Below are 55,005 nucleotides of genomic sequence, written 5' to 3'. Positions count from 1 at the left end.
CCCAGCACCAGCTGGCGCCGTTGCAGGGCCCATGGCGGCCGGGCGTGCGTGTGTTGTATGGGGTTTGGGGGCATGGGTTTACCAGTCTTCTTTCACGGCCTGCACCGCGTCGCGGCTGGCGGCCGCGCGCCCGGCCAGCCAGGCGGTGGCGGTGCCGGCCACCACCACGGCGGCGCACAAGGCGAGCAGGCGCGCCCAGGGCAGGGCGAGGTCCATGGTCCAGTGGAAGCTTTGCGGGTTCACCACATGCACCAGCACCAGGCTCACGCCCAAGCCCAGCGCCAGGCCCGCCAGCGCGCCCAGCACGGTCCAGGCCAGGCCTTCCAGTGCCACCACGCCCAATATCTGGCGGCGTGTGAGCCCCAGGTGCGCCAACAAGCCAAACTCGCGCCGCCGCGCCAGCACCTGCGCGCTGAAGCTGGCGGCCACGCCAAACAGGCCAATGCCAATGGCGACCGCCTGCAGCCAGTAGGTCACGGCGAAACTGCGGTCAAAAATGCCCAACGAGATGGCGCGTATCTGGCCGGCCGAGGCGAACTCGACCAGATCTTGCGCCCCCAGCGATTCGGCCAGTTGGCGCACGCGCTCACGCACCGCGTCTTCGTCTGCGCTTTCAGTCAGGTACAGCGCCAGGTCGTTCACCCGGTCGTCGCCCGAGAGGCGCACAAAGTCGGCGCGGTCCAGCACCACGCTGCCGTGCTGGCGGGCGTAGTCGCGCCACACACCGGCCACAAAGTAGCGCGTGCCCGCTGGTGCCTCGGAAAACGCCAGCCCCAGGGCCGGCAGCCAGCCACCGGGCTTGGCGCCGTGCAGGTCTAGCATGGCCTCGCTCACGTACACCGTCACCACATTGCCTGTCGCTTCGCCAGGTGTGGCGGGCGGGGCCAGCGGGTTGCCCACCAGCGGCAGGCTCTGGCCGTCCAGCCCGCGGCTGCCCATGGCCAGCGGCCGCGCCAGCAGCGTCACCGGGGGCAGGCTGGCGCTGAGTTGCAGTTGCGTGGCGCGCAGTGGCTCCACACGGGCCACACCGGGCACGCGGGCCACGGCTTGCACAAAGTCGTGGGGCAGGGTGTTGCCTTCGCCCATGCTGCTGCCCGCGCGCACGTAGAGCGGCGCGGGCAGCACGCCATCGAGCCATTGCGTGACCGAATCGCGAAAGCTCGCCACCATCACCGTGAGCGCCACCGACAGCGCCAGGCTGGCCACCACGCCGCTGGTGGCCACCGCCGCCGTTTCGCGCAGGCGGCGTGAACGCTCCACCGCCAGCAGCGGCAGGGCATGGCGGGCCACCCACGGTGCCAGTTGGTTCAGCAAAGCGCCCACCGCCAGGGGCAAAGCGGCAATGCCCCCCACCAGCAGCAAGCCCACCGAAAAATAGGCCGCCAACGGGATGCCCCCTACCGGCGGTGCCCACGCCAGCGCGGCCGCCAGCACCATCAGGCTGAGCGCCCAGCCGGGGTGCATGGGCCGCGCCGTGCCGGCACCGCCCAGCCCCTTGAGCGCCAAGGCGGGCGCCATGCGTGCGGTGGCGCGCGCCGGCCACCAGCCGCCCGCCAGCGCGGCGGCCACACCCAGCCCACCGTAAAGCAAGGCGGCGCCGGTGCTCCATTGCAGGCTGGGCGCCACGCCGGCAAAGTAGCCACCGCCCAGGTCGCCACCCAGCACCCGCAGCGCCAGCGCCGCCAGCGCCGTGCCCACCGCCACCCCCAGCGCGCTGCCCAGCAGGCCCAGCAAGGCCGACTCGGCCAGCACCAGCCGCAAGCGCTCGGGGGCTGACAGGCCGAGCACGCCGAGCAGGGCAAATTGCTGCTGGCGCCGCGCCACGGACAGCGACAGCACCGAGAACACCAGAAAAGCGCCGGTGAACAAGGCCACCAGCGCCAGCACCGTGAGGTTGACCCGGTAAGCGCGCGACAGGTTGCTCACCCGCTCACCCGCCTGGTCGGGGCGCTGTGCGATCGCGCTCGCGGGCAGCTGCAACGCCGCCAGCAGGGTGTCGACCTGCGTGCCGGGCTCCAGACGCAGGTCGATGCGGCTGAGCTGGCCGGGGCGCGCCATGAGTGCCTGGGCGGCGGCCACGTCCATCACCAGCAGCGGCATGCCTGGGGCGTTCACGGTGCCCGCCACACGCACCGTGCGCAGCGCCAGGCCGCTCTGCACCCGCAAGCTGGCGGGCGCATCGCCGCTGGCCAACAAGGCTTGCCGCGCAGCGGGGTTTAAAAACACCGCATCGGGCGCAAACAGGTCAAAGCGCTGGCGGCTGCTGTTGTCACCCGCGGTGGAGCGTGGCATGAGCGCTGGCGACACGCTGGCCACGGTCAGGGCGTCCACACCCACCAGTTTGACGGCCACCCTGGCGCCATTGGCCGCCAGCACGGTGGTGGCCACTTCCAGCACCGGGCTGGCCACGGCCACGCTGGGGTGTGTGGCCACGCGCTCCAGCAGCTCGTCGGGTAGGGCACCTTGGCGCGCCCGCAGCTCCAGGTCGGGCTGTCCGTTGACAGAGCTCACCGCGCTGGAAAACTCGGCCAGCGCCGACGCGTTGATCAGATGCACGGCAAAGGCCAGGGCCACACCGAGCATGACGGCCACCACCGCCGACGCATTGCGCCACGGGTGGTGCAGCAGTTCTTGCCAGGAAAAGGTGGAGAGCAATGCACGCATGGACCGCGCAGCTTAAAGCACGGGCAAATCCCCGCGTGCCGGGGCCACCATGGCAGCACGTCACATCGGCCCGCAGGGCGTTGCCGCAAGTTGGCCCAATGCTTGCATGCGCGTAGGATGGTCTTTTCAAACGTTTGAAATTCACCGTTCCGCGGCCCGCCGTTTTTGGCCAACCTTTCTACTTCACGGTGAAAACCATGGTTCGAATCCACCTTGCCATTGACCTCCAGTACGAGATCAACCCGCCTTCAGCCGACTTCATTTTCAACGTCCAGTGTGCCCACACGCCGCAGCAAAAAGTGGTGTGGGAAGAGCTTCAGGTGAGCCAGCCGGTGCCACTGGTCATGCATACCGACCCGGCCACCCGCAGCCGCACGCTGCGCCTGACGGCCGGCCCCGGCTCGCTGCAACTGCGCTACCGCGCCACGCTCGACATCACCCACCACGTGGCCCAGCCCGACAGCGTGTTTGAAACCCCGGTGGCCCAGCTGCCGCCCGAAGCGCTTACCTACCTGTACCCCAGCCGCTATTGCCAGTCAGACTGCGTGACCGCGCTGGCCAACAGCCTGTTTGGGCAGATGCCGCAGGGCTACCGGCGCGTGGAGGCGATCCAGAAGTGGGTGCAGAGCCAGGTCACGTTCCAGTCCAACACCAGCAACTCCATGACCTCGGCGCTGGACACGCTGAACGACCACAAAGGCGTGTGCCGCGACTTTGCCCACCTCATGATCACCATGTGCCGTGCGCTGAACATTCCGGCCCGCTTCACCACCGCCATCGACTACGGCGCCGATCCCGCCTTGGGCCCCACCGACTTTCACGCCTACGTCGAGGCCTACCTGGGCCACCGCTGGTACATTTTTGACCCATCCGGCACGGCCATTCCCATGGGTTTTGTGCGCATTGGCACCGGGCGCGACGCGGCCGATGCGTCGTTTGCCACCATCTTTGGCGGTGTGGTGGCCCACGCCCCGCGCATTGACATTTCGGCCCAGGTCAACCCGCAAAACGGCTGGCAGATGCCGGTGCGCCGCGAAGAGGGCCTGTCAACCGACTCGGCTTTCACCTGGAACATGGTGGATGTGGCGCGTTGAAAGGCCACTTCCCGTGGCTGCACACCAACCTCTGAGGCGCTCCGGCCAAAGCGGCCGTGGCCTGTGGCCTAATAGAGGGGTTTTCAACCAATTTCTGTCTGGAACCGACATGGGCAACAAAATCGTCACCGAAGCTGACCGCAAAGCTACTCCCCGTCCCACGCCTGTCGCTGGCGTTTCGCTCACCACCCCTGGCCGTGGCCAGCGCGTGAGCCTGGAGCGTGGCGTGGCAACGCGCAGCAAGAAAAACCCGGGCAAGCGCTCCAAAAAGGGCGGCTGACCGGTTGCTGGCTCCTGCGAGCCAGCCCCATGCAAAAGGCCCGCAACCGCGGGCCTTTTGCATGGGGCTTTCTCAGGCGCTGTTCAGGCCGCGCGTTGAAACGTCAAAAATCGGCCTTTGTAAGCCACCCGATCTTCCAGCAGGCGGTCTGCCGCGCGCATGTCCAGGGAGAAGCCCAGGGCACCCATCGCCCGCCCAAACGCGGCGCGGTTGCCGCGGTCCGGGTCGACGATGATGACCTGCGCACCCGGTGCCGCGTGGCGGTGAATGAAACCGGCCAGCTGGGCCGGTTGCTGGCGCTCGTACAGCAAGTCGCTCCCCACGATCAGGTCAAAACGGCCCAGCAACGGGTTCTCGGTTTCCCAATTGCCCGCCTGGTATTTCAGCGGCCCCAGGCCGTTGAGCAGCAGGTTTTCTTTTAGAAAAAGCTCGGTCAAAGGGTGCCAGTCGCTCACGGTCACGTTGGCGCCGCGGCGGTGCATCACCAGGCTGGACAGCGCCAGCCCGGCGCCTATTTCCAGCACCCGCTGGCCTGCCAGCGCATGTGTTTGCATGGACAGTGCCAGCACCCGGGCCGAAGGCCACACCTGGCCAAACAGCGACCAGCCCGCGGGCGGAATACCCAGCGCACCCGATGTGTTGACGGGGTCGGCGTATTGCTGGGTGTCGAGGAGGCAGCGCATGTGCCAGTCGACACCGCCGAGCGTGACGGTCTCGGTCTTGACTTGGTAGCCGGGCATGGGGGATGTTTCTCATGGGGTGGGACGTGGTGAAGCAGTTCAGATCGAACGGGCACAACGTTTCCTGGAGAAAGGCATGCGGGCCGAAGAGGCACTCTGGTGGTGGGCTTTGCCCTTGCGGGTTGGGCCAATGCACAGTAACACGCCGACCCGCCAACACGTCGCAGGGCTACAATCCGCCACTTCACCGGGGGTGCCGGCTCACAGCCATGTGGGCAGCGGCTGAGAAATACCCCTCTCACCTGATCTGGGTTGTGCCAGCGTAGGGAGCGTGACGAGCCGGACCACCCAGGGTTGTGTTCCGTTCTTTTCAGGCGCCTGGCGTGGCGGTTATTGAAAAGGCGGTATCGCATGCAACGGCGGATTTTTTCTGGGCTTCTGGTTTCCCTCTTGCTGGCAGCCCACACGGCAGCCCACACGGCGGCCAGCGCGCAAGCGCCCACGGCGCTGCGCCTGCTCACCCACAGCTCGTTTGACCTGCCCAAAGAACTGCTCGCCCAGTTTGAAAAAGACGCGGGCGTGAAGCTGCAGATCGTCAAGGCCGGCGACGCGGGTGAAATGGTCAACAAACTCATCTTGACCCGCGCCAAGCCGCTGGCCGACGTGGTGTTTGGCATTGACAACACCCTGCTGCACCGCGCGCAAACCGCGAACGTGCTCGATGCCTACACCGGCCCCGCCGCCCAGCGCGCTGTGGCAGCGGGCATGGCCGAGGGTGCTGGCCCCAGTGGCGTGGTGGCTGGCGTGGTGCCGGTGGACTTTGGCTACGTCACGCTCAACATCGACAAAGCCTGGTTTGCCCAGAAGGGCCTGGCACTGCCCACGTCGCTGAACGACCTGACGCTGCCCGCCTACCGCAAACTGCTGGTGGTGCAAAACCCGGCCACCTCCAGCCCCGGCCAGGCGTTTTTGTGGGCCACCGTGGCCGGCCTGGGCGAGGCGGCCGCGTTTGACTGGTGGGCCCGCATGCGCGCCAACGGCGTGAAGGTGGCCAAGGGCTGGACCGAGGCCTATTACACCGATTTCACCCGCAACGGTGGCACGCGCCCGATCGTGGTCAGCTACGCCAGCAGCCCGGCGGCCGAGGTGTTTTACGCCAAAGAAAAACTCACCGAGTCGCCCACCGCCAACCTGTTCCTCAAGGGCGGCGTTTTTAGGCAGGTGGAGGGCGTGGCGCTGGTCAAGGGTGGCAACCCGGCGGCGCGCGAAGCGGCTGGCCGGTTCATTGAGTTTTTGCGCTCGGCCCCGGTGCAGCAGGCCTTGCAGACCAGCATGTGGATGTTTCCGGCCGAAGCCGGTGCGGCGCGGGTGGACGTGATGCAACGCCACGCCAGTGAGCCCACGGCTTACAACAACCCTCCGGCTGACCCAATGGGTCAGCAAGGCAAAGCCTGGCTGCAGCGCTGGACGAAAGTGGTACTGAAATAAGCAGCATGCCCCGCCTGCCCCTGCGCTGGATGCTGCCAGCCCTGCCGCTGGCGTTTCTGGCGGTGGTGCTGGTGGCGCCTGTGTTGCGGCTGCTGAACGAGGGCCTGGGGAGCGCCGGCGATGTGTCCTGGTGGGCGCTGTGGCAAGACGATCACCTGCGCTGGCGCTTGCTCTGGTCATTTGCGCAGGCCGCCATCACCTGCGCGCTGGCACTGCTGCTGGGCCTGCCGCTGGCCTGGGTGCTGGCCCGGCTGGAATTTGCCGGGCGCGGCGCCGTGTTGCGCTTGTTGATGCTGCCTTTTGTGGTGCCCACGCTGGTGGCGGCGCTGGGTGTGCTGGCGCTCTGGGGGCCTCGGGGCTGGCTGGGCGAGCCGCTGGCCAGCGCCGGTGTTGACCTGGAAAACAGCCCCTGGCTGCTGCTTTACGGCAACCTGTTTTTCAACCTGTGCCTGGTGGTGCGCGCGGGTGTGGATGCGCTGGAGCAGGTGAGCGCTGCCCGCGTGGGCGCCGCGCGCTCGCTGGGCGCCACGCCATGGCGCGCGTTCTGGCGGGTCGAATGGCCGGCCATTGCGCCCTGGCTGGCCTCGGCGCTGTGTCTCGTGTTTCTGTATTGTTTTTCGGGTTTTGGTCTGGCGCTGATTTTGGGCGGCCAGCGCTACGCCACGGTCGAGGTCGAGATTTACACCCTGGTGGCCTATGAGCTGGAACTGGGCCAGGCCGGCGTGTTGGCCGTGTGGATGCTGGGACTGACCGGTGCCGTGGCCGTGGCTTACGCCTGGATGGAGAAACGGCTGGCGGCACCGGGGCGCATCACGCCGGTGGCGCGCCGGCGCCCGCAGGGGCTGGGCCAGTGGGCCGCCGTGGCGGGCGCTTTGGCGGTGCTGGGGCTGGTGTGTGCCGCGCCGTTGCTGGCCATCGTGGGGCAGGCCGCCCGGGCGCTGCTGTGGGGGCAGGGCGGGGCGGTGTTGCTGGAGCCCGAGACCGGCCAGGCCCTGTGGAACACGCTGCGGTTTTCAGCCATGGCGCTGGTGTTGGCCACCACGCTGGGCCTTACCCATGCGCTGGCGGTGCGCGCGCTGGATGTGGCTGGTGCCGCGCGTGGTGCCAGCCAGGCCCGGGGTGGGCTGGCCCTGGCCTGGCGGGCGGCCGCCTTTTTGCCGTTTGTGGTGTCACCGGTCACCGTGGCGTTTGGCCTGCTGCTGCTGTACCCGGACTGGACCGCCAGCCTGGGGCTGCTGGTGGCCGCCTACGCCCTGCTGGCCTACCCCTTTGTGGCCAAGTCGCTCACCGCCGCGCTGGACAGCCTGCCCGCCAGCTATGCCCAGGCCGCTGCCACGCTGGGCGCGAGCCCTTGGCGGGTGTTCTGGCGAGTCACTCTGCCACTGGTGTCGGGTGCGCTGCGCCGCGGCATGGCGTTTGCCGCGGCCACCGCGCTGGGCGAGTTTGCGGTGTCGCTGTTTCTCTCGCGGCCCGAATGGACCACCCTCACCACCCTTATTTACCAGCGCCTGGGCCGTCCCGGCGCGGGCAACCTGGACGCTGCGCTGGTGCTGGCCTGCGTGCTCATGGCGCTGGCACTGCTCGCTTTTGCGGGCATTGAAGGCAAAAAGGACAATCGCCCCCATGCTTGAACTGCGCGACATCGCCAAACAATGGGACCAACGCCCCCTGCTCGACGGCGTCAACCTGCGGGTGAGCAGCGGCGAAACCGTGGCGCTGCTGGGTGCGTCTGGCAGCGGCAAAAGCACCTTGCTGAAGATCGTGGCCGGGCTGGAAGTGCCGGAGCGCGGCAGCGTGTGGTTTGACGGCGAAGACATCACCCGACTGCCGCCTGAGCGGCGCGGCTTTGCGCTCATGTTTCAAGACTTCGCCCTGTTTCCGCACCTGAACGTGCAAGACAACGTGGCTTTTGGCCTGCGCGAGCAGGGCGTGGGCAAGGCGGCTGCCCGCGAGCAGGCGCGCGAGCTGCTGGCGCGCTTTGGCCTGGGCGCCCACGCCACGGCCCGGGTGTGGACGCTCTCGGGTGGCGAGCAGCAGCGGGTGGCACTGGCCCGTGCCCTCATCACGCGCCCGCGTGCCCTGTTGCTCGACGAGCCTTTTTCGGCGCTGGATGCAGCCCTGCGCGACCAGTTGCGCGCCGAATTCCGCGAGCGCATTCAGGCCGCGGGCATGACCGCCCTGCTGGTGACCCACGACGAACAGGAGGCCCGCGCCATGGCCCAGCACGCCAGGGGCGTGCAGGGCGGCCAGCTGGTGGCCTTGTGGTGAACCGGTTTCAAACGCGGCGCGCGTGGCTGGCACAATGAACCCGCACCCGCTGGGCGGTGCGTTACAGGGACGTTCACCATGGGCTGGTTTTCCAAAAGCACCGACAACTTTTTCCTCAGCACCACCTCGCCCGATGGCATTGCGCTGAGCCAGTACCTCGGCGTGGTCAACGGCGAAGCCATCATTGGCGCCAATATCTTTCGTGACATGTTTTCGTCGGTGCGCGACGTGGTGGGCGGGCGCGCTGGTGGCTACGAGCGTGCGCTGGCCGGTGCCCGCGACGCCGCCATGGAAGGCCTGGTGGAAGCCGCCAAAGAAATGGGCGCCAACGGCGTGATTGGCATCGACTTTGACTACGAAGTGCTGGGCGAGAACAACGGCATGATGATGGTGGCCGTGAGCGGCACGGCGGTGAAGCTCTGACATGAAGGCTTGAAACACCCCATGGACGCTTACATCATCATCGGCAACACCAACACCCGCAAAGCCTCGCTGGTGCGCAGCCTCACAGGTTGCTTCAACCGCAGCGTGCGCGAGATCCAGCTCCAGAGCGCCAAAAAACCTCTGCGTTTTTACGCCCGTGTGGGGACCTTGCAAGACACACGGGTCACGGTGGAGCAATTTGTCGCCGAAGTGGCCCGAACCCGCGCCGAAGCGGTGTTGTTTTGCCTTTCGCCGGAACCGCACAAAACCGACACCCTGGAATACCCCGATGCACAAGCCTATGTGGCCGCGCTGCGCGAGCTGGGCTGGCGCATCAAGGGCGTGGCCGTGCTGGGCCAAAACAGCGGTGGCGTGCGGGCGCCGAATCTGCGGCAATACACGGCGGCCCCCACGGCGCCGGTGAACGTCACGGCGCGTGACGTGCGGGCGCAATTTGGGTGGCTCTGAGGCGGGTTGCCTCAGACTCTCAGCCGCCGCGCAGCGCTTGCAACAGCTTCAGTCCGCCACGCCCGTTCACGTCGTGCCCCAGCCGCGCCTGCTCCAGGCGAATAGCGGCCCGGCTCTTCTCGCCCAACATGCCGTCCACGTCACCAATGTCGTGACCGCGCAAAATCAGCAGACCTTGCAGTTCGCGGCGCTCGGCACGCGAAATGCCAGGATCGTCAGTGGGCCAGGCGGTGGTGAACGGGCCCGCGCCGCGCAGGCGGTCGCTCAGGTGGGCAATGGCCAGGCCGTAGCTCTCTGCCGCGTTGTAGCTGTACAGCGCGTCAAAGTTGCGAAACACCAAAAATGCCGGGCCTTGGGGGCCGGCGGGCGCCAGGAAGCCCGCACTGCCTGCCTGGGTGGGCAGGGCTGAGCCGTCGGCCTGGCGCAGGCCGCGCGCTGTCCATTCGGCCATGGGGCGTTTGGTGCGCCGGCCTTCGCCGGTGGTGCTGAAGCCGGCGGGCAGCTTCACTTCAAAGCCCCACGGCTGGCCGGTTTGCCAGCCGGCTTTGGCCAGAAAGTTGGCGGTGGAGGCCAGGGCGTCGGCGGTGCTGTCCATCAGGTCGCGTTTGCCGTCGCCGTCAAAGTCTACCGCCAGCCGCTCAAAGGTGGTGGGCATGAACTGGGTGTGGCCGAAGGCGCCGGCCCACGAACCCACCAGCCGCTCGGGCGCGATGTGCCCGGCCTGCAAGATGCGCAGCGTGGCGTAAAACTCGCCGCGAAAAAAGGCCTGGCGCCGGCCAAAACAAGAGAGCGTGCCCAGCGCCTGCACCAGCGGGTATTTGCCAAAGGTCTGGCCAAAATTGCTTTCCACGCCCCACACCGCCACCACGGTGGCCGGATCCACGCCGTAGCGCTGTTGCACGCGCGCCAGTGTGTCGGCGTGTTGCGCCAGCAGTGCCTGGCCCTCGGCCACGCGTTCTTCGTCCACCAGGCCGGCCAGGTAGTCCCAGATTGCCATGCGGAATTCGGGCTGGAAGTTCAGCTTGTCGATCACGCTCATGTCCGCCACCAGCCCCTGGGTGTGCTGGGCAAAGGTGGCGTCTTGCACGCCAGCGGCGCGGGCGGGTGCGCGCAGGTTGTTCAGGCAGGCGTCGAACTCGGCATTCGGCGCCTGGGCCCAGGCGGGGGCCGCCAGCAACAGGCAGGCGCTCAACAGGGCGGGGAAGAGGGTGGTAACGGTAGCGGTGGTCTTCATGTATCGGATTGTCGGGCATGCCCCGTGCGGGGGGGCGGTCAAACGCCCCAGGTGCTGCCGTGCTCGGGCACCAGCGCCTGCCAGCGCAACTCGGTTTCGATGCGGTGGCGCAGCCGGTCAGACGCTTCCATGTCGCCATGCGTCACGAACACCCGGCGCGGCGCAGCGGGCATGGCACGCAACCAGTCCATAAGCTGGCTGGCGTCGGCGTGGGCCGAAGCCGAAGCGAGCTGCACCACCTCGGCCCGCACGGGGATGTCTTGCCCGTGGATGCGCAGGTGGCTGTGGGGGGCTGGCGATCCCCGTGTGCCGCCTTCCTGGTTGGCCACCCCCGCCAGCGTGGCGCCGCGTGTGCCGGGCGCCTGGTAGCCGGCCAGCACCACCATGTTGCGGTGGTGGCCGAGGTATTGGGCCAGGTGGTGCAACACGCGCCCGCCCGTGGCCATGCCGCTGGCAGACAACACCACTTTGGGGCCGTGTTGCAGGGCAATCGCCTTGGACTCTTCCACCGTGCGTGTCATCTTGGCCACGCGTTCCATGGCTTCGCATTGGGCAGCGCTCAGCCGGTGTTCGCCCACATGCTTCGAAAACAGGTCGGTGCTGTGGATGGCCATGGGGCTGTCCAGGTAAATGGGCAGGCTGTGCGGCAGCACACCGTTGGCTTTCAGCAGGGCTATGGCGTGCAACAGTTCTTGCGCGCGGCCCACCGCAAACACCGGCACCACGGCGGTGCCGCCCCGCGCGGCCACGCGCTGCAGGGCCGGGCCCAGCTCGGCCAGCACGTCTTCTTCGGGGTGCTCGCGGTCGCCATAGGTGGACTCGATCACCACCACGTCGGCCGCCGGGGGCTTTTCGGGGGGCTTCATCAGCATGTCGTCGGGGCGGCCCAGGTCGCCCGAAAACACAATGCGCCGTCCTCCCACTTCAAGCAACAGGCTGGAAGCCCCCAGGATGTGGCCGGCGCCGAAAAACTGCGCCGTCCAGCCGTGCACCGGCTCAAAGCGCTGCCCCATGGGCACGGTCTTGAACAACTTCAGACTTTCGTGCGCGTCGTCTTCGGTGTAAAGCGGCAAGGCGGGTGCATGCTTGGAGAAACCATGGCGGTTGGCAAACGCGGCGTCCTCTTCCTGAATGTGGCCGCTGTCGGGCAGCAAAATTTTGGCCAGGTCCCGCGTGGCGGGCGTGGCCCACACCTTGCCGTGAAAGCCTTCCTTGGCCAGCAGGGGCAGGTAACCGCTGTGGTCCAGGTGCGCATGGGTCAAGATCACCGCGTTGATGTGGTTGGGCATCACCGGGAGCGGGTCGCGGTTGCGCAGGCGCAGTTGCTTGTAGCCCTGAAACAGGCCGCAGTCCACAAACACACTGTGGCCCGCGTGTTCCACCAAATATTTGGAGCCGGTGACGGTACCGGCTGCGCCCAGAAAGCGAATGTGTACGTTCATGCAAGACATCGTACCCCCGGCCGGGCGCAACCCCCAAGCGTTCCGTCAAGGCAGGGCCATTCAGCCGCCCAAGGCTGAGTCGAGCAACAGCATGAAGATGAAGCCCCCCAGCAGGGTGGACGTGGCCACGGTCTCAAACCCATTGCGGTGGGTTTCGGGAATGATCTCGTGGCTGACCACAAACAGCATGGCACCCGCCGCCAGCGCCAGGCCCACCGGGTAAAACGCCGGCACGCTACCCAGCACCCACAGACCCAGGATGGCGCCCAGTGGCTCGGCCAGCCCGGTGAGGGCGGCCACGCCCCAGGCCTGGCCCGCGCTGCGGCCCAGGGTGCGCAGGGCCATCGCCACAATCAGGCCCTCGGGCATGTTCTGCAAGCCAATGGCCAGCGCCACCGAGGCGCCCGCCTGTGCTGTGCCGCCCGTGTCAACGCCCAATGCCGCGCCGGAATAAGCCGCGCCCACCGCCAAGCCTTCGGGCACGTTGTGAATGAGGATGGCCAGCACCATGAGCCAGGCGCGTTGCGCTGCAGCCTGGTCCACCGGCCCGCCGGCGGCCCATTGGCCGGCGTGGCCCGGCGCTGCCGGTGGCAACACCGCGTGTTCGTGCGGTGTGAAGCGGTCAATGGCGAGCATGATGCCCATGCCCAACGCCAGGCCCACACCGCTGAGCGCAGCGGCACCCGTGGCGCCGCCCGCCACGCCCGCCAGCAAAGCCTGGCCAGCGGCCAGCGAAGGCAGCAGCAAGGCAAAGATGGCGGCAGCCAGCATCACCCCGGCCGAGAAAGACATGAGTGCCGCCTCTTGCAGCTTGCTCACCCGCTGCACCAGAAACACGGGCAAGGCACCCACAGCGGTCGCCATCGCCGCGATCAACGACGCCTGCACACCCGCTGCCATGGCACTGCCGTTGTGCGCCGCATCCCACCAGGCGCGGGTGGGCGCCCAGAACGTGCTGAGCGACACCACGCCCGCCATCAGCAGCAGGCCAGCGCCCAGTGCGAGCAGGCTGTGCACCACGGCGTGGGGCGGCACGGGCAATTCAAAGCGCTGCACTTGGGCCCAGACCGGGCGGACTTGTCGGATGAGGGCTGTCATGTTGGTTTGCTCCTGGCTTGGGCGGGCGACGTGTTTTCAATCGCCCTTGATCAGTAGTTTGTCAAAAACTATTGAAAAACGCCAGTCGATCGTTTTTATCGATTCCATAGGTGGTGGATCAGCCGACCGCTCAAAGGCATCGGTGTGCCCCGTGCATGTCAGCGCCCAAGGGAAGGGTTTTCACACGTTTTACAATCCGGGGTTGCCCCAGTGTTGCCGAACAGGGTTGGCTTGCGGCATCCACAGTCCTGGGCGTATGCGCGGCAGCCGCCGTGTGCATGGCCTGCATTCTGTTTTCTCACCAACTTCCCGGACCCCATGAGTGCATTTGACGAAGAGCGCGTGTTGAGCGTTCACCACTGGACCGACCGCCTGTTCAGCTTCACCACCACCCGGGGTTCGTCCCTGCGTTTCTCCAACGGCCACTTCACCATGATTGGCTTGCGCATCAACGGCAAGCCGCTTGTGCGCGCCTACAGCATTGCCAGCCCCAACTACGCGGAGCACCTGGAGTTCCTGAGCATCAAGGTGCCCGACGGCCCGCTCACCTCGCAGTTGCAGCATATTCAGGTGGGCGACACGGTGCTGGTGGGGCGCAAGCCTACCGGCACGCTGCTGATCGACTACCTGCTGCCGGCCAAGCGCCTGTATATGTTTGCCACCGGCACCGGCCTGGCACCGTTTCTGAGCGTGATCCGCGACCCCGAAACCTACGAGCGCTACGAGCAAGTGGTGCTGGTGCACGGCGTGCGCGAAGTGAAAGAACTCGCCTACCGCGAACTGCTGTCGGAAACGCTGAAGCAGGACGAGTTTCTGGGCGAGATGGTGGCGCAAAAATTCCTGTACTACCCCACCGTCACGCGCGAAGCGTTTGAGCACCAGGGCCGCATTCCCACGCTGATTGAAAACGGCACACTGGCCAAAGACCTGGGCCTGCCCCAGCTCAACCGGGCGGAAGACCGCATCATGATCTGCGGCAGCCCCGAAATGCTGCGCGACCTGAAAGGCCTGGCCGAGCAATACGGCTTCGAAGAAGGCAGCACCAGCCGCCCAGGCGAGTTCGTGATCGAGCGGGCTTTTGCGGGCAGCTGACAGCACCAAGCGGCTGGGTTTCAGCCGCTGAAGCCTGGGCTGTAGGTAACGCCGAGCCGAGGAGTCTGTTGGATGGTCCGGGGCTTTACCCGGCCAGGCCTTGCAGCCGCAGCGGCGACAACGCATCGGCGCTGACGCCATGGCGCACCAATTCTTCTGGCAAGTGCCGGCGCAGCGCCAACGCCGCACAGGCTTCCCCCATGGCAGCGCTGGTCTGTATGCCATAGCCGCCCTGCGCGGCGCACCAGAAAAAGCCCAGCGCGTGTGCGTCAAAGCCGCCCACCAGTTCGCCATCGGCCACAAATGAGCGCAAGCCTGCCCAGGTGTGCGTCGGGCGGGGCTGCAGCGTCGTCCAGCTCTCCACCGCGTGCAGGCCCAGCGCCACATCCAGTTCCTCGGGTTGCACATCCTGCGGGTGTGTCGCGTCTTCGTTGACGGGTGACGCCAGCAGTGCACCGGCATCGGGCTTCATGTAAAAGCTCTCGTCTGCCGCCAGCAGCAGCGGCCAGTCGGCGGAGCCGGCTGGCGAGGCAAAGGTGAACGCGGTGCGGCGCTTGGGCACCAGGCCGATGGGTGCCACACCCGCCATGCCTGCGACCGCGTCGCACCACGCGCCAGCCGCGTTGATCAGCACCTGGGCCGCGTACGCCGCACCCGCGACCGTGCGCACCTGCCAATGGTCGCCCGCTCGCTCGATGGACACCACCTGCGCATCCGCAACCAACTCGCCACCCGCGCGTTTGAAACCGCGCAGGTATCCCTGGTGGATAGCATGCACGTTCATGTCGAAACTGTCCGGCTCATAAATGGCGGCGCTCACTTTGTCCGGCCGAAGCGCCGGCACCATGGCCAGCGCTTCGGCAGCAGTCAGTCGGCGGCCGCGCGGGCTGACGTCTTTCAGCACCGCCCAGGCTTCGTCAAGGTGGTGCATCTCGTCCGGCCCCGCTACCGTGAGCAGGCCACGCGGCATGAGCAGCGGCGCCTCGGCAAACCCCGCCGGCGGTTGCTTGAAAAAAGCCTCGCTCGCCCGTGACAGCGCACGCACGTGCGGCGGCCCGTAGCTGGCAATGAACTGCGCCGCCGAGCGCCCGGTGCTGTGGTAGCCCGGCTGGCTCTCGCGCTCCAGCATCACGCAGCGCGCATGCGGCGCCAGGAAATAGCCGGTGGAGGCGCCAGCAATGCCGGCGCCGAGGATGAGGAAGTCGGTGTCCGTGGCGGTCATGGGCATTCCGGTGGGCAGTAGATTCTGGTTATGTGGATGGTCTTGCTTCATAAGAAAGATGTGTTTAAACTTCGTATAAACAAGGAATCCATCATGGCCGAAGCCATTCTTTCAATCAAGCACTGGGGCAACAACCTCGGGGTTCGACTGCCGCAAGCGGTGGCACGCGAGGCAAATCTGCACGCCGGCCAGCAAGTCCGCATGGTAGTGGAGAGCGGTCGCGTGGTCATCGAGCCGCTGGCGCCCGGCGAGCTGTCGCTGGAAGAGCGTCTCAAGCGCTTTGACCCGGCCCGCCATGGAGGCGAAGCCATGGCCACTGCGCCGGTCGGAGCCGAGCGTTGGTGACAAGACGCGTACCAGTACTATGGGTGCCTGAGCGCCAGGATGTGATCTGGATCGACTGCAACCCCCAGGCCGGGCAGGAAATGCGCGACATCCACCCGTTTCTGGTGCTCTCGCCCCGCGCTTTCAATCACCGCACCTCGTTGGTCATCGGCTTGCCCATGACCACCGCTGCCTACAACGCCGACAACCCCTTTGCGGTGGCGGCCGGCGTGGCCAAAGGCGCCAAGGCGGGCAAGACGAGCTACGTGCTGTGCCACCAGCCCAAGTCGTTCGACTGGCGTGCTCGACACGCTTCGCCTCATCCGTTGAAGCAACTCAACGACGCCGCTTTTGCTGAGGTGCGCAGTCTGCTCAACCAGATCATTGGGTTGGCATGATTGATTCGAACTACTTTTGTCTTCGCCGAAAGCGACCTGATCAAGCCCAACCCAAGATCGACTCGACCGCGATGTGCTCCAAGTTCCTGGACATGCCGCTGGCCGGGGTGCTGTGGGGGAAGGGCGGGGCGGCTCATGCGGTGAAGGGGGATGCGGAAGCGTTGAAGAAGACCGAATCGTTTCTCAATGGATGTCGATCTGTTTTTTTGAGGAAATTGAATGGCTCAACTTTCAGCTCATTTTGTTGTTCAGCTTGATGCTCCCTGTTTGGTTGCGTTTCCTGATGGCTGCGACTCTGCACAGGGTCATTTCATCTCTGGGGATTTTACTAATGATATTCAGTTGATTTTTTCAAAAGGATGGTATTCGACAGATGACTCTCATGAGAGGCTTACTAGTGTTGCTGCACTAAAGGTTGTTGTTACAAGGCAGGAAGATGAATCAATACCCGAGATTTCGAGTCTGCCTGGAGGAGGGAGGGATCTTTCTGTACAGCAGAACTATTTGTTGAATAGGCATCGGTGCTATCAGGATGCCGCTCGGGAAACAGTTTTTCGGGTTCTACGTTATTTTCGCTACAAGCTACAAGCTGCAATCGCCTATTGGTCACCTTTTGACTCATGGTGGGATTGATGTTGGAGTACCAGAATGGTTTGACGAAGATGGTGTCAAGTTGGCTCGCACAAATGTCTGTGTTGTCCCGGGTCACGAAGTCGCTTATGAACGACTCGGGACTAAGCCACTAACTCTTGATTTGTTACCAGACTTCTTTGGATTTCTCTCAGAACCTGCAGAGGAGTCTCTGGTTGATGCTTTTCTCGCAGATGCACAAACAGCATGGTTTGAAGGGGGGCTTCGGCGTGCTGTGTTGGAAATGGCGATTGGTGTAGAAATTGCTATTAAAAGAAAGTTTTTTGCCCAAAAGACACCTGCGGGCGCTGCCTTTGATTATTTAGAAGATCGAGCGAGAGTGTCCATAAAAGTCCTTGATCTTTTAGATCCTATTGCGCGCGAAGCCTTTGGAGCTAGTTTTCGTGAGGATCGCCCGAAAGATTTCGAGAGCATTGATCACTTATTTCGTTGTCGAAATAAAGTTGCTCATCGTGGAGTATTGCTATACAAAGATGATGGCGGAAAACTGATCGAAGTCGATGCTGCGAAGATTGGGGTTTGGTGGATATCGATTGTGGAGCTTCGGACTTGGTTAAATAATTCTTTGGAAGCTATTCAAAAATAGCTGTCCAGAAAGCAGAGGGGCGACGGTCACCCGTCGCCCCTTCTTGTTTCTGAACCCTCCAGCGTCAATCAGCTGAAAAAGCTCTTCGCCTTCTCAAACCAACCCTTGTCATTCGGGCTGTGCTTGTGGCCGCCTTTCTTGAACGATTCGTCGAGTTCCTTGAGCAGTTTGCGCTGGTGTTCGGTGAGCTTCACCGGCGTTTCCACCGCCACGTGGCAGTACAGGTCACCGGGGTAGCTGCTGCGAACGCCTTTGACGCCCTTGCCGCGCAGGCGGAAGGTTTTGCCGCTTTGCGTGCCTTCAGGCAGGTCGATGGTGGCCTTGCCTTGCAGCGTGGGCACGTCGATTTCACCGCCCAACGCAGCGGTGGTCATGCTCACCGGCACCTGGCAGTGCAGGTCGTCGCCTTCGCGCTCAAAGATGTCGTGCTTGCGCAGGCGCACTTCAATGTAAAGGTCGCCTGAAGGCCCACCGTTTTGGCCAGGCTCGCCGTTGCCGGTGCTGCGGATGCGCTGGCCGTCGTCGATACCGGCTGGGATCTTGATTTCCAGCGTTTTCTGCTTTTTGATCTTGCCCTGGCCGTGGCAAGCGGTGCAGGGCTCGGGGATGATCTTGCCGCTGCCGTGGCAGGTGGGGCAGGTTTGCTGCACGCTGAAGAAGCCCTGGCGCATTTGTACCTGGCCCTGGCCGTGGCAGGTGGAGCAGGTCTTGACGCTGGTGCCGGGTTTGGCGCCGGTGCCTTTACAGCTGTCGCAGTCGTCCCAGGAGGGAATACGGATCTGGCTTTCTTTGCCGGCCGCCGCTTCTTCCAGAGAGATTTCCATGGCGTACGACAGGTCAGCGCCGCGGTACACCTGGCGCCCGTTACGCTGGCCGCGTGCGCCGCCAAATATGTCACCGAAGATGTCGCCGAACGACTCGCCGAAACCGCCAAAGCCCTCAGCGCCACCAGGGCCGCCGCGCATGTTGGGGTCCACACCGGCGTGGCCGTATTGGTCGTAGGCCGCTTTTTTCTGCGGGTCCGACAGCATTTCGTAGGCTTCTTTGGCTTCCTTGAAGCGCTCCTCGGCGGCCTTCGCCGCGTCACCCTGGTTGCGGTCGGGGTGGTGCTTCATCGCCAGCTTGCGATACGCCTTCTTGATTTCTTCGTCTGAAGCGTTTTTCGGAACGCCCAGCACTTCGTAAAAATCTCGTTTAGCCATGGTGTCGTGCAGTTCTGTTTGAACACAAACGCCGCGGACGGGCATTTTTCAATGCCCGGGCGCGGCGGCTGATCGGTTGCGTGGCCGGTGAGGGCCAGTGCAACCGTTCGTGGGGTGGCGATCAGCCCTTTTTGACTTCCTTGACTTCGGCGTCAACGATGTCGTCGTCAGCGGCCTTGCTGGCGTTGCCCTGGCCAGCGCCTTCGGTGGCGCCACCAGCGGCCGCAGCTTGCTCGGCCTGCGAGGCGGCGTACACCTTTTCGCCCAGCTTCTGGCTGGCCGACATCAGCGTTTCCGTCTTGGCTTCAATGGCTTCTTTGTCTTCGCCTTTGAGTGCTTCCTCGACGTCTTTCACAGCTGCCTCAATGGCTTCTTTTTCCGCTGCGTCCAGCTTGTCGCCGTGCTCAGCCAGGCTCTTCTTCACGCTGTGCACCATGGCTTCGCCCTGGTTGCGAGACTGCACCAGCTCGACCTTTTTCTTGTCGTCAGTGGCGTTCAGTTCGGCGTCTTTCACCATCTGCTGGATCTCGTCTTCGCTCAGACCCGAGTTCGCCTTGATGGTGATCTTGTTTTCCTTGCCGGTGCCTTTGTCTTTGGCGCCCACGTGCAAGATGCCGTTGGCGTCGATGTCAAAGGAGACTTCGATCTGGGGCGTACCGCGGGCCGAAGCCGGGATGCCTTCCAGGTTGAACTCGCCCAGCAACTTGTTGCCCGAAGCAATTTCGCGCTCGCCCTGGAACACCTTGATGGTCACGGCCGGCTGGTTGTCTTCCGCGGTGGAGAACACCTGCGCAAACTTGGTCGGGATCGTGGTGTTTTTCTGGATCATTTTGGTCATGACGCCGCCCATGGTCTCGATACCGAGGCTCAGCGGGGTCACATCCAGCAGCAGCACGTCTTTGCGGTCACCGGAGAGCACCTGGCCCTGGATGGCGGCGCCCACGGCTACGGCCTCGTCGGGGTTCACGTCTTTGCGTGGCTCCTTGCCGAAGAACTCTTTGACCTTTTCCTGCACCTTGGGCATGCGCGACATGCCGCCGACCAGGATCACGTCGTGGATGTCGCCCACGCTGATGCCGGCGTCCTTGATGGCCATGCGGCACGGTGCAATGGTGCGCTCGATCAGCTCTTCCACCAGGGCTTCGAGCTTGGCACGCGTGAGCTTGATGTTCAGGTGCTTGGGGCCCGACGCGTCGGCGGTGATGTAGGGCAGGTTCAGGTCGGTGGCGGCCGAGCTGGACAGCTCGATCTTGGCTTTTTCAGCGGCTTCTTTCAGGCGCTGCAGGGCCAACACGTCTTTGGACAGGTCAACGCCTTGTTCTTTCTTGAACTCGCCAATGATGTAGTCGATGATGCGCTGGTCGAAGTCTTCGCCGCCCAGGAAGGTGTCACCGTTGGTGGACAGCACCTCGAACTGTTTTTCGCCGTCGACGTCAGCAATTTCGATGATCGACACGTCAAACGTGCCACCACCCAGGTCGTACACGGCGATCTTGCGGTCGCCCTTTTCCTGCTTGTCCAGGCCGAAGGCCAGGGCCGCAGCGGTGGGCTCGTTGATGATGCGCTTCACGTCCAGGCCGGCAATGCGGCCAGCGTCTTTGGTGGCTTGGCGCTGGGCGTCGTTGAAGTAGGCCGGTACCGTGATGACGGCTTCGGTCACCGGCTCGCCCAGGTAGTCCTCGGCGGTTTTCTTCATCTTGCGCAAAATGTCGGCGCTGACCTGCTGGGCCGAAATCTGTTTGCCGCGCACTTCCACCCAGGCGTCGCCGTTGTCGGCGGCCACGATGGAGTAAGGCATGAGGTTGATGTCCTTCTGGACTTCTTTCTCGGTGAACTTGCGACCAATCAGGCGCTTGATCGCGTAGAGCGTGTTGCGCGGGTTGGTCACGGCCTGGCGCTTGGCGCTGGCGCCCACGAGCACTTCACCGTCTTCCTGGTAAGCCACGATCGACGGCGTGGTGCGCGCACCTTCCGAGTTCTCGATCACCTTGGTGGTGTTGCCTTCCATGATGGACACGCACGAGTTGGTGGTGCCCAAGTCGATGCCGATGATTCTTCCCATGTTGTTTGCTCCGGATTGGTAAATGAATTGGTAAAAAGGATGTTCTGGATGTGTGGATAAACCCCCTTGCTTTCAAGGGGTTACCCGCACAAAAGACTTATTTGGGCGCGGCCACCGTGACGAGCGCTGGGCGCAGCACGCGGTCCGCGATCAGGTAGCCTTTTTGCAGCACGGTGACCACCGTGTTGGCTTCCTGCTCGGCGGGCACCATGCTGATGGCCTGGTGCTGGTGCGGGTCAAACTTGCTGCCAGCGGCGGGGGCAATTTCCAGCACCTTGTGGCGCTCCAGCGCGGTTTTGAGCTGCTTGAGGGTGGCTTCAGAGCCTTCGCGCAGCTGCTCGCGCGTGGCTTCCTGAATGGCCAGGCCGGCTTCCAGGCTGTCGGCCACGGCCAGCAGGCTGTCGGCAAAGCTTTCCACCGCAAATTTGCGCGCCTTGCTCATCTCGTCTTCGGCGCGGCGGCGGGTGTTTTCGGCTTCGGCCTTGGCGCGCAGAAACTGCTCGGCCAGATCGGCGTTTTGGGCTTTGAGGGTGCTGACTTCGTTGGACAGGGCTGCCAGCGCATCGGCTTCGGCCACGGCGGCTGCGGCCAGCGCTTCTTCCGGGCTCACAGGCGCGGCATGTTCAGGGCCGGTGCTTTCGGCGGAGTGGGGTTGTTGGCTCATGTGCGTTGATGGTTTGACGTGAATTCAAAGGCAAAGCTTGCTGGGCGGTAACTTGGGGCTTGTCGCACAAGTTCAAGTGTGAGCGCCCGCAAAGGCGGCAAATCGGCGGTCGTCGGGTGAAAATCGGGGTTTTGTCACAGAACAACGTCCATGAAACTCTTTCGCCACGGCCCGCAGGGCGCAGAAAAACCCGGTTTGTTGGATGCGAGCGGCGCCTTGCGCGATCTCTCTGGCGTGCTCACCGACATCACACCCGCCACGCTGGGCCCCGATTCTATGTCCCGTCTGGCCGCGCTCGACCCGAGCACCTTGCCGCGGGTGCCCGCTGGCGCCCGGCTGGGCGCCTGTGTGGGCGGTGTGGGCAACGTGGTGTGCATCGGTTTGAACTACGCCGACCACGCAGCCGAGGCGGGCCTGAAGCCGCCCGGCCAGCCCATTGTGTTCAACAAACACAGCGGTTCCATCAGTGGCCCCAACGACCCGGTGTGGCTTCCACCCGGGTCGGTCAAGCTGGACTGGGAGGTGGAGCTGGGCATCGTGATCGGGCAGCGGGTTTTTCATGTGAGCGAGGCCGAAGCGCTGCAACACGTGGCGGGTTATTGCCTGGTGAACGATGTGTCTGAGCGGGCCTACCAGATCGAGCTGGAAGGGCAGTGGACCAAAGGCAAGAGCTACCCCACGCACTGCCCGGTGGGTCCTTGGCTGGTGACGCCCGACGAGCTGGGCAACCCGCAAAATGTGGACCTGTGGCTGGAGGTGAACGGCGTGCGCCGCCAAACGGGCAACACCCGCACCATGATCTTCGGCGTGGCGCAGATCGTGAGCTACCTGAGCCGGTTCATGGCGCTGCAACCCGGCGACGTGATTCCCACTGGCACCCCACCCGGCGTGGGCATGGGCCAGAAGCCCCCGGTGTACCTGAAGGCGGGTGACGTGGTGCGCCTGGGCGGCCGCGGCTTGGGCGAGCAGTGCCAGACCGTGGTGGACAGTCCGGCAGGCTGAGAGGCTGAGAGCCTTTCGCGCGTGCCCGCTCACCACCCCAAAACGCACCCGCTCGGCGTTGCAAATGCGCGCCATAGCCTTGCTATGGCTGTGCTTTGCGCCTTGATCGGGCACGTTTTGAGGCGTCGCTCGGACGCGCCCGAAAAACTCTCAGCCTCTGAGCTTTTCTGGCCTGGCTCAGGCGGCCGGGCGGGCCGGCTCACGCTGGGCGGAGGCCGCGGCGTTGGCGGCCGCCCGGGCTTGTTGCTGGCTCCATTTCGGGGCGAACTGCTGCACATCGTGCAGGCGGCGGGCCAGGTCGGCCCCTTGCGATGTGAGCCGGTAGCCCTCGCCAGAGTGGTCCACCAGGCGGGCCGCGCGCAGCTCTTTCAGGCGGGTGTTGAGCGTGTTGGGCGTGACGCCGCCCACGCTGTCTTGCAGCAGGCGGAAAGTCTGGGGGTGGCCGTCGCTCAGGGCCCAGATCACCCGCAGGGCATAGCGCGATTCCAGCAGGTCGAACAGCCGAATCACAGCGGCGTTGTCTTTGGCACTCATGCGGGTTCTCCTGTGACGGCCTGGCGCAGGCTGCCCGCTAACGCTTGTGGGGCAGGCTTGCTAGCAGTTTTCTAGCTGGAGACCATGGTGCCCGTGCGCAAGGGTTCGAACGATCCGGATTTACCCCCATTGCCGTTGTGGGGACATGCGTTCAGCGGTGGTAGACCTTGTGGAGCAGCGCGTTGAGGGTTTGCAACTCGTCGGCCGTGAGGGCCTTGGAGACATCTTGCTCCAGCTGGGTGGCGGTGCTCTGCGCTTCGCGTTGCAGGCGTTTGCCGGCGGCCGAGACGTGCAGGCCCTGGGCCCGGCGGTCGGTGGGGTGGGGGCGGCGTTCCACCAGCCCGCGCTTTTCCAGGCTCTTGATCATGCCCACCAGGTTGGGCGGCAAGATGTCGAGGGCGGTGCAGATCTGGCGCGAGGTGATGCCGGGGTTGTGTGCGATGAGGGTGAGCACCGAAAAGTCCACCGGGCGCAGGCCAAACGGCTCCATGCGCTGCAAAAACACCGAAATCACGGCCAGCGCCGCACGGCGCGCGTTGTAGCCCAGCAAGGTTTCCAGGTACGAGGTGTCCAGCTCGCCGGACCCGGCTACCGGGGCGGGCTCTGCGGCGGCTTCGCCTTGCGCCCGGGCGGTGCGCGGTCGGCGCAGGTTGTTGGCAACGGAGGTCTCAGACATCGTTAGAGCATAGCGCGAGCGCGCAGACTCCCCGGCGCCCAAACCAACGCGTTGCGCTGGCCTGGCCGCGTCATGCTGCGTTCAGGCTGGCGCCCATGATGGCCATGCGGGTGTCAAATTCGGGCCAGACCCAGCGCCAGAAACCGGTGTGGGCGGTGCGCCAGCGCAGGCTGTCGGCCTGCGGTGCAACGGCCACACGGCTCCAGGCCCAGGCCATCAGCAGCATGGCCAGGGCGCGCAGGTAGTCGTCCGCCAACCAAAAAGGCAGCTCGGGCGATGCGCCTGGCGCGCGGGTGCCGGGGATCAATTGCTCGGTGGTGAATTGCGTGAAGCGGGCCATGGCCTGGCGGGTGCGCTCGGCGTCGGGGCTGTTGCCCAGCTCGGCGGCCATTTCGCTCAGCAGTGCGCTCAGCGCAGCAGCGCCATCGGGCAGCACCTTGCGCACCAGCAGGTCAATGGCCTGAATTTCGTTGGTTCCCTCGTAGATCATGGCCACGCGGGCGTCGCGCACGATCTGCTCAATGCCCCATTCGCGCACATAGCCGTGGCCGCCAAACACCTGCAGGCAAGCGCTGGCGCCGCTGAAGGCCTGGTCTGTCCAGGCCGACTTGAGCACCGGCGTAACCAGGCTGCACCAGCGCTGAGCGGCTTCGCGGCGGGCCGCATCGGGGTGCTGTTTGAGGGTGTCGAGTTCGAGCGCGGTGCGGTAAGCCACCACGCGGCCGGCGTCCACCCAGGCGCGTTGGGTGTCGAGCACGCGGCGCATGGCCGGGTGCTGGTGGATGGTGTCTGCCTCACCGGCTTTGCTGGCGCTGCCCGGGGCGCGCATTTGGCGACGGTCCTGGGCGTAGGCATGGGCCTTTTGCCAGGCAGCGTCGAGCAGGCCAATGCCTTGCAGACCCACGTGCAGGCGGGCAGCGTTCATCATGACGAACATGGCGTTGAGCCCCTTGCCGGGCTCGCCCACGATACAGGCGGCGGCTTCGTCGAAACGCATCACGCAAGTGGGGCTGCCGTGCAGTCCCATTTTTTCTTCTATGCGCTCGCAGACCACGGCGCTGCGCGTGCCGTCTTCGTAAAACTTGGGCACGAGAAACAGCGACAGGCCTTTGGGGCCGGGCGGGCTCTCAGGCAGGCGCGCCAGCACCAGGTGAACGATGTTGTCGGTCAGGTCGTGTTCACCACCTGAGATGAAGATTTTGGTGCCGCTCAGCGCGTAACGACCGTCCGGCTGCGGCACGGCCTTGGTGCGCACCAGCCCGAGGTCTGAGCCCGCGTGCGGTTCGGTCAGGCACATGGTGGCCAGCCATTCGCCGGTAGCCACTTTTTCCAGGTAGCGGGCCTTGAGCTCGGCCGAGGCGTGGTGCTTGATGCATTCGTAGGCGCCGTGCAGCAGGCCCGGCGCCATGGTCCAGCCGTGGTTGGCGGCGCTGAGATTTTCGTACAGTATGGCCTCCAGCACCGTTGGCAGGCCCTGGCCACCGTCTTCGGTGGCGCAAGCCAGCGAAGGCCAGCCGGCTTGCCAGAAGGCCTGGTAGGCGTCCCGGAACCCGTGCGGCATGGTGACCGCGCCGTCCTTCCACTGGGCGCCGGTTTCGTCGCCCTCGCGGTTCAGCGGAGCCACCACTTCGCCAACAAACTTGGCAGCCTCGTCCGTCACCTGCGTCAGCAGGTCGTCATCGAAGTCGCTGTAGGCGGGCAGCGCCGCCAATTGCTGTGCGGCCTGCAGCACCTGGTTGAGGATGAAGCGTTGCTCGGCGGGTTGGGGCTGGTAGGCGTTCATGGGTGTGATCGAAACAATGCGTTTTTACGGGTGGTGTCAGCGGTGCCGGGTTGCCTGCGCGGCTTTGTCTGGCGAACCTTCAAGGCCCGCCAGCAGCGCCTGGCTGTTGCCGGGAATCACCATCTGGAACTTGTTGTCCACCGTGGTGTAGTCAAAGTAGCCCATGCGGGCAATGGGCTGCATCTTCAGCACGTCGACCAAGCCGTCGCCGTCGATGTAGTCATCGTCAATGTGGATGCCCACCACACGGCCAAACACCACGTCCACCGTGCCCATGGGCGGGCGGCCTGGGAAGCGCACCGTGTTGAGGTATTCGCACTCGAACTGGATCGGTGAGCCTTTGACGCGCATGGGTTTCACCAGCCGGCTTTCCAGCTTCTCCAGCCCGGCGCGCTCAAACTCGTCCACGCCGTGCGGCAGTTGTTCGGCGCTGATGTTGACCGCCTCGCGCAGCGGGAAGGTGGCCATGTTCCATACAAACTGGCCCATCTGCTCGGCGTTGCGCACCGAGTCCTTGCGTTCGCCCTGCGTGGTCTGGTTGGCGCTGAACATGACGATCGGCGGGTCAAACGTCACGTTTTGAAACTGGCTGTAGGGCGCCAGGTTGTGCCGCCCCCGCGCGTCCACCGTGGATATCCAGCCGATGGGGCGCGGCACCACGCACGACTTGAACGGGTCGTGCGGCAGACCGTGGGGCGTTTTGCCGGGTTCGTAGTACATGGGGTCTCTCTGTGTGGCGGGGTTGCAGACTCAGGCGGGTTGGCGGGCGCTGCCCAGGTAGGTTTCGATCACGCGGGGGTCGTTGGCCAGTTCGCTGGCCGGGCCTTGGGCGCTGAGTTCGCCCATTTCCAGCACGTAGCCGTGGTCGGCCACCTGCAGCGCGGCGCGGGCGTTTTGCTCCACCAGCACAATGGTCACGCCGGTTTCGCGCAGGCGCTCGATGATGGAAAAGATCTCGCGCACGATCAGTGGCGCCAGGCCCAGGCTGGGCTCGTCGAGCATCAGCAGTTCGGGCCCTGACATGAGCGCGCGGCCCACCGCCAGCATCTGGCGTTCGCCGCCCGAGAGCGTGCCGGCGAGCTGGGTGCGGCGCTCTTGCAGGCGCGGGAAGATGCTGTAGACATCGTCGAGCTTGCTGCGCCACTGCGCGTTGCCCAGGCGCATCTGGCGAAAGCCGCCCAGCAGCAGGTTGTCTTCCACCGGCATGGCGCTGAACAGCTCGCGCTTTTCGGGCACCAGCGCCATGCCGTTCATCACGCGCTCTTCGAGCGTGAGGGTGCTGATGTCCTGACCGCGAAACTCGATGCGGCCCTGGCCCGGCAGGATGCCCATGACGGTGTTGAGCAGCGTGGACTTGCCCGCGCCGTTGGGCCCGATGACGGTGATGACGCTACCTTTGTCGGCGTGCAGGTCGATGCCGTGCAGCACCTCGGCACGGCCGTAGCCGGCGCGCAGGCCTTTGAGCTGAAGAAGGGGTGTGCTCATGTTGGGGCTCTTTCAGTGGTCGGTGCCTAGGTACGCGGCGCGAACCTTGGGGTCTTGCTGAATTTGGGCTGGTGGCCCTTGCGTGAGCAGGGTGCCAAACTCCATCACCACCAGGTGGTCGCAAATCTGCATCACCAGGTCCATGTCGTGCTCCACCAGCAAGATGCTCATGCCCTCAAGCTTGAGCTGGCGCAGCACGCCGGCCAATGCCTGCTTTTCCTGGTGGCGCAGGCCGGCGGCGGGTTCGTCCAGCAGCAGCAGGGCGGGGTCGGCGCACAGCGCGCGGGCAATCTCCATCAGCCGCTGCGGCCCCATGGCCAGGTTGCCCGCCTGCTCGTGCAGGTAAGCGCCCATGCCAATGCGTTCCAGCTGGCGCTGCGCTTCGCGAAACAGCTGCTGTTCTTCGGTGCGGTTGGCGCGCAACATGGCGGACAGCACACCCTTGCGGCCCCGGGTGTGGGTGCCTAAGGCCACGTTTTCCAGCACCGTCATGTCGGGGATCATCTTCACGTGCTGAAAGGTGCGGGCCATGCCTTGGCAGGCGATGCTGCGCGAGTTCAGGCCGCTGATGGACTTGCCGCGGTACACCACCTCGCCGCTGGTGGCGGGCAGCACGCCCGTGATCAGGTTGAACGTGGTCGACTTGCCCGCTCCGTTGGGCCCAATCAGGCCCACGATCTGGCCGGCGTGAATCTGGAAACTGATGTCGTTCACCGCCACCAGGCCACCAAACTGCATGCGGGCCTTGCGCACATCGAGCACCAACGCGCCGGCCTCGGGCTTGTCCCGCTCGGGCAGGGCGGCCGCCTGTTGCCAGTCGACTGTGCGCGCGCGCTTGGGCAGGTGGCGCCCCACCAAAGACCACAAGCCGTCGGGCAAGTACTTCAGCACCATCACCAGCGCAATGCCGAACACGATCACTTCGTAGCTGCCGCTGGTGCCCATCAGTTTGGGCAGCAGCACCTGCAGCTGGTCTTCCAGCACGCGGATGAGGCCAGCGCCCACGATGGCGCCCCACACATGGCCCACGCCACCCACCACTGCCATGAACAGGTATTCAATGCCCATCTTCAAGCCGAAGGCCGACGGGTTGACGGTGCGCTGAAAGTGCGCCAGCAGCCAGCCCGCTACCGAAGCCAGCAGCGCGGCCAGCACAAAGATCGTGACCTTGTAGCGGAAGGTGCTGATGCCCATGGCCTCGGCCATTTGTGAGCCGCCTTTGAGCGCCCGGATGGCGCGGCCCGCGCGCGAGTCCAGCAGGTGCAGCAGGCCCGCAGCGAAGGCCAGCAGCAGCACCCAGGTGAGCACGAAGAAGGCGCGGCCCTGGCCGATGTCGAATTCGCCGATGCTCAGGCTCTTGATGCCCAGCAGGCCGTCGTATTTGCCCAGTGCGTCCAGGTTGCCCATGAGGTAATACAGCGACAAGCCCCAGGCTATGGTGGCCAGCGGCAGGTAGTGGCCCGACATGCGCAGTGTGATCAGCCCCACCAGCAGCGCACTGCCGGCGGTGAGGCCCATGCCCACGAACAGCGTGAGCCAGGGCGACAGGCCGGTGTTGAGCGTGAGCCAGGCGGTGGTGTAGGCGCCAATGCCCACAAATGCGGCCTGGCCAAACGAGGTGAGCCCGCCCACACCCGTGAGCAGCACCAGACCCAGCACGGTGATGCTGTACATGCCGATGTAGTTGAGCTGGGTGATCCAGAAGTCGGGCAGGGGCAATACGACGATCAGCGGAATGGCGGCGCCCAGGACCAGCAGGCCCATGTTTTGCAGGTTCTTCATGTCAGTGGTCCTCATCGGAATGCTTGCTTCTCAAGGACCGGAAGAGCAGGACCGGAAGAATCAGGGTGAACACAATCACTTCTTTGAAGGCGCTGGCCCAGAACGAGCCGAATGCCTCAATCACGCCCACAAACAGCGCCGCAATCAGCGCTCCGGGGTAGCTGGCCAGGCCGGCGGCCACGGCGGCCACGAAACCTTTCAAGCCGATCAGAAAGCCCGAGTCGTAAAACACGGTGGTGGTCGGGCCGATGAGCAGGCCCGACAGCGCGCCAATGAACGCCGCCATGGTGAAGGTGAGCTGACCCGAGGCCTGCGACGAAATGCCCATCAGGCGTGCGCCGGTGCGGTTGACCGCGGTGGCGCGCAGCGCCTTGCCGCGCAGCGAGCGCTCAAAGTACAGCCACAGCAGCACGATCAGCGCGATGGTGGCCAGCGCGGTGATGATGGCCTGGCCCGAAAGCATGACCGGGCCGATGTTCAGGCGCAGGTCCCAGAACGCGGGGTTGCGGAAACCTTCGGCGCCAAAGAACACGAGGCCCAGGCCGGTCATGGCGAAATGCACGCCCACCGACACGATCAGCAGCACCAGTGGCGTGGCGCTTTCGAGCGACTGGTAGGCCACGCGGTACACCAGCGGGCCATACACCGTGACCACCGCCACGCTGAGCGCGGCCTGCACGGCCAGCGGAAACTGCTGCGGCGCCGCCCAGATGGCGATGCCCGCCACCACCAGCGGCACGATCAGCATGCGGCCAGCGGCCTTGAACGCCACCAGCGCGTTGCGGTGGTGCTGCCAGCGGCCTGAAAGCTCCATGAGCGCGGCCACACCGGCCAGCAGCAACAGCAGCCACACGGTGCCGGGCACCTGCCCGGTTTGAAAAATGGCCAGGGTGAGCGCGCCATAGGCCACGAATTCACCCTGGGGAATGAAGATGACCCGCGTGACGGTGAACACCAGCACGGTGGCTAGCCCGAGCAGGGCATACACGGCGCCATTGGTCAGGCCGTCCAGCAACAAAATGCTGGCGATCGAGAAGTCCATAGAAGCCTAACGAGAAAAGAAATGGCTGAAAAAACTTAGGCGGCGATGCGCAAGACTGTCCGAAGAAAACCCCCCTCGCCACGCGCGAAGTGCCTCCCTCCAGAGGCATCCAGGGTCCGGCTCCGCCGGCCCGAGATGCCGTCCCCCCTCCCAGCGCCGAAGGCGCGCCTGAGAGGGGGGAAGCCGCGTCAGCGGCGCAGGGGGGTGATCCGAATCACTCCACCTTGAACTTGCCGTCCACCACCTTGAGCATCACGCCGGTTTCCAGCGTGTAACCCCAGTGGTCGGCCGCCGTCCAGTTCATCACGCCATGCGAGAAGATGGTGCGGCCCATGGTTTCCATGGCGTCGCGGATGGCGGCACGGAACTCGGGCGTGCCGGGCTTGGCTTTCTTCAGCGCCACCGGAATGACTTTTTCCAGCGTGATCTGGGCGTCGTAGGCATGGCCGGCAAACTGGTTGCGCATGCCGGCACCCACCGCAGCTTCGTACTTCTGCACGAAGTCAATGGCCACCTTTTTGGATGGGTGGCTGTCGGGCAGCTGCTCGGCAATCACAGCCGGGCCGGACACCACAAAAGCGCCTTCAACGGCTTTGCCGCCCACGCGCATCAGGTCTTGGGTGGCCGCGGCGTGCGTCTGGTAAATCTTGCCTTTGAAGCCCCGGTCCACCATGGCCATGTGGGGCATGGCGGCACCGCTGCCAGAGGCCACGATCAGCACCGCGTCGGGGTTGGTGGCGTTGATCTTGAGCGCCTGCGGGGTCACGCTGGTGTCGTTGCGGGCAAAGCGCTCGGTGGCCACGATTTTGATGCCGGCCTTGTCCAGCAGCGGGCCGATTTCTTTCAGCCACTGCTCGCCGTAGGCGTCGGTGTAGCCCAGGAAGCCGATGGTTTTGACGCCCTGTTTCTTCATGTGCTCGACCACGGCGTGGCCCATCACCGTGTTGGACTGCGGCAGGCGGAACACCCACTTGTCTTTGCCCGGTGGCAGGCCCACGGGGGAGCCGGCCAGTTGCACCGTGCCGGCTTCAGAGGCGATGTCGCTCATGGCGGCCGCCACCGAGGTGATGCACGAGCCAATGATCATGTCCACCTTGTCTTCGGTCACAAGGCGGCGGGCGTTGGCGGCACCTTTGCCGGGGTCGGTGGCGTCGTCCAGGATGATCAGGTTGACCTTTTCACCGGCGATGGTCTTGGGAAACAGCTTGAACTGGTTCTGCATGGGAATGCCCAGGCCGGAGCCGGGGCCGGTGAGCGCGAGGCTGACGCCGATGTTGATGTCGGCGTGTGCGGCGGTGCTGGCCAAGGTGGCGATGGCAACGGCAACCAGGGTTTTGATGGCTTTCATGGACTGTCTCCTGTTCAGGGGTGAGGGATACGGACTGGGGATCGGTTGGGGGAACTGGCAGGCGTCTTGTGCGCCCTTCATGGGTGACTTCGGGGAAGCGCTCAGGCAGTGCACAGCGCCTTGATGTCGGCGGGCACCGGAATGGCTTTGATGCGGTCAGGATCGTCGGGGTGCTTGATGCAGAAGGCCCGCGTTTCCAGACCTTCGCACAGCACCACGTCGCCTCGCATCACCACGTGTTTCTGGATCACGACCTTGTCGCGCCATTCCTGGATGCTGGTGTGGATCTGCAGCCGCTCGCCATAGGTGGCTGGGCGCATGAACTTGGTGTTGATCTCCAGCAGCGGCGTGCCGATGATGCCGGTCGTTTTCACCAGCTCGCGCCAGGGCGGAACGCCGCACTTCACGAAAAAGTTCAGCGACGAGGCGTCCATCCACTTGCTGAAATTGGGAAAGAACACGATGCCGGCGGGGTCGCAGTCGCCGAACATCACATCCACTTCGTACACAACGGTTTTGGTCATGTGATGCTTTCAGCGTGGGCTCATGCGCAGGGCGCCATCGAGCCGGATGGTTTCGCCGTTCAGGTGGCCGTTGGTGACGATGTGCGCGGCCAGTTGCGCGAACTCTTCGGGCTTGCCCAGGCGCTGCGGGAACGGGATGCTTGCGGCCAGCGATTGCTGCACCGGCTCGGGCAGGGTCTGCATGAGCGGCGTGAGAAACAGGCCGGGCGCGATGGTGCAGACGCGAATGCCGTGTTGGGCTAGGTCGCGCGCCATGGGCAGCGTCATGCCGGCCACGCCGGCTTTGGACGCGCTGTAAGCCTGCTGGCCCACCTGGCCATCAAATGCGGCCACCGAAGCGGTGAACACCATCACGCCGCGTTCGCCGTCTTCCATCGGTTCGAGCTTGGCGCAGGCGGCGGCAAACAGGCGCGCCGCGTTGTAGGTGCCGATCAGGTTGACGTTGATCACACGCGCAAAGTCTTCCAGCGGCGCGGCGTTGCCGTCTTTGCCAACCACGCGCTTGGCGCTGCCGATGCCGGCGATCTGCATCAGGATGCGCGCCGGGCCGTGGGCGGCCGCGGCCTGCTCGATGGCGGCCTGCATGCTCTCGGGGTTGGCCACGTCGCAGGCCACGGCAACGCCGCCGATCTCGGCCGCCACGCGCTGGGCGTTGTCCAGGTTCAGGTCGAGCACCGCGACCTTGGCGCCCAGGCGGGCGAGTTCGCGGGCGGTGGCTTCACCTAGGCCGGAGCCTCCACCGGTGACGAGGGCAGCGTGTCCTTGGATGTTCATGGTGGATTCCTTGTGTGTGTATCAGATCGAGGTGTTTTCAATGAGCAGGGCAATGCCCTGGCCGCCGCCTACGCAGGCGCTGGAAATGCCGTAGCGCAGACCGCTGCGCTGCAGTTCGCGCGCCAGCGTGAGCGTGAGGCGCACGCCGGTGGCGGCCAGCGGGTGGCCCAGGGCAATGGCGCCGCCGTTGACGTTGAGTTTGCTGAGGTCCAGGCCCAGTTCGCGGCCCACGGCCAGCGTTTGCGCACCCTGGGCTTCGTTGATCTCGAAGCGGCCAATGTCGGCCAGGGTCAGGCCGGTGCGCTCCAGCAGCAGGCGAATGGCTGGTGCCGGGCCGATGCCCATGATCTCGGGCGGCACGCCCACGGCGGCGCAGGCCACCACGCGGGCCAGCGGCTGCTTGCCGTGCGTTTTGGCGTAGGCACCCGACGCCACCACGCAGGCCGCAGCCGCGTCCACCAGCGCCGAGCTGTTGCCGCCGGTCTGCACGCCATCTTCAAACACCGCGCGCAGCTTGGCCAGCACGTCTTTGGGCGAGATGCGAGGGTGCGTGTCGGTGGCCACTTCGGTGAGCTTGCCTTGCAGCTTGATGCCGCGCGCCTTGTAGCCCGCCAGCTCGAATTTCTCGGTGATCACCGGGACGATCTCGCCCGCCAAAAAGCCGCTTTCCTGCGCGGCTACGGCCTTGGCAAACGAGTCGGAGGCGAACTGGTCGACCTCGTCGCGGGTGATGCTGTACTTCTTGGCCAGGTTCTCGGCGGTCTGGATCATGTTGATGCCAGCGGCCGGGTCTTTCAGCGCTTCCCACATGTAGTCTTTGAAGCCCACCGGCGAGCCCAGCTTGAAGCCGGTGCGGTGGTCAAACGCGGCAATGGGGTTGCGCGTCATGCTTTCGGTGCCCACCACCAGCGCGGCGTCGCAGGCGCCGCCCTGGATGTGTTCGCCGGCCTGGCGAAACAACTCGAAGCCGGTGCCACAAATGCGCTGCGCCATGATGGCCGGCACTTCGACCGGGACGCCGGCGTACAGCCCGATGTGGCGCGGCAGAAAGAACTGGTCAAAGTCGCCCGGCGCCATGTTGCCGGTGACCACCGATCCGATGTCGCTGCCCGGCACGCCCGCCCGCTTGAGCGCTTCGCGCGCCGCTTTGATGCCCAGGTCGGTGGGCGAAATGTGGCCCAGCGCCCCGCAGTAATCCACCATGGGGGTGCGCACGCCGTCCAGGATGTGGACGTCGTGGAACGCGTTGAAAAAGCCTTTGGTTGTCATGGTGTGTGCTTTCAGACCGTGGGTTTCAAGATGTAGCGGAGCTCGTCGGTATGCAGGCGCTGCACCGTATCGGCCCTGTGCGTCAACACGGCCCGCTGGTTGATCGAGCCTTTGTCGGTGATCTCGCCGCGGTCGATGGTGGGCGGGTCGGCCAGCAGGCACATGCGGGCGATGCGGTTGGCGCTGCCGGTGGCGGCGCTGGCCAGGTCGTTCACCACGGTCTGAAAGTGCGCCAGCACCGCGGGGTGGTCCAGCACCTCGTGCAGCGACACGTCAGCGGCCAAGCCGCTCAGGTTGCGCACCGCCGCGGTGGGGAACACCATGGCGCCCACTTCTTTCAGGTTGATGCCGGTGAGCACCACGTCCTGAATGAACGGCGCGCCGGCGGCAATGATCTTGGCGCGCAGCGGGCCCACACTCACAAACGTGCCCGTGGCGAGCTTGAAGTCCTCGGCAATGCGGCCGTCAAATTTCAGGCCTTGGTGGATGTCGGTCTCGTCGATCCACTTCACCGCGTCGCCGGTCTTGAAGAAGCCTTCTTCGTCAAACGCGTCGGCGGTCTCGGCGCTCTGGCGCCAGTAGCCGGGTGTGATGTTGGGGCCCTTGTAGCGCACCTCGGTTTTGCCGTCGGTGTCCACCAGCTTCAGCTCCATGCCGGGCGTGGGCAGGCCCAGGTCGCCGGCTTTCACGTTGGGGCTGGTGACGAAAATGCCGAACGGGCCCGACTCCGTCATGCCCAGGCCAGTGCCCATGACGATGCGCTCGCCGATCTCTTGCTCGGCGCTGTCAAACAGGCTGTCCCACACCGGCTGGGCCAGCGCGGCGCCGGCGTAGAAAAACATCTTCACGCGCGACAGCAGCGTCTTGCGCAGCAGGCGCCCCTCGTCGGTGGGCGCCTTCATGGCATGGGCTATGGCTTCAAACCCGGTGGGCACGTTGAAGTACACCGTGGGCGCGATCTCCCGCAGGTTGCGCAGCGTTTCGGCCATCAAGGCGGGCGTGGGTTTGCCGTCGTCAATGTAGAGCGTGCCGCCGTGGTAGACCACCATGCCAAAGTTGTGGTTGCCGCCGAAGGTGTGGTTCCAGGGCAGCCAGTCCACCAGCACCAACGGTTCTTCGGCCAGCACCGGCATGGACTCGGCCATTTGCTGCTGGTTGGCGCACCACAGGCGCTGGGTGTTGATCACGGCTTTGGGCATCTTGGTCGAGCCCGAGGTGAACAGGAACTTCGCGATCGTGTCGGGGCCGGTGGCCGCCATGGCGGCGTCTACCGCCGGCGTGGGCTCGGTGGCCAGCAGCGCGGCAAACGAGGTGGTGGCGCGGCCTGGCACGGTGCCTTCGGTGCAGACCAGTTCCACGTCGTCGCCCAAGGTGGCCAGCATGGCGCGGGCGTAGCGGTTGGCGTCGCTGGCAAATACCAGGCCGGGCGTGAGCGTCTTCACCACATGGTGGAGCTTGTCAAAGTCCTGGCTGATGAGCGAGTAGGGCGGTGACGTGGGGCAATAGGCCACGCCCGCATACAGGCAGCCCAGCGCCAGCAGTGCGTGCTCCAGGTCGTTTTCGCTCAAGATCAGCACTGGGCGCTCAGCGCTCAGGCCGCGGTCCAGCAAGCCCTGGCCAATGCGCCGCGCCGCGTCCATCGCCTGCGCGAAGCTGATGTGGCGCCAGTCACCGGTGCTGCCGTCGGCGTTCTTCACGCGGCGGGCAAACAGGGTCTGGTCGGGCCGTTCTTTCGCCCAGTGCACCAGCCGATCGGTCAGGCGCTCGGGGTAGGGCGGCAGCGCGTTGTCTGCACGCAGGTAATGCACGCCGGTTTCCCCGTCGCGCAGCACAGCGCGGGTGACACCGAAGGTGAGGGGGCGGTATTTCGCGACGGTCATGTCTTGTCTCCGTGTTCTTGTCTGTCTGGCGCGGAAGGTCCGGCGCGCGTGTCTCAACTCAGGGATGCCGAGGAACCGGCTTTGCCGGGCCTCTGGCATCGGCCCCCTTTCAGGGGGATGACGCCGCAGGCGGCGCAGGGGGTTACTTGGAAACTTTTGCCGCCTTGCCTTCCAGGAAAGCCCGCACGCGGGCTTTCGCTTCGGGCGCGCTCTGGGCAATGGAGGCCATCAGCGCTTCGGTAAACAGGCCGTGGTCGCTGGGCTGCTCGGCAATGCGCGGCAAGGCGTGCATCAGCGCGTAATTGGTCAGCGGTGCGTTGCTGGCGATGCGGGTGGCCAGCTCAATCGCTTTGTCCAGCGCGGTGCCGGTGGGCACCAGGTACTGCGCCAGGCCAATGCGTTCGCCGTCGGCGGCGTTGTAAACGCGGCCGGTGAACATCATGTCGGCCATGCGGGCCGTACCAATCAGCTTGGGCACGCGCACCGAGCCGCCGCCGCCCACGAAGATGCCGCGGGTGCCTTCGGGCAGCGCGTAGAAGGTGGACTCGTCCGCCACGCGGATGTGGCAGGCGCTGGCCAACTCCAGGCCGCCACCCACCACGGCGCCATGCAACGCGGCCACCACCGGCACAGTGCCTTTTTCCACGCAGTCCAGCGCCGCGTGCCACATGCGCGAGTGCAACACGCCTTCACCGGCATCGCGCTCGCTCAGTTCGGACAGGTCCAGCCCGGCGCAAAAATGGTCGCCGTTGCCGTTGACCACGGCGGCCCGCACGCTCTTGGGCAGGTTCTGAAACACGTCCCGAATGGCCAGGATCAGGCCGTCGTTGAGGGCGTTGCGTTTGGTGGCGCGGTTGAGCGTGATCACGGCCACTTCGGCGTGTTCGCCACGCAGGCTCAGGCTCAGGTCGGGGTTGTTGGTGGTCATGGTGTTGCGGTTAAATCGGGCTTGTTGAGTCTCTGCATTATTGTTATAAACAATAACCAAATCAAGTTGCCGACCCCATTTTTCGCACCCGTATTTACCCTTAGAACGGAGACCCCATGGACCACAAAAACCTGATTGCCATCGACATCCACACCCATGCCGAGGTGAGCTGCCGCAACCCGTTTGACAACTATGGCGAGGAGTACGACCGCGCCGCTGACAAATTTTTTGGCAGCAACCGCCGCCCCACCATCGCCGAGACCGTCGCCTACTACCGCGAGCGAAAAATGGGTCTGGTGATGTTCACCGTGGACAGCGAAAGCCAGCTGGGCCGCCGCCGCATTCCCAACGAAGAAATTGCCCAGGCCGCGAGGGAAAACAGCGACATGATGGTGGCCTTTGCCAGCATCGACCCCCACAAAGGCAAGATGGGCGCACGCGAGGCCGAGCGCCTCATCCAAGAGGAAGGCGTGAAAGGCTTCAAGTTTCACCCCACGGTGCAGGGCTACCACCCTTACGACAAGATGGCTTGGCCCATTTACGAGGTGATCAACGCACACAAATTGCCCGCCATTTTTCACACCGGGCACAGCGGTATTGGCAGCGGCATGCGCTGCGGCGGCGGCCTGCGGCTGGAATACAGCAACCCCATGCACCTGGACGACGTGGCGATTGATTTCCCTGACATGCAGATCGTGATGGCGCACCCCAGCTTCCCCTGGCAGGACGAGGCGCTGAGCGTGGCCACGCACAAGCCCAACGTGTGGATTGATCTGAGCGGCTGGAGCCCGAAGTACTTCCCCAAGCAACTCGTGCAGTACGCCAACACGCTGCTGAAAGACCGCGTCCTGTTTGGCAGCGACTACCCGTTGATCACGCCCGAGCGCTGGATGAAAGACTTCGAAGTGGCCGGCTTCAAGCCCGAGGTGATGCCCGGCATTCTGAAGGGCAACGCCGTGCGCCTGCTGGGTTTGGCCGACTGAGCGGCAGAGCGGCTGCGCCGTGCGGTCGGCGGCGGTGGCTTGGATACAGAAAGTTATGGATCACCCTGATTTGGAGGCGAATCAGGCAAAAAGTCCATTTTTCTGTATACATTGCAGGCCCATGAACACCGCCGCAGCCGAATGGCCCGAAGCCCCAGGAACGCCCTTTGCCGCCAGCGGCGAGAGCGTGCAGGTGCGGGCGCTGTTGCAGTTGCGCGAGCTGATCCTGTCGGGCGAGCTGCCCGGTGGCACCCGCATTGCCGAGTTGGCCATCGTCGAGCGGCTGGGGGTGTCACGCACCCCGGTGCGGGCGGCGCTGCTGCGGCTGGAGCAAGAGGGGTTGCTGCAAGCCTTGCCCAGCGGCGGCTACAGCGTGCAGTTGTTCACCGAGCGCGACATTGCCGACGGTATTGAACTGCGCGGCACGCTGGAAGGTTTGCTGGCCCGGCTGGCGGCCGAGCGGGGCGCGCCAGCGGCGCTGCTGACGCAGGCCCGCCAGTGCCTGGCGCATATTGATGTGGCGCTGGCCACACCCACGCTGGACGACGAAAAGTTTTCCAGCTACGTGGCACTCAACAGCCGTTTTCATGGGCTGCTGTACGAGATGGCTGCCAGCCCCACCATTGCCCGCCAGCTGGAGCGCGCCGCCAGCCTGCCTTTTGCTTCGCCCTCCGGGTTTGTGGTGCTGCAGTCGCATTCTTCGCGCGCACGCGACATGCTGGTGGTGGCGCAAGACCAGCACCGCCAGGTGCTCGACGCCATTGAACAGCGCGAGGGTGCGCGGGCCGAGTCCATCATGCGCGAGCACTCGCGCCTGGCCCGCCGCAACCTCGCTGAAGTGCTGGCAGGCCACGCGCCCGAGCGGGTGCCGGCGTGTATGCCGTCTTTCAAGTTGATTCGCCGCCGCCCGTGAGGGCGGTCCCATCATTCGGTCAGGCGTCTTCACACGCCTTGTTTATTTCACCCGCGTTTTTTACAGGAGACAACCATGAAATTCATCCCCCGTCGAACCGCACTGGCCGCCCTGGGTGCCGTTGCCACCACCTTGCTGGCCGGGCCCGTGGCCGCGCAGCAGGTGGTAACCCTGCGTCTGCACCAGATGCTGCCGCCGCAAGCCACCATTCCAGCCAAAGCGCTGATTCCGTGGGCGCAAAAGGTAGAGGCCGAGTCCGGCGGCAAGATCAAGGTGCAGCTGTTCCACGCCATGGCGTTGGGCGGCGCGCCACCGCAGCTGTTTGACCAGGCCCGCGACGGCGTGGTGGACCTGACCTGGACCGTGCTGGGTTACACCCCGGGCCGCTTCAACAAGGCCGAAGTGTTTGAACTGCCGTTCATGAGCGGCTCGGCCGAGCAGTCGTCCCAGGCGTTTCAGGAATACGTCGAAAAGTTTGCTGCCGACGAATTTCGCTCGGTCAAGCTGATTGCTGTGCACACGCATGGCCCCGGACTGTTCCACACCAAAACCCCCGTGACCGGGCTGGAGAGCCTGCGCGGCATGAAAGTGCGCGGCGGTTCGCGCATCATCAACAACATGCTGACCAAGTTGGGGGCCACGCCCGTGGGCATGCCGGTGCCCGCCGTGACCGAAGCGCTGTCCAAAGGCGTGATCGACGGCACCACCATTCCGTGGGAAGTGACGCCAGCCCTGAAGGTGAGCGAGCTGGTGAAAAACCACACCACCTTTGCCGGTGACCGCGGGCTCTACACCCAGACGTTCGCGTTTTCCATGAACAGAGCTTCTTACGACAAGCTGCCGGCCGACCTGAAGAAGGTCATCGACAACAACTCGGGCATTCCTGCCGCAGCCATGTTTGGCCGCGCCATGGACGAGGGCGACAAGGCCGGCCGTGCCATTGCCGAGAAGGCAGGCAACAACATCGTGGCGCTGGACGTTGCCGAGACGCAGCGCTGGCGCCGCACGGCGGCCACCGTTGAAACCGACTGGATCAACGAAGTGAAGGCCAAGAACATCGACGGTGCCAAGCTGGCTGCCGAAGCCCGCGCGCTGATCGCCAAGTACAGCAAATAAGCCTGTGGTGCTGCGGCCATGGTTCACCATGGCTCTGGCGGGGTTGTCCGGCGCATGCCGGGCAACCCTTTTTTGTTGCCGTCTCAGACGGGGTGTGGGCTGGCGCGAACACCGTGGCGTTCCCAGGTGTGGTGCGCGTGGCCCTTGCAAGGGGTCACAGCCTTATGCTGAATATCGATGGTTCGATTTGAGGCATGCTTTTTTGATATAGCTGAAAGACACCCTCGGGTCTGGTTGCGGTGTACAAAAAGGCGCACATTGCAAGGCCGCATTGGAGCACCGCGTGGCGTTTGCCGCCGCCCGATCCGTCGAAGCACAACATATTTCGATAAGTGAAACTGGTTTTACGATAAGAAATTGTCGGCTATAGTCTCGGGCTCGCTGCAAGGCGCACGATGGCCCGGCAAAAAGCTGGGTGACAATCTCACCCCCGACGCCCATCCACCACAAGGACCCGTTGATGATTGACTGGATATACAGGTTAGCCAAATGGACCGCGATTGCCGGCGGTGTCATGTTGAGCGCCTTGACGCTCATGGTGGTGGCCAGTGTGGCCGGGCGCGCTTTGATTGGCGTGGGTCTGGGGCCTGTGCCGGGCGACTTTGAGCTGGTCGAGGTGGGTGTGGGTATTGCCATCTTTTTCTTCATGCCCTGGTGCTACCTGCGCGGCGGCCATGCCACGGTGGACCTGCTCTATATGCACATACCGCGCTGGGCGCAAAAGGCGATCGACACCCTCAGCGACGTCTTGATGCTGCTGGTCTGGCTCATGCTGACCTGGAAGCTCTGGGACGGCCTGGTGGAAAAGAAGGAATACATGGAAACCACCTTCATTTTGCAGATGCCGGTGTGGTGGGCCTATGCCCTGTGCTTCGTGGGTGCGGTGATTGGCTGCGCTTGCTACATCGCCAAAACCCTGACCCAGCTGGGTCTGGCGTCCGAGCCCAAGGGCTGGACCACCGAATCCAACGCGGGACACTGAACATGAGCAACGTCGAACTCGCCCTCTGGTCTTTCCCGGTCCTGCTGTTCCTGATCTTCATCCGCATTCCGATTGGCTTGTCTATGCTGGTGTGCGGCCTGGCGGGCGCCTGGGTGGTGTACGGCTCGTACGTGCCCATCCTGAACCAGCTCAAGCAGGTCACCTACAGCACCTTTTCCAGCTACTCCCTGTCGGTCATTCCGTTGTTTCTGCTCATGGGTCAGTTTGCGGCGCTGGGCGGCTTGTCCCAAGCCCTGTTCAAGGCGGCTGAAGCCTGGATTGGTCACCGCAAAGGTGGCGTGGCCATGGCCGCGGTGGGCGCCTGCGCTGGCTTTGGTGCCATTTGCGGCTCGTCGCTGGCCACAGCAGCCACCATGGGCCAGGTGGCCCTGCCCGAGCTCAAGCGGGCCGGTTACGCCGGCGGCATTTCCACCGCCGCGCTGGCCGCTGGTGGCACGCTGGGTATTCTGATTCCGCCGTCGGTGGTGCTGGTGATCTATGCGATCTTGACCGAGCAAAACATCGCCAAGCTGTTCCTGGCCGCGTTTGTGCCCGGCATTCTGGCCGCCATCGGTTACATGATCGTGATCGCCGTGTATGCCCGGGTGAAGCCCAACGAAGTGGGTTCCATGGCCCCCATGCCCATGAAAGACCGCTGGATTGCCACGGCCAAGGTGTGGCCGGTCATGCTGATCTTCATTGCGGTGGTGGGCGGTATTTACACCGGCTTGTTCACGCCCACCGAGGGCGCGGCCATTGGCGCGTTTGGGACCGGCCTGGCGGCCTGGTTCAGCGGCGGCCTGAATCGAAAGACCTTGATGGGGGCCATTTTGGGCACCGCGGTGGCCACCGGCATGATTTTCATGATCGTGCTGGGCGCCGGCGTTTACAACACCTTCCTGGCGCTGTCACAGCTGCCGCAAGAGGCTGCGCAAATGGTGGCCGGCTCGGGCCTGAACCCCTGGGTGGTGCTGGTGTGTGTGCTGCTGCTCTACGTGGTGCTGGGTTGTTTTATGGACTCGCTGTCCATGATCCTGCTGACCATTCCGGTGTTTTTCCCCATCGTGTCGGTGCTCGACTTTGGCCTGCCACCCGAAGAGTTCGCCATCTGGTTCGGCATTCTGGTGCTGATCGTGGTCGAGGTGGGGCTGATCACGCCGCCGGTGGGCATGAACCTGTTTGTCATCAACTCGATGGCCCGCGACACCCCCATCACCCAGACCTACCGGGCCATCATGCCGTTCGTGGCCAGCGACTTCATTCGCACCGCGATTCTGGTGGCGTTCCCCGGCATCACGCTGTTTGTGTTGCGGCTGTAGGATTCTGCGGCGCGCTGCGCGTTGTGAACAACCAGAGGGGCTTGCGCTGCGGTGCAAGCCCTTTTGCTTGGGTTGGCCTGTTGCCATGCAGGCACCGTGCGCCCTTCTGATCCGCTCCGCTGCCCACCTCACCCCGCCGACGTAGAACCACACCCATGCTCGATATCCTGGCCATCACCGGTCCGATTTACCTGTGCATCGCGGCCGGCTTCGCCAGCGTGCGCTGGGGCCTGTTCAGCAAAGCCGACATGCGCGTGTTCGGCAAATTCGTGATCCAGATTGCCTTGCCGGCCCTGTTGTTCAACGCGCTGGCTTCGCGCCCGCTGGGTGAGGTGCTGCACTGGGGCTATCTGCTGGCGTTCACCGGCGGTTCGCTTGTGCTGATGTTGGGCGCCTTGCTGTATGCCTGGCGCGTCCAGGGCCGCGGTCTGACCGAGAGCGCCTATGTGGCCATGGGCATGACCTGTTCCAACAGCGGTTATGTGGGCTACCCCGTGATGCTGCTGACCTTCGGGCCGCTGGCCGGCGTGATCCTGGCGCTCAACCTGATCGTTGAAAACATCATCAAGCTGCCCCTGTTGTTCACGTTGGCCGATGCGGGTGCGGCCCGCGAAGGACAGGGCCGGCTGACGCTGTGGCAGGCCTTGCGCGAGACGGCGGGGCGCCTGGTGCGCAACCCGATGATCGTGGCGATTTTTGCTGGCTTCGCTGTGGCCCTCACCGGGTGGCAGCTGCCGTCGGTGCTGCAGCGCACGGTGACCCTGTTCTCGGCCGCCAGTGGCGGGCTGGCGCTGTTCATCATTGGCGGCACGCTGGTGGGGCTGGAGGTGAAGGGCTTGCGCCGCCAGGTGTCGCTCATTGCGGTGGGCAAGCTGCTGCTGCACCCCTTGGCGGTGTGGGTGGCGGTGCTGCTGCTGCCGCTGCTGGGCCTGCCGGCGGTGCAGGGCGATCTGCGCGCGGCGGTGGTGTTGTCGGCAGCCATGCCCATGCTGGGGATCTATTCGCTGCTGGCCCAGCGCCACGGCTTCGAGGGCTTTACCGCAGCGGCCTTGTTGGCGGCCACTGGCGCCTCGTTCTTCACGCTCAGTGCCATCCTGTGGCTCATGCGGCACAGCGCTGGCTGGCTGACCTGAAGGTGGCCGCTTTCGGACGGCCAAATGGGCCAGGCGTGTTCAGCGCGAGGCGTTCAGCGTGTCCAGCGTGTGCTGGATCAGCGCCAGCGTGGTCTGCTGCGTGAGCGTGGCCGGGCGCTGCGAGCTCGTGGCCAGGCACAGGCGGGTGCGCAAGGGCGGATCGGTGGCGCGCATCTGGTAGCTGGACGGCCGAATCGAGCTGGCCACCGCGTTGCGCGAGAGCAGGGCGGCGCCGGCGCCGTCGGTCACCAGGTCCAGAATGGCCGACACGCCGTCAATCTCCAGTGCCACGATGGGTCGGCAGCCGATGTTGGCCATCTCGGTTTCCACGTGCATGCGCACGGCGTTGGGCCGGCTCGGAATCACCAGCGGCAGCGCGGCCACATCGCGCAGCGCCATGGGGCCGGGTGGCGGGTCTTCGGGCAGGCCCGGCGGTCTGGGCTGTATCAACACCAACTCCTCGTCCTGCAGTGGGGTAATGTCGATTTCAGGCGCCGGCTGCGCGTTGTACAGCACGGCAATGTCCAGCCGCCCGGTGGTCAGCCATTCCTGCATGGTCACCGACAGGCCTTCGCTGATGGAAATGCTGGCCTCGGGCAACTGGGCGCGAAAGGCCCGCGTGAGCGGCACCGTGAGCACCCGCGCCAGGCTGGGCGGCAGGCCAATGGCCACGCGCCCCGCCAGCGCGCCGCGCACCCGGCCCAGCTCTTCGCGGGCGCGCTCCACCTGGTGCAAAATGCCGCGCCCGTGTTCCAGCAACAGCTTGCCCGCTTCGGTGGGCGTGGCGCCCCGGCCGTTGCGCACCAACAGGTTTTGCCGCAGCTCCACTTCCAGCAGCCGCACCTGGCGCGACAACGCGGGCTGCGCCACGTCCAGCGCCATGGCGGCGCGGGTGAAGCTGCCCAGCTCGGCCACGCGCACAAAATATTCCAGCTGTTTGAGGTCCATGGCAGGGGTGACGGTTATATCAAAATGGAATGACTAATAGTATGGTATTCCACTTGTGATTTGGCTGATGATCGCGACAATCGGGTCCATGACCACACCCCACCTGCCTGGTTCTGCGCCGATTCGCGGCATTTCTTCCATGGCCACCCGCCAGGTGCTGGCCGAGCTGGTGTCCGCGTTTGAGCAGCGCAGCGGCGCCTCGGTGGCGATCGAGTCGGTGGGGGGCGTGGACGCGGCCAAGCGCGTGATGGCCGACGAGCCTTTTGACCTGGTGGTGCTGGCTTCTGATGCCCTGCACAAGCTGGCTGCGGCGGGCAAGTTGCTGCCAGGCAGTGTGGTGGACCTGGTGCATTCGGGTGTGGCCGTGGCCGTCAAAGCCGGCGCCGCTGAGCCCGATATCGGTTCGGAAGACACCGTGCGCCAGGCGGTGCGGGGCGCTCGCACCATTAGCTATTCCACCGGCCCCAGTGGGGTAGCGCTGGCCGCCTTGTTTGAGCGCTGGGGCTTGACCGACGCGTTGCGCGACCGCATTGTGCAGGCCCCACCCGGCGTGCCCGTGGGGACGCTGGTGGCACGCGGTGACGTGGAGCTGGGCTTTCAGCAACTCAGCGAACTGCTGCATGTGCAGGGCATCACCTTGCTGGGGCCGCTGCCGCCCGAGATCCAGATCACCACCATCTTTTCAGCCGGCGTGTGCGCTGCTGCGGCCCAGCCCGACGCGGCCCGCGCCTTGATCGCGTTCATGGCCTCCAGCGAAGCCGCCGACGCCAAGCGGCGCCAAGGCATGGAACCCGCCTGATTTTTCTTGTTGACCCTTCACAACCCACACCCATGAGCCAACAAAAACCCCTCATCATCGACTGCCACGGCCACTACACCACCGCCCCCAAGGCGCTGGAGAACTGGCGCAACGCGCAGATCGCCGGTATCAAAGACCCAGCCATGATGCCCAAGGTGAGTGATCTGAAAATCAGTGACGACGAACTGCGCGAGTCCATCGAGACCAACCAGCTCAAGCTGATGAAAGAGCGCGGCTCGGACATCACCATATTCAGCCCGCGCGCCAGCTTCATGGCCCACCACATTGGCGACTTCAACATCAGCTCCACCTGGGCCGCCATTTGCAACGAGCTCTGCTACCGTGTGAGCCAGCTGTTCCCAGACCACTTCATTCCCGCCGCCATGCTGCCGCAGAGCCCGGGCGTGGACCCGGCCACCTGCATCCCCGAGTTAGAGCGCTGCGTCAAGGAATACGGCAACGTGGGCATCAACCTGAACCCCGATCCGTCGGGTGGCCACTGGACCAGCCCGCCGCTGTCCGACCGCGCCTGGTACCCCATCTACGAGAAGATGGTCGAGTACGACATTCCGGCCATGGTGCATGTGAGCACCAGCTGCAACGCCTGCTTTCACACCACCGGCGCCCACTACCTGAACGCCGACACCACGGCCTTCATGCAGTGCCTGACCAGCGATCTGTTCACCGATTTCCCCACCCTGAAATTCATCATTCCGCACGGCGGCGGCGCGGTGCCTTACCACTGGGGTCGTTTCCGGGGCCTGGCGCAGGAGCTCAAGAAGCCGCTGCTGAAAGACCACCTGCTCAACAACATCTTTTTTGACACCTGCGTCTACCACCAGCCGGGCATCGACCTGCTGACCAAGGTGATCCCGGTGGACAACATCCTGTTCGCCTCGGAAATGATCGGCGCAGTGCGCGGCATCGACCCCGAGACCGGCTATTACTTCGACGACACCAAACGCTACATCGAGGCGAGCACCATCGTTGTGGGTTATGACCGCTACAAGGTGTACGAAGGCAACGCGCGGCGCGTGTTCCCGCGCCTGGACGCCGCGCTCAACGCGAAGGGTCTCTGACTTTCTCCTTCCCCTTCTGGGGGAAGGCAGGGATGGGGGCAGGCGCACCGCGAGCCCCCACCCAACCCTCCCCCAGAGGGGGAGGGCCTCAAACAAACCCAGGAGAAAAGACCATGTACGAACTCGGCGTTGTTTACCGCAACATCACCCGTGCCGACCGCGCAGCCGCCGACGGCCTGGCCGCCTTGGGCTCGGCCACCGTGCACGAAGCCATGGGCCGAGTGGGCCTGCTCAAACCCTACATGCGGCCCATCCAGACCGGTGTACAGGTCTCGGGCACGGCCATCACCGTGTTGCTGCAGCCTGGTGACAACTGGATGATGCACGTCGCGGCCGAGCAGATTCAGCCCGGCGACATCGTGGTCGCCACGGTCACGGCCGATTGCACCGACGGTTACTTTGGTGACCTGCTGGCCACCAGCTTCCAGGCGCGTGGCGCTCGCGGCCTGATCATCGACGCCGGCGTGCGCGACGTGAAGACGCTCAAGGAAATGAACTTCCCGGTGTGGAGCAAGTGCATCAGCAGCAAGGGCACCATCAAGGCCACGCTGGGTTCGGTGAACATCCCCATCGTCTGTGCCGGCATGCTGGTGAGCCCCGGCGACGTGATCGTGGCCGACGACGACGGCGTGGTCTGTGTGCCGGCCGCACGTGCGGCGGACACGCTGGCCGCCGCCATCAAGCGCGAGAGCTTCGAGGGCGAGAAGCGCGACAAGCTGGCCTCGGGCGTGCTGGGGCTGGACATGTACAAGATGCGCGAGCCGCTGGCCGCAGCAGGGCTGAAATACATCGACTGAACGCCATACCATCCGTTCGCCCTGAGCCTGTCGAAGGCCTGTATGCCGATCATCCTGAGCTTGTCGAAGGACAGGCTCAGCCCGAACGGAGGTTTGTCACACTGAAAGCAGAGATCAAACATGAGCAAACCCACTTCCGGTGACTTCACCAAAACCGCGGGCTGGATGGACTGGTACACCGGCCCTTCCAAACCCCGCTTTCAGCTGCCCGCCGGCGCGGTGGACGCGCACTGCCACGTGTTCGGCCCGGGGGCCGAGTTTCCCTACGCACCCGAGCGCAAGTACACGCCATGCGACGCGAGCAAGCACGAGCTGTACGCGCTGCGCGACCACCTGGGTTTTGCCCGCAACGTGATCGTGCAGGCCACTTGCCACGGTGCCGACAACCGCGCCATGGTGGACGCTTGCGTGTCCAGTGGCGGCAAGGCGCGTGGCGTGGCCACGGTCAAGCGCTCGGTGACCGATGACGAACTGCAGGCCATGCACGCCGCCGGTGTGCGCGGCGTGCGCTTCAATTTTGTCAAGCGCCTGGTCGACTTCACGCCCAAGGACGAGCTGATGGAGATCGCCGGCCGCATCGCGAAGCTGGGCTGGCACGTGGTGATCTACTTCGAGGCGGTGGACCTGCCCGAGCTGTGGGACTTTTTCACCGCCCTGCCCACCACCGTGGTGGTGGACCATATGGGCCGGCCCGATGTGTCGCTGCCGGTGGACGGCCCGCAGTTCGCGCTGTTTGAAAAGTTCATGCGCGAGCACACCAATGTGTGGAGCAAGGTGAGCTGCCCCGAGCGTCTGTCGGTCACCGGCCCCAAGGCGCTGAGCGGCGAGCAGAACGCTTACACCGACGTGATCCCGTTTGCGAAACGCATCGTCGAGCAGTTCCCCGACCGCGTGCTCTGGGGCACTGACTGGCCGCACCCCAACCTCAAGGACCACATGCCCGATGACGGCCTGCTGGTCGATTTCATCCCGCACATCGCGCCCACGGCCGAGCTTCAGCAGAAGCTGCTGGTGGACAACCCGATGCGTCTCTACTGGCCTGAGGAGGTTTGAACATGTCTCTCGATAAACCCTACCTGGACGTGCCGGGCACGATCATTTTTGATGCCGAGCAAAGCCGCAAGGGCTACTGGCTCAACCAGTTCTGCATGTCGCTCATGAAGGCCGAGAACCGCGAGCGTTTCAAGGCCGACCAGCGCGCCTACCTCGACGAATGGCCGATGACCGAAGAGCAGAAACAGGCCGTGCTGGCGCGCGACCTCAACTGGTGCATGCGCACCGGCGGCAACATTTACTTCCTGGCCAAGATCGGCGCCACCGACGGCCTGAGCTTCCAGCAAATGGCCGGCTCCATGACCGGCATGACCGAAGCCGAGTACCGCAACATGATGGTCAGCGGCGGCCGTTCCGTGGAAGGCAACCGATACGTCGGTGAGGACGGCGACGCGCAAGAGAAAAACCAGCCCCAGGGCGCCGCAGGCAAGAAAGGCAACTGACATGGCACGCATCACCGCATCCGTTTTCACCTCCCATGTGCCCGCCATCGGCGCGGCCCTGGACCTGCACAAAACCCAGGAGGACTACTGGAAGCCCGTGTTCGCGGGCTACGACTACTCCAAGCAGTGGATGAAGGACAACAAGCCCGACGTCATCTTCCTCGTCTACAACGACCACGCCACGGCCTTCAGCCTGGAGATGATTCCCACCTTTGCCATCGGCACGGCGGCCGAGTTCACGCCGGCCGACGAGGGCTGGGGCCCGCGCCCGGTGCCCAAGGTCATCGGCCACCCGGACCTGGCCTCGCACATCGCGCAGAGCGTGATCCAGCAGGACTTCGACCTCACCATCGTCAACAAGATGGACGTGGACCACGGCCTGACCGTGCCGCTGTCGCTGATGTGCGGCGAGCTCGATCCGGTCAAGGACGCCTGGCCCTGCCCGGTGATCCCGTTCGCGGTCAACGTGGTGCAGTACCCGGTGCCTTCGGGCAAGCGCTGCTTCATGCTCGGCCAGGCCATCCGCAAGGCGGTGGAAAGCTACGACGAAGACCTGAACGTGCACATCTGGGGCACGGGCGGCATGAGCCACCAGCTGCAGGGCGCGCGTGCAGGCCTGATCAACCGCGAGTGGGACAACGCCTGGCTTGACCAGATGATTGCCGACCCTGTGGCGTGTGCCAACACGCCGCACATCGACTACGTGCGCGAAGCCGGCAGCGAGGGCATTGAACTCGTGATGTGGCTGATCGCCCGCGGCGCGATGTCCGACATCGTGGACGGCAAGGTGCAGGGGCCTGCGCCCGTCGTCAAGCACCGCTTCTACCATGTGCCCGCCAGCAACACCGCCGTGGGCCACCTGATCCTCGAAAATCAATAAACCCGTTCGCCCTGAGCTTGTCGAAGGGCTCGTACCAACACCCGGGCCAGGCTTCGACAAGCTCAGCCCGAACGGAGCAGAAAGAAACAACCATGACCATCAAAGTAGCCCTCGCCGGCGCCGGCGCCTTCGGCATCAAACACCTGGACGGCATCAAAAACATCGACGGCGTTGAAGTCGTGTCGCTGATCAGCCGCGACCTGGAAAAGACCAAGGAAGTCGCCGACAAATACGGCATCGGCCACATCACCACCAAGCTGGAAGAGAGCCTGGCGATGAAGGAAGTCGACGCCGTGATCCTCTGCACCCCGACGCAGATGCACGCCGAGCAGACCCTGGCCTGCCTGAAGGCCGGCAAACACGTGCAAGTCGAGATCCCGCTGGCCGACAGCTTGAAGGGCGCCGAAGAAGTGGTGGCGCTGCAAAAGCAGACCGGCCTGGTGGCCATGTGCGGCCACACCCGCCGCTTCAACCCCAGCCACCAGTACGTGCACAACAAGATCAAAGCGGGTGAGTTCAACATCCAGCAGATGGATGTGCAGACCTTTTTCTTCCGCCGCACCAACACCAACGCGCTGGGCCAGGCCCGCAGCTGGACCGACCACCTGCTGTGGCACCACGCCGCGCACACCGTGGACCTGTTCGCCTACCAGTGCGGCAGCCCGATCGTGATGGCCAATGCGATCCAGGGTCCGATCCACCCGGTGCTGGGCATCGCCATGGACATGAGCATCCAGCTCAAGGCCGCCAACGGCGCCATCTGCACGCTGAGCCTGAGCTTCAACAACGACGGCCCGCTGGGCACCTTCTTCCGCTACATCGGCGACACCGCGACCTACATCGCGCGCTACGACGATCTGGTCACCGGCAAGGAAGAAAAGATTGACGTGTCCCAGGTGGCGGTGTCCATGAATGGCATCGAGCTGCAAGACCGCGAATTTTTCGCAGCCATCCAAGAGGGTCGCGAACCCAATTCCAGCGTCGCCCAGGTGTTCAACTGCTACCAGGTGCTGCATCAGCTGGAACAGCAACTCAACGCCGCGTGAAGTGCCTTTCCCCCTCTCCCTCTGGGAGAGGGTTGGGGTGAGGGCTCTGCGCACCCAATACCATCGGGTCAGCACCATCGCAGCACTGCGCTGAATGGTTCTGACCTTTTTTTGATGTGAGAACACCCACCATGCAACAACGCCAACTCGGCCCCTTCACCGTCTCAGCCATCGGCCTGGGCTGCATGAACATCTGCCACGCCTACGGCGCCCCAGTGTCTGAACAGCAGGCCGAGCGCGTGCTGCTCGCCGCGCTCGACGCGGGTGTGACGCACTTTGACACCGCCGCCCTTTACGGATTTGGCGCCAGCGAAACGCTGGTGGGCAAATACCTGGCCAAACACCGCGCCAGGTTCACCCTGGCCAGCAAATGCGGCATGCAGGGTGTGCCCAACGCCGACGGCGTGAAGGTGCGCGTGATCGACGGCCGGCCCGACACGATCAAGGCCACCTGCGAAGACGCCTTGAGGCGCCTGCAAACCGACGTGATCGACCTGTATTACCTGCACCGCTGGGACAAGCAGGTGCCCATTGAGGAAAGCGTGGGCGCACTGGGTGATCTGGTGCGCGCGGGCAAAATTCGCAGCATCGGCCTGTCTGAGGTGTCGGCCGCCACCTTGCGCAAGGCGCACGCCGAGCACCCCATTGCCGCGCTGCAAACCGAATACTCGCTGTGGACGCGCAACCCCGAGATTGCGGTGCTGCAGGCCTGCCGCGAGCTGGGTGTGAGCTTCGTCGCGTTCAGCCCGGTGGCGCGTGGTTTTCTGTGCGCGCCCATGGACGTGAGCACCTTTGACGCCAAAGACATCCGCCGCACCATGCCGCGGTTTACCCCAGAAAACCATGCGCGCAACATGGCGCTGCTGCCGGCTTACGGCGCGATCGCGGCCGAGGTGGGTTGCACCCCCTCGCAGCTGGCCATTGCCTGGCTGCTGCACCAGGGCGACGACATATTGCCCATCCCAGGCACCACGAGTGTGGAGCACCTGCTGGACGACTTGGGCGCCGCCAACGTGGCGCTCAGCGCCGACGTGCTGGCGCGCCTGGATGCGCTGATCAACCAGCACACCGTGCACGGCGACCGCTACAACGCCCAAGCCAACAGCGAGGTGGACACCGAGGTGTTTTGAGTCAGCAGGCGCTGAAACAAAACGACATAAACCGCAACCCCGCTGACACCCAGCGCGCGGTTGCCCGGCGCACCATGGTGGTCATGTTCAACAAGGTTCTGAAAGGACCACCGCCATGAAAACCTGGATCAAACGCAGCCTTATTGGCCTCACCGCCGCCACCGTCGTTTTGGGTGGCCTCACCGCCTGCGGCGGCCACCGCGACCACGCCCGGGGCTGGAGCGACGAGCGCATCACCGAGGTGCGCGGCAAGGCCATCGACAAGATCGGCAGCAAGCTCGAACTTAACGCCGAGCAAAAGCAAAAGCTGGGTGTGCTGGCCGACGAGATGATCGCTTCGCGCAAAGCCTTTCGGGGTGAAGGTGCCGACCCGCGCACGGAGCTGACCGCGCTGGTGGCGGGTGACAAGTTTGACCGCACCAAGGCCCAAGCCCTGCTGGACCAAAAACTGCAGGTGATGCAGGGCAACGCGCCCAAGATGCTCAGCGCCTTTGGCGACTTTTACGACAGCCTGAACCCCGAGCAACAAAAGCAGGTGCGCGAGCGCATGGAAAAACGCGGCCACGGCTGGTGGGGCCGGGGCTGAGCGTTTCAGCCTGAAAGCAGCTGCCATGTCGCCCGCTTTCGCACCCATTCACCACTTGGCACAGCAGAGTAGGGCCCACGCCCCGGCCCTGCTGGCTGGGGCTGAAGACCCCCACACCGAGCTGCTGGCCATGGTGTGGGGGCCACGCTTTGACCGGCAGCACGCGCTCGACCTGTGGGCGCGGCTGTCGCAACAACAACCCGCTGAAGCGCTGCCGGTGCTGCCGGCATTGCTTTCAGCCGCCGACCGTTTTGACGCCTTGGGTGCCCCGGTGCAGCACCGCCTGCGCCGCCTGATCGTGCGGCACCGCGCACGCTGCGACGTGTGAAAATGCCCCATGAACCGCATCCTGCTGATCGACGACGACGAGCAACTCGGCCCGCCGCTGGCCACCTATTTCCAGCGTTTTGAATTGCAGCTCACCCACGCCACACGCCCCAGCGAAGGCCTGGCGCTGCTGCGAAACCAACCGTTTGACGCGGCGATTCTGGACGTGATGTTGCCCGAAATGGACGGTTTTGAGCTCTGCCGCACCATCCGCAAAGACAGCGACATTCCCATCGTCATGCTCACCGCGCGCGGTGATGTGATGGACCGTGTGGTGGGGCTGGAACTGGGGGCTGACGACTACCTGCCCAAACCCTTTGAGCCCCGCGAACTGGTGGCGCGCCTGCAAACCGTGCTGCGCCGGCGCAAGCCCAGCGGCACGGCGCACGCGGTGAGCCTGAGCGCTGCGCCCACGTTGCGCTTTGACGGTCTGGACATTGACACGGCACGGCGCAGCGTCACCCGGGCGGGCGAGGTGGTGGAGCTCACCGGCACCGAATACGAGCTGCTGCTGGTGCTGGCGCGCGAGCCCGGCAAGGTGTTCAGCCGCGACGACATCCTGAACCAGCTTCGCGGCCACGAGGCCGACCTGTACACCCGGGCGGTGGACATTGTGGTGAGCCGTCTGCGCAAAAAACTGGAGCCGCTGGACTGCATCAAAACCCTGCGCAACGCGGGCTATTCGCTGGCGCTGCGCCGCCTGACCGCATGACCGACGTCCTGCCACCCAAAATTTCGCCGTGGCGGCGCGCCAGACACCGCATTGCGCATTCCATCAAGCTGCGCATGGTGCTGGTGTTTCTGCTGCTGGCTGCGGGCATGACCTTTGTGTTTTTCACGGGCGCGCAAAAAGCGTTTTCGGTGGGTTGGCGCGAAGCGGCGCGCCCGCTGCTTATGGACTACGTGGACCGCCTGGCGAGCGACATCACGGCTGATGGGCCGCCCAGCGTGGAGCGGGCCCTGGCCATTACCGAGCGCTTGCCGCTTACCGTGCAGATTGATGGCCCGCAGGTGCGCTGGGCTTCGCACCCTGGGCAACAGAAGCCCGAATGGCAGCGCGAGGGCAAGGGCAAGGGCAAGGGCAACGATAACGGCAACGTCGATGGTGATGCCCAGCGGTGGAACCGCGAAGACTGGGGCGGTGGCAAAGACTGGCCACGCATCTTGACGCGAACCACGGCCGACGGCCACACCATCGAATTCGGCATCAACGAAGACGTGTTTGAGCGCCGCCCGCGCCTCATTGGCTACGCGCTGGCAACGCTGCTCTTGCTCACGCTGCTGGCCTGGCTGTATGTGCGGCGCCTGCTCAGGCCTCTGGACGCCATTGGCGAGGGCGCGCGCCGCTTTGGCGCGGGTGACTTCAGCCAACCCATACCCGAGCGCTGCTGCAAGGCGCATGACGAGCTGGGTGAGCTGGCCCTCACCATCAACACCATGGGGCGCGACATTCACCGCATGCTGGAAGCCAAGCGCGCACTGCTGCTCGCCATCAGCCACGAGCTGCGCAGCCCGCTCACCCGCGCCCGGCTCAACACCGAGCTGCTGCCCGAAACATCAGACGTGAACCCGCAGCGCCAGGCCCTATTGCGCGACCTGCAAGAAATGGCCGGCCTCATCACCGACCTGCTGGAAAGCGAACGCCTGGCCGGCAACCACACCGCCCTGCAGCGCGAGCCGGTGGCGCTGGCCAGGCTGGCGCAAGAGGTGGTGGCCGAGGTGCTGGCGCGCCAACCTGTGCGCGCCGACGCCAGGCCCGAGATCACCCTGCACGCCGACCCCAGCCTGCCCCCGCTGCCCCTGGACCCGGCCCGCATGCGCCTGCTGCTGCGCAACTTGCTGGACAACGCGCTGCGCCACAGCGCTGGTGCGCCGCTGCCCCCCGAGCTGCACCTGCGCGCCGTGGGCCAGGGCCTGCAAATTGAAGTGCGCGACCACGGCCCGGGCGTGCCCGACGACCAGCTGCCGCACTTGGCCGAACCCTTCTTCCGCCCCGACACCGCGCGCACCCGCGCCCAGGGCGGTGTGGGTCTGGGGCTGTATTTGTGCAAGCTGGTGGCGCAGGCCCATGGCGGCACGTTGGCGGTGCGCAATGCGGCGCCCGGGCTGGCTGTAACGGTGACGCTGCCTGGCGCCTGACCGTGCGGTGCGCTTGACGCGCATCAGACCCTGGAGCGGCCCTTTGTGCCATCCTCTTGGCATGAACACACCCAAGCTCCCCGGCTTCGCCACCGCAGCCACCCGCTTCCTGTTTTTCACCGGCAAAGGCGGCGTCGGCAAAACCTCGTTGTCCACCGCCACCGCCATTGCGCTGGCCGACGGTGGCCAGCGCGTGCTGCTGGTCAGCACCGACGCCGCTTCTAACCTCGACGAAATGCTGGGTGTGCCGCTGTCCAACCACCCGGTGCCTGTGCCCGGTGTGCCGGGGCTGCAGATGCTCAACATCGACCCCGACACCGCCGCCGAGGCCTACCGCCAGCGCGTGCTGGCGCAGCTCGAAGCCAGCGCCAGCGACGAAGAGCGCCAGACCGTGCGCGAACAGCTCTCAGGTGCCTGCACCACCGAAATCGCCGCGTTCGACGAATTTGCCGCGCTGCTGGCGGGCGAGGGCATGGACGGTGGCTACGACCATGTGGTGTTTGACACCGCGCCCACCGGCCACACCCTGCGCCTTTTGAGTTTGCCCAAAGCCTGGACAGGCTTCCTCGCCGGCAACGACCGCGGCGCATCGTGCCTCGGCCCGCACTCTGTTGATTCATCAGTACAACTGAGCCAGTGATCACGTCGAATACTGAGCCACCGGGTTGATGGGTTTTTTGGCTATTCGGTTGTGGATAAGTCTATAGGGTCCGCTGGTTTTCGATCTCCTTTCTGAGTCTTTGGGCGTTGCTTTGGCAGTGCCGCGCCAGCGGCACTGGAATGCTTGAATCGCCAGCTCTCGTTGCCCGTCTCCACGATGTGGCAGTGGTGCGTGAGTCGGTCGAGCAAGGCGGTGGTCATCTTGGCGTCGCCAAAGACGCTGCTCCACTCCGAGAAGGTGAGGTTGGTGGTGATCACCACGCTCGTTCGCTCATAGAGTTTGGAGAGCAGGTGGAACAGCATCG

The 55,005-nt window shown here is 64.8% G+C and carries 55 protein-coding genes, 2 pseudogenes and 1 riboswitch (1 of these 58 only partly in view); of the genes and pseudogenes, 32 read left to right on the top strand and 25 right to left on the bottom strand.

The features are described from left to right. On the bottom strand, positions 1–74 hold the start of the coding sequence (locus tag AC0GNR_RS02115) for a lipocalin-like domain-containing protein (RefSeq protein ID WP_472899360.1). 1,117 nt of this gene lie to the left of the window's left edge; the window shows 74 of its 1,191 coding nt (coding positions 1–74); its start codon is at positions 72–74; its stop codon lies beyond the left edge, outside the window. A gap of 4 nt (positions 75–78) precedes the next feature. Further along, the gene (locus tag AC0GNR_RS02110; protein ID WP_472899359.1) at positions 79–2,664 is read right to left on the bottom strand and encodes an FtsX-like permease family protein; all 2,586 of its coding nucleotides are present in this window, start codon (positions 2,662–2,664) and stop codon (positions 79–81) included. A 197-nt stretch (positions 2,665–2,861) separates the two neighbouring features. On the opposite strand from AC0GNR_RS02110, the gene AC0GNR_RS02105 reads away from it, so the two are divergent. Both AC0GNR_RS02105 and AC0GNR_RS02100 read left to right on the top strand, forming a co-directional pair. Beyond that, positions 2,862–3,758 (top strand): transglutaminase-like domain-containing protein, encoded by an 897-nt coding sequence (locus AC0GNR_RS02105; RefSeq protein WP_472899358.1) that lies wholly within the window; start codon positions 2,862–2,864, stop codon positions 3,756–3,758. Positions 3,759–3,867: 109 nt separating this feature from the next. Next, positions 3,868–4,038 (top strand): hypothetical protein, encoded by a 171-nt coding sequence (locus AC0GNR_RS02100; RefSeq protein ID WP_169801527.1) that lies wholly within the window; start codon positions 3,868–3,870, stop codon positions 4,036–4,038. Positions 4,039–4,121: 83 nt separating this feature from the next. Here the strand turns inward: AC0GNR_RS02100 and AC0GNR_RS02095 are convergent, their stop codons facing one another. Continuing rightward, positions 4,122–4,778 carry a class I SAM-dependent methyltransferase gene (locus AC0GNR_RS02095; RefSeq protein WP_472899357.1) on the bottom strand — a complete coding sequence of 219 codons (657 nt, stop codon included), beginning with the start codon at positions 4,776–4,778 and terminating at the stop codon, positions 4,122–4,124. Positions 4,779–4,957: 179 nt separating this feature from the next. Further along, positions 4,958–5,065, top strand: a riboswitch (TPP riboswitch). Positions 5,066–5,168: 103 nt separating this feature from the next. On the opposite strand from AC0GNR_RS02095, the gene AC0GNR_RS02090 reads away from it, so the two are divergent. The 5 genes from AC0GNR_RS02090 to AC0GNR_RS02070 all read left to right on the top strand — a co-directional run bounded on the left by AC0GNR_RS02090 (position 5,169) and on the right by AC0GNR_RS02070 (position 9,365). Next, positions 5,169–6,206 (top strand): thiamine ABC transporter substrate-binding protein, encoded by a 1,038-nt coding sequence (locus AC0GNR_RS02090; protein WP_472899356.1) that lies wholly within the window; start codon positions 5,169–5,171, stop codon positions 6,204–6,206. Positions 6,207–6,211: 5 nt separating this feature from the next. Further along, positions 6,212–7,837 (top strand): ABC transporter permease, encoded by a 1,626-nt coding sequence (locus AC0GNR_RS02085; protein ID WP_472899355.1) that lies wholly within the window; start codon positions 6,212–6,214, stop codon positions 7,835–7,837. Beyond that, positions 7,830–8,474 (top strand): ABC transporter ATP-binding protein, encoded by a 645-nt coding sequence (locus AC0GNR_RS02080; RefSeq protein ID WP_472899354.1) that lies wholly within the window; start codon positions 7,830–7,832, stop codon positions 8,472–8,474. Before AC0GNR_RS02085 ends, AC0GNR_RS02080 begins: the two co-directional genes overlap by 8 nt. Positions 8,475–8,552: 78 nt before the next feature. Then, positions 8,553–8,897: a heavy metal-binding domain-containing protein gene (locus AC0GNR_RS02075; RefSeq protein WP_472899353.1), complete on the top strand. Its 345-nt coding sequence runs from the start codon at positions 8,553–8,555 to the stop codon at positions 8,895–8,897. 21 nt (positions 8,898–8,918) lie between these two features. After that, positions 8,919–9,365, top strand: a complete 447-nt coding sequence (locus AC0GNR_RS02070) for a hypothetical protein (RefSeq protein ID WP_472899352.1) — start codon at positions 8,919–8,921, stop codon at positions 9,363–9,365. Positions 9,366–9,384: 19 nt separating this feature from the next. Here the strand turns inward: AC0GNR_RS02070 and AC0GNR_RS02065 are convergent, their stop codons facing one another. Genes AC0GNR_RS02065 through AC0GNR_RS02055 form a run of 3 tightly spaced genes read right to left on the bottom strand, consistent with a single transcriptional unit; the run spans position 9,385 to position 13,139 of the window. Beyond that, complete coding sequence (locus AC0GNR_RS02065; RefSeq protein ID WP_472899351.1) at positions 9,385–10,599, bottom strand: lytic murein transglycosylase; 1,215 nt, start codon at positions 10,597–10,599, stop codon at positions 9,385–9,387. 38 nt (positions 10,600–10,637) lie between these two features. Beyond that, complete coding sequence (locus tag AC0GNR_RS02060) at positions 10,638–12,041, bottom strand: MBL fold metallo-hydrolase RNA specificity domain-containing protein (RefSeq protein WP_472899350.1); 1,404 nt, start codon at positions 12,039–12,041, stop codon at positions 10,638–10,640. A 60-nt stretch (positions 12,042–12,101) separates the two neighbouring features. Then, positions 12,102–13,139: a ZIP family metal transporter gene (locus tag AC0GNR_RS02055; protein WP_472899349.1), complete on the bottom strand. Its 1,038-nt coding sequence runs from the start codon at positions 13,137–13,139 to the stop codon at positions 12,102–12,104. Positions 13,140–13,457: 318 nt separating this feature from the next. Here AC0GNR_RS02055 and AC0GNR_RS02050 point away from each other — a divergent pair, with 318 nt between their 5' ends. Next, the gene (locus tag AC0GNR_RS02050; protein WP_472899348.1) at positions 13,458–14,231 is read left to right on the top strand and encodes a ferredoxin--NADP reductase; all 774 of its coding nucleotides are present in this window, start codon (positions 13,458–13,460) and stop codon (positions 14,229–14,231) included. An 85-nt stretch (positions 14,232–14,316) separates the two neighbouring features. On the opposite strand, the gene AC0GNR_RS02045 is transcribed toward AC0GNR_RS02050, so the two are convergent. Beyond that, the gene (locus AC0GNR_RS02045; protein ID WP_472899347.1) at positions 14,317–15,453 is read right to left on the bottom strand and encodes an NAD(P)/FAD-dependent oxidoreductase; all 1,137 of its coding nucleotides are present in this window, start codon (positions 15,451–15,453) and stop codon (positions 14,317–14,319) included. Positions 15,454–15,546: 93 nt separating this feature from the next. Between AC0GNR_RS02045 and AC0GNR_RS02040 the strand changes: the two genes are divergently transcribed. The 4 genes from AC0GNR_RS02040 (at position 15,547) to AC0GNR_RS02025 (ending at position 17,412) form a co-directional block, all read left to right on the top strand. Beyond that, positions 15,547–15,798 carry an AbrB/MazE/SpoVT family DNA-binding domain-containing protein gene (locus AC0GNR_RS02040; RefSeq protein WP_472899346.1) on the top strand — a complete coding sequence of 84 codons (252 nt, stop codon included), beginning with the start codon at positions 15,547–15,549 and terminating at the stop codon, positions 15,796–15,798. Positions 15,799–15,821: 23 nt separating this feature from the next. Beyond that, entirely contained in the window at positions 15,822–16,175 is a 354-nt protein-coding gene (locus AC0GNR_RS02035) for a type II toxin-antitoxin system PemK/MazF family toxin (protein WP_472899345.1), read from the top strand. Next, entirely contained in the window at positions 16,172–16,432 is a 261-nt protein-coding gene (locus tag AC0GNR_RS02030) for a hypothetical protein (protein WP_472899344.1), read from the top strand. Before AC0GNR_RS02035 ends, AC0GNR_RS02030 begins: the two co-directional genes overlap by 4 nt. 275 nt (positions 16,433–16,707) lie before the next feature. Further along, the gene (locus tag AC0GNR_RS02025) at positions 16,708–17,412 is read left to right on the top strand and encodes a hypothetical protein (protein WP_472899343.1); all 705 of its coding nucleotides are present in this window, start codon (positions 16,708–16,710) and stop codon (positions 17,410–17,412) included. 68 nt (positions 17,413–17,480) lie between these two features. Here the strand turns inward: AC0GNR_RS02025 and dnaJ are convergent, their stop codons facing one another. The 3 genes from dnaJ to grpE form a co-directional block, all read right to left on the bottom strand. Beyond that, positions 17,481–18,614: a molecular chaperone DnaJ gene (dnaJ, locus tag AC0GNR_RS02020; RefSeq protein WP_472899342.1), complete on the bottom strand. Its 1,134-nt coding sequence runs from the start codon at positions 18,612–18,614 to the stop codon at positions 17,481–17,483. Positions 18,615–18,735: 121 nt separating this feature from the next. Further along, entirely contained in the window at positions 18,736–20,676 is a 1,941-nt protein-coding gene (gene dnaK, locus AC0GNR_RS02015; RefSeq protein ID WP_472899341.1) for a molecular chaperone DnaK, read from the bottom strand. Between the two features lie 97 nt (positions 20,677–20,773). Then, positions 20,774–21,340, bottom strand: a complete 567-nt coding sequence (gene grpE, locus AC0GNR_RS02010) for a nucleotide exchange factor GrpE (protein ID WP_472899340.1) — start codon at positions 21,338–21,340, stop codon at positions 20,774–20,776. A 150-nt stretch (positions 21,341–21,490) separates the two neighbouring features. Here grpE and AC0GNR_RS02005 point away from each other — a divergent pair, with 150 nt between their 5' ends. Next, entirely contained in the window at positions 21,491–22,342 is an 852-nt protein-coding gene (locus tag AC0GNR_RS02005; RefSeq protein WP_472899339.1) for a fumarylacetoacetate hydrolase family protein, read from the top strand. 177 nt (positions 22,343–22,519) lie between these two features. On the opposite strand, the gene AC0GNR_RS02000 is transcribed toward AC0GNR_RS02005, so the two are convergent. The 13 genes and pseudogenes from AC0GNR_RS02000 to AC0GNR_RS01940 all read right to left on the bottom strand — a co-directional run bounded on the left by AC0GNR_RS02000 (position 22,520) and on the right by AC0GNR_RS01940 (position 36,367). Further along, positions 22,520–22,876: a winged helix-turn-helix transcriptional regulator gene (locus tag AC0GNR_RS02000; RefSeq protein WP_472899338.1), complete on the bottom strand. Its 357-nt coding sequence runs from the start codon at positions 22,874–22,876 to the stop codon at positions 22,520–22,522. Between the two features lie 151 nt (positions 22,877–23,027). Then, on the bottom strand, positions 23,028–23,552 hold the full coding sequence (locus tag AC0GNR_RS01995; protein WP_472899337.1) for a MarR family winged helix-turn-helix transcriptional regulator: 525 nt from the start codon (positions 23,550–23,552) through the stop codon (positions 23,028–23,030). A gap of 70 nt (positions 23,553–23,622) precedes the next feature. After that, positions 23,623–25,335, bottom strand: a complete 1,713-nt coding sequence (locus AC0GNR_RS01990; RefSeq protein ID WP_472899336.1) for an acyl-CoA dehydrogenase family protein — start codon at positions 25,333–25,335, stop codon at positions 23,623–23,625. A gap of 36 nt (positions 25,336–25,371) precedes the next feature. Continuing rightward, entirely contained in the window at positions 25,372–26,055 is a 684-nt protein-coding gene (locus AC0GNR_RS01985; RefSeq protein ID WP_472899335.1) for a flavin reductase family protein, read from the bottom strand. Between the two features lie 264 nt (positions 26,056–26,319). After that, positions 26,320–26,820, bottom strand: a pseudogene (locus AC0GNR_RS01980) (ABC transporter ATP-binding protein); the annotation flags it as partial. Between the two features lie 12 nt (positions 26,821–26,832). Beyond that, complete coding sequence (locus AC0GNR_RS01975; RefSeq protein ID WP_472899334.1) at positions 26,833–28,602, bottom strand: branched-chain amino acid ABC transporter ATP-binding protein/permease; 1,770 nt, start codon at positions 28,600–28,602, stop codon at positions 26,833–26,835. 1 nt (position 28,603) lies between these two features. Next, positions 28,604–29,644: a branched-chain amino acid ABC transporter permease gene (locus tag AC0GNR_RS01970; protein WP_472899333.1), complete on the bottom strand. Its 1,041-nt coding sequence runs from the start codon at positions 29,642–29,644 to the stop codon at positions 28,604–28,606. A 214-nt stretch (positions 29,645–29,858) separates the two neighbouring features. After that, positions 29,859–30,992 carry an ABC transporter substrate-binding protein gene (locus AC0GNR_RS01965; protein ID WP_472899332.1) on the bottom strand — a complete coding sequence of 378 codons (1,134 nt, stop codon included), beginning with the start codon at positions 30,990–30,992 and terminating at the stop codon, positions 29,859–29,861. Between the two features lie 101 nt (positions 30,993–31,093). Further along, on the bottom strand, positions 31,094–31,516 hold the full coding sequence (locus AC0GNR_RS01960) for an acyl-CoA thioesterase (RefSeq protein ID WP_305336555.1): 423 nt from the start codon (positions 31,514–31,516) through the stop codon (positions 31,094–31,096). A 9-nt stretch (positions 31,517–31,525) separates the two neighbouring features. Beyond that, positions 31,526–32,290, bottom strand: coding sequence for an SDR family NAD(P)-dependent oxidoreductase (locus tag AC0GNR_RS01955; RefSeq protein ID WP_472899331.1), 765 nt, complete (start codon positions 32,288–32,290; stop codon positions 31,526–31,528). A gap of 21 nt (positions 32,291–32,311) precedes the next feature. Beyond that, on the bottom strand, positions 32,312–33,559 hold the full coding sequence (locus AC0GNR_RS01950; protein WP_472899330.1) for a thiolase family protein: 1,248 nt from the start codon (positions 33,557–33,559) through the stop codon (positions 32,312–32,314). A gap of 11 nt (positions 33,560–33,570) precedes the next feature. Next, entirely contained in the window at positions 33,571–35,439 is a 1,869-nt protein-coding gene (locus AC0GNR_RS01945; protein ID WP_472899329.1) for a feruloyl-CoA synthase, read from the bottom strand. Between the two features lie 142 nt (positions 35,440–35,581). Then, positions 35,582–36,367, bottom strand: coding sequence for a crotonase/enoyl-CoA hydratase family protein (locus AC0GNR_RS01940; RefSeq protein WP_472899328.1), 786 nt, complete (start codon positions 36,365–36,367; stop codon positions 35,582–35,584). A gap of 116 nt (positions 36,368–36,483) precedes the next feature. Here AC0GNR_RS01940 and AC0GNR_RS01935 point away from each other — a divergent pair, with 116 nt between their 5' ends. The 6 genes from AC0GNR_RS01935 to AC0GNR_RS01910 all read left to right on the top strand — a co-directional run bounded on the left by AC0GNR_RS01935 (position 36,484) and on the right by AC0GNR_RS01910 (position 42,813). Continuing rightward, positions 36,484–37,350 carry an amidohydrolase family protein gene (locus AC0GNR_RS01935; protein WP_472899327.1) on the top strand — a complete coding sequence of 289 codons (867 nt, stop codon included), beginning with the start codon at positions 36,484–36,486 and terminating at the stop codon, positions 37,348–37,350. A gap of 121 nt (positions 37,351–37,471) precedes the next feature. Further along, entirely contained in the window at positions 37,472–38,263 is a 792-nt protein-coding gene (locus AC0GNR_RS01930; protein ID WP_472899326.1) for a GntR family transcriptional regulator, read from the top strand. A gap of 75 nt (positions 38,264–38,338) precedes the next feature. Next, positions 38,339–39,379 (top strand): TRAP transporter substrate-binding protein, encoded by a 1,041-nt coding sequence (locus AC0GNR_RS01925; RefSeq protein ID WP_472899325.1) that lies wholly within the window; start codon positions 38,339–38,341, stop codon positions 39,377–39,379. Positions 39,380–39,839: 460 nt separating this feature from the next. After that, the gene (locus tag AC0GNR_RS01920; RefSeq protein WP_472899324.1) at positions 39,840–40,361 is read left to right on the top strand and encodes a TRAP transporter small permease; all 522 of its coding nucleotides are present in this window, start codon (positions 39,840–39,842) and stop codon (positions 40,359–40,361) included. 2 nt (positions 40,362–40,363) lie between these two features. After that, positions 40,364–41,680: a TRAP transporter large permease gene (locus AC0GNR_RS01915; protein ID WP_472899323.1), complete on the top strand. Its 1,317-nt coding sequence runs from the start codon at positions 40,364–40,366 to the stop codon at positions 41,678–41,680. A 155-nt stretch (positions 41,681–41,835) separates the two neighbouring features. After that, positions 41,836–42,813, top strand: coding sequence for an AEC family transporter (locus tag AC0GNR_RS01910; protein ID WP_472899322.1), 978 nt, complete (start codon positions 41,836–41,838; stop codon positions 42,811–42,813). 39 nt (positions 42,814–42,852) lie between these two features. Here the strand turns inward: AC0GNR_RS01910 and AC0GNR_RS01905 are convergent, their stop codons facing one another. After that, positions 42,853–43,761 carry a LysR substrate-binding domain-containing protein gene (locus AC0GNR_RS01905; protein WP_472899321.1) on the bottom strand — a complete coding sequence of 303 codons (909 nt, stop codon included), beginning with the start codon at positions 43,759–43,761 and terminating at the stop codon, positions 42,853–42,855. Positions 43,762–43,849: 88 nt separating this feature from the next. Between AC0GNR_RS01905 and AC0GNR_RS01900 the strand changes: the two genes are divergently transcribed. The 13 genes and pseudogenes from AC0GNR_RS01900 to AC0GNR_RS01840 form a co-directional block, all read left to right on the top strand. Continuing rightward, positions 43,850–44,560 (top strand): substrate-binding domain-containing protein, encoded by a 711-nt coding sequence (locus tag AC0GNR_RS01900; protein WP_472899320.1) that lies wholly within the window; start codon positions 43,850–43,852, stop codon positions 44,558–44,560. 32 nt (positions 44,561–44,592) lie between these two features. Then, positions 44,593–45,639, top strand: coding sequence for an amidohydrolase family protein (locus AC0GNR_RS01895; protein WP_472899319.1), 1,047 nt, complete (start codon positions 44,593–44,595; stop codon positions 45,637–45,639). Between the two features lie 113 nt (positions 45,640–45,752). Then, positions 45,753–46,436: a 4-carboxy-4-hydroxy-2-oxoadipate aldolase/oxaloacetate decarboxylase gene (ligK, locus tag AC0GNR_RS01890; RefSeq protein ID WP_472899318.1), complete on the top strand. Its 684-nt coding sequence runs from the start codon at positions 45,753–45,755 to the stop codon at positions 46,434–46,436. A gap of 120 nt (positions 46,437–46,556) precedes the next feature. Continuing rightward, a complete protein-coding gene (locus AC0GNR_RS01885) occupies positions 46,557–47,489 on the top strand; it encodes an amidohydrolase family protein (RefSeq protein WP_472899317.1) in 933 nt (310 codons plus the stop codon). A 2-nt stretch (positions 47,490–47,491) separates the two neighbouring features. After that, positions 47,492–47,932 carry a protocatechuate 4,5-dioxygenase subunit alpha gene (gene ligA / locus AC0GNR_RS01880; RefSeq protein ID WP_472899316.1) on the top strand — a complete coding sequence of 147 codons (441 nt, stop codon included), beginning with the start codon at positions 47,492–47,494 and terminating at the stop codon, positions 47,930–47,932. A 1-nt stretch (position 47,933) separates the two neighbouring features. Continuing rightward, entirely contained in the window at positions 47,934–48,812 is an 879-nt protein-coding gene (locus tag AC0GNR_RS01875; RefSeq protein ID WP_472899315.1) for a class III extradiol dioxygenase subunit beta, read from the top strand. Between the two features lie 92 nt (positions 48,813–48,904). Continuing rightward, positions 48,905–49,858 (top strand): Gfo/Idh/MocA family oxidoreductase, encoded by a 954-nt coding sequence (locus AC0GNR_RS01870; RefSeq protein ID WP_472899314.1) that lies wholly within the window; start codon positions 48,905–48,907, stop codon positions 49,856–49,858. A 131-nt stretch (positions 49,859–49,989) separates the two neighbouring features. Further along, positions 49,990–50,988, top strand: coding sequence for an aldo/keto reductase (locus AC0GNR_RS01865; protein ID WP_472899313.1), 999 nt, complete (start codon positions 49,990–49,992; stop codon positions 50,986–50,988). Positions 50,989–51,103: 115 nt separating this feature from the next. Continuing rightward, positions 51,104–51,574: a Spy/CpxP family protein refolding chaperone gene (locus AC0GNR_RS01860; RefSeq protein ID WP_472899312.1), complete on the top strand. Its 471-nt coding sequence runs from the start codon at positions 51,104–51,106 to the stop codon at positions 51,572–51,574. Between the two features lie 25 nt (positions 51,575–51,599). After that, the gene (locus tag AC0GNR_RS01855; protein ID WP_472899311.1) at positions 51,600–51,902 is read left to right on the top strand and encodes a hypothetical protein; all 303 of its coding nucleotides are present in this window, start codon (positions 51,600–51,602) and stop codon (positions 51,900–51,902) included. Between the two features lie 9 nt (positions 51,903–51,911). Beyond that, positions 51,912–52,613: a response regulator transcription factor gene (locus tag AC0GNR_RS01850; protein WP_472899310.1), complete on the top strand. Its 702-nt coding sequence runs from the start codon at positions 51,912–51,914 to the stop codon at positions 52,611–52,613. Beyond that, on the top strand, positions 52,610–54,040 hold the full coding sequence (locus tag AC0GNR_RS01845) for a HAMP domain-containing sensor histidine kinase (protein ID WP_472899309.1): 1,431 nt from the start codon (positions 52,610–52,612) through the stop codon (positions 54,038–54,040). The genes AC0GNR_RS01850 and AC0GNR_RS01845 overlap by 4 nt, the downstream gene beginning before the upstream one ends. Positions 54,041–54,101: 61 nt before the next feature. Next, positions 54,102–54,650 (top strand): annotated as a pseudogene (locus tag AC0GNR_RS01840) (TRC40/GET3/ArsA family transport-energizing ATPase); the annotation flags it as partial. 71 nt (positions 54,651–54,721) lie between these two features. Here the strand turns inward: AC0GNR_RS01840 and AC0GNR_RS01835 are convergent. Continuing rightward, a partial coding sequence (locus AC0GNR_RS01835) for an ATP-binding protein (RefSeq protein ID WP_472899308.1) occupies positions 54,722–55,005 on the bottom strand: 284 nt, incomplete at its 5' end.

It is taken from the genome of Hydrogenophaga sp. LT287, from assembly GCF_055702805.1.
Note: the sequence above shows the minus strand (reverse complement) of the source record. Positions and strands in the feature narration are given on the sequence as shown.

Coding starts and splice junctions, on each gene's coding strand:
- AC0GNR_RS02110 (WP_472899359.1), bottom strand. CDS start 2,664: ATGCGTGCATTGCTCTCCACCTTTTCCTGGCAAGAACTGCTGCACCAC.
- AC0GNR_RS02105 (WP_472899358.1), top strand. CDS start 2,862: ATGGTTCGAATCCACCTTGCCATTGACCTCCAGTACGAGATCAACCCG.
- AC0GNR_RS02100 (WP_169801527.1), top strand. CDS start 3,868: ATGGGCAACAAAATCGTCACCGAAGCTGACCGCAAAGCTACTCCCCGT.
- AC0GNR_RS02095 (WP_472899357.1), bottom strand. CDS start 4,778: ATGCCCGGCTACCAAGTCAAGACCGAGACCGTCACGCTCGGCGGTGTC.
- AC0GNR_RS02085 (WP_472899355.1), top strand. CDS start 6,212: ATGCCCCGCCTGCCCCTGCGCTGGATGCTGCCAGCCCTGCCGCTGGCG.
- AC0GNR_RS02080 (WP_472899354.1), top strand. CDS start 7,830: ATGCTTGAACTGCGCGACATCGCCAAACAATGGGACCAACGCCCCCTG.
- AC0GNR_RS02075 (WP_472899353.1), top strand. CDS start 8,553: ATGGGCTGGTTTTCCAAAAGCACCGACAACTTTTTCCTCAGCACCACC.
- AC0GNR_RS02070 (WP_472899352.1), top strand. CDS start 8,919: ATGGACGCTTACATCATCATCGGCAACACCAACACCCGCAAAGCCTCG.
- AC0GNR_RS02065 (WP_472899351.1), bottom strand. CDS start 10,599: ATGAAGACCACCGCTACCGTTACCACCCTCTTCCCCGCCCTGTTGAGC.
- AC0GNR_RS02060 (WP_472899350.1), bottom strand. CDS start 12,041: ATGAACGTACACATTCGCTTTCTGGGCGCAGCCGGTACCGTCACCGGC.
- AC0GNR_RS02055 (WP_472899349.1), bottom strand. CDS start 13,139: ATGACAGCCCTCATCCGACAAGTCCGCCCGGTCTGGGCCCAAGTGCAG.
- AC0GNR_RS02050 (WP_472899348.1), top strand. CDS start 13,458: ATGAGTGCATTTGACGAAGAGCGCGTGTTGAGCGTTCACCACTGGACC.
- AC0GNR_RS02045 (WP_472899347.1), bottom strand. CDS start 15,453: ATGACCGCCACGGACACCGACTTCCTCATCCTCGGCGCCGGCATTGCT.
- AC0GNR_RS02040 (WP_472899346.1), top strand. CDS start 15,547: ATGGCCGAAGCCATTCTTTCAATCAAGCACTGGGGCAACAACCTCGGG.
- AC0GNR_RS02030 (WP_472899344.1), top strand. CDS start 16,172: ATGATTGATTCGAACTACTTTTGTCTTCGCCGAAAGCGACCTGATCAA.
- AC0GNR_RS02025 (WP_472899343.1), top strand. CDS start 16,708: ATGCCGCTCGGGAAACAGTTTTTCGGGTTCTACGTTATTTTCGCTACA.
- dnaJ (WP_472899342.1), bottom strand. CDS start 18,614: ATGGCTAAACGAGATTTTTACGAAGTGCTGGGCGTTCCGAAAAACGCT.
- dnaK (WP_472899341.1), bottom strand. CDS start 20,676: ATGGGAAGAATCATCGGCATCGACTTGGGCACCACCAACTCGTGCGTG.
- grpE (WP_472899340.1), bottom strand. CDS start 21,340: ATGAGCCAACAACCCCACTCCGCCGAAAGCACCGGCCCTGAACATGCC.
- AC0GNR_RS02005 (WP_472899339.1), top strand. CDS start 21,491: ATGAAACTCTTTCGCCACGGCCCGCAGGGCGCAGAAAAACCCGGTTTG.
- AC0GNR_RS02000 (WP_472899338.1), bottom strand. CDS start 22,876: ATGAGTGCCAAAGACAACGCCGCTGTGATTCGGCTGTTCGACCTGCTG.
- AC0GNR_RS01995 (WP_472899337.1), bottom strand. CDS start 23,552: ATGTCTGAGACCTCCGTTGCCAACAACCTGCGCCGACCGCGCACCGCC.
- AC0GNR_RS01990 (WP_472899336.1), bottom strand. CDS start 25,335: ATGAACGCCTACCAGCCCCAACCCGCCGAGCAACGCTTCATCCTCAAC.
- AC0GNR_RS01985 (WP_472899335.1), bottom strand. CDS start 26,055: ATGTACTACGAACCCGGCAAAACGCCCCACGGTCTGCCGCACGACCCG.
- AC0GNR_RS01975 (WP_472899334.1), bottom strand. CDS start 28,602: ATGAAGAACCTGCAAAACATGGGCCTGCTGGTCCTGGGCGCCGCCATT.
- AC0GNR_RS01970 (WP_472899333.1), bottom strand. CDS start 29,644: ATGGACTTCTCGATCGCCAGCATTTTGTTGCTGGACGGCCTGACCAAT.
- AC0GNR_RS01965 (WP_472899332.1), bottom strand. CDS start 30,992: ATGAAAGCCATCAAAACCCTGGTTGCCGTTGCCATCGCCACCTTGGCC.
- AC0GNR_RS01960 (WP_305336555.1), bottom strand. CDS start 31,516: ATGACCAAAACCGTTGTGTACGAAGTGGATGTGATGTTCGGCGACTGC.
- AC0GNR_RS01955 (WP_472899331.1), bottom strand. CDS start 32,290: ATGAACATCCAAGGACACGCTGCCCTCGTCACCGGTGGAGGCTCCGGC.
- AC0GNR_RS01950 (WP_472899330.1), bottom strand. CDS start 33,559: ATGACAACCAAAGGCTTTTTCAACGCGTTCCACGACGTCCACATCCTG.
- AC0GNR_RS01945 (WP_472899329.1), bottom strand. CDS start 35,439: ATGACCGTCGCGAAATACCGCCCCCTCACCTTCGGTGTCACCCGCGCT.
- AC0GNR_RS01940 (WP_472899328.1), bottom strand. CDS start 36,367: ATGACCACCAACAACCCCGACCTGAGCCTGAGCCTGCGTGGCGAACAC.
- AC0GNR_RS01935 (WP_472899327.1), top strand. CDS start 36,484: ATGGACCACAAAAACCTGATTGCCATCGACATCCACACCCATGCCGAG.
- AC0GNR_RS01930 (WP_472899326.1), top strand. CDS start 37,472: ATGAACACCGCCGCAGCCGAATGGCCCGAAGCCCCAGGAACGCCCTTT.
- AC0GNR_RS01925 (WP_472899325.1), top strand. CDS start 38,339: ATGAAATTCATCCCCCGTCGAACCGCACTGGCCGCCCTGGGTGCCGTT.
- AC0GNR_RS01920 (WP_472899324.1), top strand. CDS start 39,840: ATGATTGACTGGATATACAGGTTAGCCAAATGGACCGCGATTGCCGGC.
- AC0GNR_RS01915 (WP_472899323.1), top strand. CDS start 40,364: ATGAGCAACGTCGAACTCGCCCTCTGGTCTTTCCCGGTCCTGCTGTTC.
- AC0GNR_RS01910 (WP_472899322.1), top strand. CDS start 41,836: ATGCTCGATATCCTGGCCATCACCGGTCCGATTTACCTGTGCATCGCG.
- AC0GNR_RS01905 (WP_472899321.1), bottom strand. CDS start 43,761: ATGGACCTCAAACAGCTGGAATATTTTGTGCGCGTGGCCGAGCTGGGC.
- AC0GNR_RS01900 (WP_472899320.1), top strand. CDS start 43,850: ATGACCACACCCCACCTGCCTGGTTCTGCGCCGATTCGCGGCATTTCT.
- AC0GNR_RS01895 (WP_472899319.1), top strand. CDS start 44,593: ATGAGCCAACAAAAACCCCTCATCATCGACTGCCACGGCCACTACACC.
- ligK (WP_472899318.1), top strand. CDS start 45,753: ATGTACGAACTCGGCGTTGTTTACCGCAACATCACCCGTGCCGACCGC.
- AC0GNR_RS01885 (WP_472899317.1), top strand. CDS start 46,557: ATGAGCAAACCCACTTCCGGTGACTTCACCAAAACCGCGGGCTGGATG.
- ligA (WP_472899316.1), top strand. CDS start 47,492: ATGTCTCTCGATAAACCCTACCTGGACGTGCCGGGCACGATCATTTTT.
- AC0GNR_RS01875 (WP_472899315.1), top strand. CDS start 47,934: ATGGCACGCATCACCGCATCCGTTTTCACCTCCCATGTGCCCGCCATC.
- AC0GNR_RS01870 (WP_472899314.1), top strand. CDS start 48,905: ATGACCATCAAAGTAGCCCTCGCCGGCGCCGGCGCCTTCGGCATCAAA.
- AC0GNR_RS01865 (WP_472899313.1), top strand. CDS start 49,990: ATGCAACAACGCCAACTCGGCCCCTTCACCGTCTCAGCCATCGGCCTG.
- AC0GNR_RS01860 (WP_472899312.1), top strand. CDS start 51,104: ATGAAAACCTGGATCAAACGCAGCCTTATTGGCCTCACCGCCGCCACC.
- AC0GNR_RS01855 (WP_472899311.1), top strand. CDS start 51,600: ATGTCGCCCGCTTTCGCACCCATTCACCACTTGGCACAGCAGAGTAGG.
- AC0GNR_RS01850 (WP_472899310.1), top strand. CDS start 51,912: ATGAACCGCATCCTGCTGATCGACGACGACGAGCAACTCGGCCCGCCG.
- AC0GNR_RS01845 (WP_472899309.1), top strand. CDS start 52,610: ATGACCGACGTCCTGCCACCCAAAATTTCGCCGTGGCGGCGCGCCAGA.